Origin of the sequence: Mesorhizobium sp. M0618 (assembly GCF_040320765.1) — a bacterium.
In the GTDB taxonomy this organism is placed as follows: Bacteria; Pseudomonadota; Alphaproteobacteria; order Rhizobiales; family Rhizobiaceae; genus Mesorhizobium.
On the sequence record NZ_JAMYQH010000030.1, the window covers coordinates 1 to 55,434 of the forward strand.

57 protein-coding genes and 1 riboswitch (1 of these 58 only partly in view) are annotated in these 55,434 nt (G+C 63.2%); of the genes, 35 read left to right on the forward strand and 22 right to left on the reverse strand.

The window, feature by feature from the left end; genetic code table 11:
* Window positions 1-119: 119 nt before the first annotated feature.
* Entirely contained in the window at window positions 120-341 is a 222-nt protein-coding gene (gene rpmE / locus NKJ04_RS26330; RefSeq protein ID WP_023811830.1) for a 50S ribosomal protein L31, read from the reverse strand.
* Between the two features lie 206 nt (window positions 342-547).
* Between rpmE and NKJ04_RS26335 the strand changes: the two genes are divergently transcribed.
* On the forward strand, window positions 548-2,347 hold the full coding sequence (locus tag NKJ04_RS26335; RefSeq protein WP_352629180.1) for an ABC transporter transmembrane domain-containing protein: 1,800 nt from the start codon (window positions 548-550) through the stop codon (window positions 2,345-2,347).
* Between the two features lie 31 nt (window positions 2,348-2,378).
* Here NKJ04_RS26335 and NKJ04_RS26340 read toward each other — a convergent pair whose 3' ends face one another.
* Window positions 2,379-3,866 carry a carboxypeptidase M32 gene (locus NKJ04_RS26340; protein WP_352678040.1) on the reverse strand — a complete coding sequence of 496 codons (1,488 nt, stop codon included), beginning with the start codon at window positions 3,864-3,866 and terminating at the stop codon, window positions 2,379-2,381.
* 140 nt (window positions 3,867-4,006) lie between these two features.
* Between NKJ04_RS26340 and NKJ04_RS26345 the strand changes: the two genes are divergently transcribed.
* Window positions 4,007-4,360: a DUF1304 domain-containing protein gene (locus tag NKJ04_RS26345; RefSeq protein WP_352678154.1), complete on the forward strand. Its 354-nt coding sequence runs from the start codon at window positions 4,007-4,009 to the stop codon at window positions 4,358-4,360.
* Between the two features lie 58 nt (window positions 4,361-4,418).
* Here the strand turns inward: NKJ04_RS26345 and NKJ04_RS26350 are convergent, their stop codons facing one another.
* The 9 genes from NKJ04_RS26350 to NKJ04_RS26390 form a co-directional block, all read right to left on the reverse strand.
* Window positions 4,419-4,847 carry a hypothetical protein gene (locus NKJ04_RS26350; RefSeq protein WP_352678043.1) on the reverse strand — a complete coding sequence of 143 codons (429 nt, stop codon included), beginning with the start codon at window positions 4,845-4,847 and terminating at the stop codon, window positions 4,419-4,421.
* A 247-nt stretch (window positions 4,848-5,094) separates the two neighbouring features.
* Window positions 5,095-6,126, reverse strand: a complete 1,032-nt coding sequence (locus tag NKJ04_RS26355; protein ID WP_023811834.1) for a peptidoglycan -binding protein — start codon at window positions 6,124-6,126, stop codon at window positions 5,095-5,097.
* A gap of 1 nt (window position 6,127) precedes the next feature.
* Window positions 6,128-7,153 (reverse strand): MotA/TolQ/ExbB proton channel family protein, encoded by a 1,026-nt coding sequence (locus NKJ04_RS26360; RefSeq protein ID WP_013529124.1) that lies wholly within the window; start codon window positions 7,151-7,153, stop codon window positions 6,128-6,130.
* A 104-nt stretch (window positions 7,154-7,257) separates the two neighbouring features.
* Window positions 7,258-7,944 (reverse strand): PAQR family membrane homeostasis protein TrhA, encoded by a 687-nt coding sequence (gene trhA, locus NKJ04_RS26365; RefSeq protein ID WP_031213453.1) that lies wholly within the window; start codon window positions 7,942-7,944, stop codon window positions 7,258-7,260.
* A gap of 106 nt (window positions 7,945-8,050) precedes the next feature.
* Complete coding sequence (locus NKJ04_RS26370; RefSeq protein WP_352554258.1) at window positions 8,051-8,851, reverse strand: inositol monophosphatase family protein; 801 nt, start codon at window positions 8,849-8,851, stop codon at window positions 8,051-8,053.
* Between the two features lie 86 nt (window positions 8,852-8,937).
* Complete coding sequence (gene efp, locus NKJ04_RS26375; RefSeq protein ID WP_013529127.1) at window positions 8,938-9,504, reverse strand: elongation factor P; 567 nt, start codon at window positions 9,502-9,504, stop codon at window positions 8,938-8,940.
* A gap of 173 nt (window positions 9,505-9,677) precedes the next feature.
* A complete protein-coding gene (locus NKJ04_RS26380) occupies window positions 9,678-10,718 on the reverse strand; it encodes a tetratricopeptide repeat protein (RefSeq protein ID WP_352678048.1) in 1,041 nt (346 codons plus the stop codon).
* 1 nt (window position 10,719) lies between these two features.
* Window positions 10,720-11,367: a thiamine phosphate synthase gene (locus tag NKJ04_RS26385; protein WP_352678051.1), complete on the reverse strand. Its 648-nt coding sequence runs from the start codon at window positions 11,365-11,367 to the stop codon at window positions 10,720-10,722.
* Between the two features lie 134 nt (window positions 11,368-11,501).
* The gene (locus NKJ04_RS26390; RefSeq protein ID WP_352678054.1) at window positions 11,502-12,407 is read right to left on the reverse strand and encodes a DMT family transporter; all 906 of its coding nucleotides are present in this window, start codon (window positions 12,405-12,407) and stop codon (window positions 11,502-11,504) included.
* Between the two features lie 134 nt (window positions 12,408-12,541).
* On the opposite strand from NKJ04_RS26390, the gene NKJ04_RS26395 reads away from it, so the two are divergent.
* The 3 genes from NKJ04_RS26395 to NKJ04_RS26405 all read left to right on the forward strand — a co-directional run bounded on the left by NKJ04_RS26395 (window position 12,542) and on the right by NKJ04_RS26405 (window position 14,702).
* A complete protein-coding gene (locus NKJ04_RS26395; RefSeq protein ID WP_127296193.1) occupies window positions 12,542-13,021 on the forward strand; it encodes an Lrp/AsnC family transcriptional regulator in 480 nt (159 codons plus the stop codon).
* 62 nt (window positions 13,022-13,083) lie between these two features.
* A complete protein-coding gene (locus NKJ04_RS26400) occupies window positions 13,084-13,812 on the forward strand; it encodes a class I SAM-dependent methyltransferase (protein WP_352678057.1) in 729 nt (242 codons plus the stop codon).
* Between the two features lie 119 nt (window positions 13,813-13,931).
* Window positions 13,932-14,702: a sulfite exporter TauE/SafE family protein gene (locus NKJ04_RS26405; protein WP_127296191.1), complete on the forward strand. Its 771-nt coding sequence runs from the start codon at window positions 13,932-13,934 to the stop codon at window positions 14,700-14,702.
* Window positions 14,703-14,736: 34 nt separating this feature from the next.
* Here the strand turns inward: NKJ04_RS26405 and NKJ04_RS26410 are convergent, their stop codons facing one another.
* Entirely contained in the window at window positions 14,737-15,288 is a 552-nt protein-coding gene (locus NKJ04_RS26410; RefSeq protein ID WP_352678061.1) for a DUF2269 family protein, read from the reverse strand.
* Between the two features lie 328 nt (window positions 15,289-15,616).
* Between NKJ04_RS26410 and NKJ04_RS26415 the strand changes: the two genes are divergently transcribed.
* From NKJ04_RS26415 to ruvB, 9 genes are all read left to right on the forward strand, one after another.
* Complete coding sequence (locus NKJ04_RS26415) at window positions 15,617-15,997, forward strand: hypothetical protein (RefSeq protein ID WP_352678157.1); 381 nt, start codon at window positions 15,617-15,619, stop codon at window positions 15,995-15,997.
* 398 nt (window positions 15,998-16,395) lie between these two features.
* Window positions 16,396-16,929 (forward strand): protease adaptor protein RcdA, encoded by a 534-nt coding sequence (gene rcdA, locus NKJ04_RS26420; RefSeq protein WP_352678064.1) that lies wholly within the window; start codon window positions 16,396-16,398, stop codon window positions 16,927-16,929.
* A 76-nt stretch (window positions 16,930-17,005) separates the two neighbouring features.
* Window positions 17,006-17,515 carry a crossover junction endodeoxyribonuclease RuvC gene (ruvC, locus tag NKJ04_RS26425; RefSeq protein ID WP_127296188.1) on the forward strand — a complete coding sequence of 170 codons (510 nt, stop codon included), beginning with the start codon at window positions 17,006-17,008 and terminating at the stop codon, window positions 17,513-17,515.
* Between the two features lie 56 nt (window positions 17,516-17,571).
* Window positions 17,572-17,841 carry an AbrB/MazE/SpoVT family DNA-binding domain-containing protein gene (locus NKJ04_RS26430; protein ID WP_128305341.1) on the forward strand — a complete coding sequence of 90 codons (270 nt, stop codon included), beginning with the start codon at window positions 17,572-17,574 and terminating at the stop codon, window positions 17,839-17,841.
* Complete coding sequence (locus NKJ04_RS26435) at window positions 17,819-18,238, forward strand: type II toxin-antitoxin system VapC family toxin (RefSeq protein ID WP_128305342.1); 420 nt, start codon at window positions 17,819-17,821, stop codon at window positions 18,236-18,238. Before NKJ04_RS26430 ends, NKJ04_RS26435 begins: the two co-directional genes overlap by 23 nt.
* A 27-nt stretch (window positions 18,239-18,265) precedes the next feature.
* Complete coding sequence (ruvA, locus tag NKJ04_RS26440) at window positions 18,266-18,886, forward strand: Holliday junction branch migration protein RuvA (protein WP_352678068.1); 621 nt, start codon at window positions 18,266-18,268, stop codon at window positions 18,884-18,886.
* 68 nt (window positions 18,887-18,954) lie between these two features.
* Window positions 18,955-19,239: an AbrB/MazE/SpoVT family DNA-binding domain-containing protein gene (locus tag NKJ04_RS26445; RefSeq protein ID WP_023811849.1), complete on the forward strand. Its 285-nt coding sequence runs from the start codon at window positions 18,955-18,957 to the stop codon at window positions 19,237-19,239.
* Window positions 19,236-19,640 carry a type II toxin-antitoxin system VapC family toxin gene (locus NKJ04_RS26450; RefSeq protein ID WP_127296186.1) on the forward strand — a complete coding sequence of 135 codons (405 nt, stop codon included), beginning with the start codon at window positions 19,236-19,238 and terminating at the stop codon, window positions 19,638-19,640. The genes NKJ04_RS26445 and NKJ04_RS26450 overlap by 4 nt, the downstream gene beginning before the upstream one ends.
* A complete protein-coding gene (gene ruvB / locus NKJ04_RS26455; protein WP_023811851.1) occupies window positions 19,637-20,674 on the forward strand; it encodes a Holliday junction branch migration DNA helicase RuvB in 1,038 nt (345 codons plus the stop codon). Before NKJ04_RS26450 ends, ruvB begins: the two co-directional genes overlap by 4 nt.
* Before the next feature lie 26 nt (window positions 20,675-20,700).
* Here the strand turns inward: ruvB and NKJ04_RS26460 are convergent, their stop codons facing one another.
* Window positions 20,701-21,951, reverse strand: a complete 1,251-nt coding sequence (locus NKJ04_RS26460; protein WP_352678073.1) for a glycoside hydrolase family 5 protein — start codon at window positions 21,949-21,951, stop codon at window positions 20,701-20,703.
* Window positions 21,952-22,008: 57 nt separating this feature from the next.
* Here NKJ04_RS26460 and ybgC point away from each other — a divergent pair, with 57 nt between their 5' ends.
* From ybgC to ftsH, 9 genes are all read left to right on the forward strand, one after another.
* Window positions 22,009-22,491, forward strand: a complete 483-nt coding sequence (gene ybgC / locus NKJ04_RS26465) for a tol-pal system-associated acyl-CoA thioesterase (protein WP_352678076.1) — start codon at window positions 22,009-22,011, stop codon at window positions 22,489-22,491.
* A 271-nt stretch (window positions 22,492-22,762) separates the two neighbouring features.
* Window positions 22,763-23,473 carry a protein TolQ gene (tolQ, locus tag NKJ04_RS26470; protein ID WP_013529145.1) on the forward strand — a complete coding sequence of 237 codons (711 nt, stop codon included), beginning with the start codon at window positions 22,763-22,765 and terminating at the stop codon, window positions 23,471-23,473.
* Between the two features lie 10 nt (window positions 23,474-23,483).
* Window positions 23,484-23,936: a protein TolR gene (gene tolR / locus NKJ04_RS26475; RefSeq protein WP_352678080.1), complete on the forward strand. Its 453-nt coding sequence runs from the start codon at window positions 23,484-23,486 to the stop codon at window positions 23,934-23,936.
* Window positions 23,937-23,943: 7 nt separating this feature from the next.
* Complete coding sequence (tolA, locus tag NKJ04_RS26480) at window positions 23,944-25,101, forward strand: cell envelope integrity protein TolA (protein ID WP_352678083.1); 1,158 nt, start codon at window positions 23,944-23,946, stop codon at window positions 25,099-25,101.
* A 70-nt stretch (window positions 25,102-25,171) separates the two neighbouring features.
* On the forward strand, window positions 25,172-26,455 hold the full coding sequence (tolB, locus tag NKJ04_RS26485) for a Tol-Pal system beta propeller repeat protein TolB (protein WP_502897973.1): 1,284 nt from the start codon (window positions 25,172-25,174) through the stop codon (window positions 26,453-26,455).
* Between the two features lie 250 nt (window positions 26,456-26,705).
* Window positions 26,706-27,212, forward strand: coding sequence for a peptidoglycan-associated lipoprotein Pal (gene pal, locus NKJ04_RS26490; RefSeq protein WP_013529149.1), 507 nt, complete (start codon window positions 26,706-26,708; stop codon window positions 27,210-27,212).
* A 226-nt stretch (window positions 27,213-27,438) separates the two neighbouring features.
* Complete coding sequence (gene ybgF / locus NKJ04_RS26495) at window positions 27,439-28,548, forward strand: tol-pal system protein YbgF (RefSeq protein ID WP_023811857.1); 1,110 nt, start codon at window positions 27,439-27,441, stop codon at window positions 28,546-28,548.
* 57 nt (window positions 28,549-28,605) lie between these two features.
* Window positions 28,606-30,000 carry a tRNA lysidine(34) synthetase TilS gene (tilS, locus tag NKJ04_RS26500; RefSeq protein WP_352554246.1) on the forward strand — a complete coding sequence of 465 codons (1,395 nt, stop codon included), beginning with the start codon at window positions 28,606-28,608 and terminating at the stop codon, window positions 29,998-30,000.
* 125 nt (window positions 30,001-30,125) lie between these two features.
* Complete coding sequence (ftsH, locus tag NKJ04_RS26505; protein WP_023811859.1) at window positions 30,126-32,054, forward strand: ATP-dependent zinc metalloprotease FtsH; 1,929 nt, start codon at window positions 30,126-30,128, stop codon at window positions 32,052-32,054.
* Between the two features lie 248 nt (window positions 32,055-32,302).
* On the opposite strand, the gene NKJ04_RS26510 is transcribed toward ftsH, so the two are convergent.
* Window positions 32,303-32,755 (reverse strand): hypothetical protein, encoded by a 453-nt coding sequence (locus tag NKJ04_RS26510; protein ID WP_023811860.1) that lies wholly within the window; start codon window positions 32,753-32,755, stop codon window positions 32,303-32,305.
* Between the two features lie 241 nt (window positions 32,756-32,996).
* Window positions 32,997-33,833, reverse strand: a complete 837-nt coding sequence (locus tag NKJ04_RS26515; protein ID WP_352678088.1) for a hypothetical protein — start codon at window positions 33,831-33,833, stop codon at window positions 32,997-32,999.
* 367 nt (window positions 33,834-34,200) lie between these two features.
* Between NKJ04_RS26515 and glmM the strand changes: the two genes are divergently transcribed.
* The 5 genes from glmM (at window position 34,201) to serA (ending at window position 40,689) form a co-directional block, all read left to right on the forward strand.
* Entirely contained in the window at window positions 34,201-35,553 is a 1,353-nt protein-coding gene (gene glmM / locus NKJ04_RS26520; RefSeq protein WP_023811863.1) for a phosphoglucosamine mutase, read from the forward strand.
* A 269-nt stretch (window positions 35,554-35,822) separates the two neighbouring features.
* Window positions 35,823-36,659 (forward strand): outer membrane protein, encoded by an 837-nt coding sequence (locus NKJ04_RS26525; protein WP_352629200.1) that lies wholly within the window; start codon window positions 35,823-35,825, stop codon window positions 36,657-36,659.
* A 210-nt stretch (window positions 36,660-36,869) separates the two neighbouring features.
* Complete coding sequence (locus NKJ04_RS26530; RefSeq protein ID WP_023811865.1) at window positions 36,870-37,643, forward strand: outer membrane protein; 774 nt, start codon at window positions 36,870-36,872, stop codon at window positions 37,641-37,643.
* 201 nt (window positions 37,644-37,844) lie between these two features.
* Entirely contained in the window at window positions 37,845-39,020 is a 1,176-nt protein-coding gene (locus NKJ04_RS26535) for a phosphoserine transaminase (RefSeq protein ID WP_352678091.1), read from the forward strand.
* A 67-nt stretch (window positions 39,021-39,087) separates the two neighbouring features.
* Window positions 39,088-40,689: a phosphoglycerate dehydrogenase gene (gene serA, locus NKJ04_RS26540; RefSeq protein ID WP_023811867.1), complete on the forward strand. Its 1,602-nt coding sequence runs from the start codon at window positions 39,088-39,090 to the stop codon at window positions 40,687-40,689.
* Window positions 40,690-40,738: 49 nt separating this feature from the next.
* On the opposite strand, the gene NKJ04_RS26545 is transcribed toward serA, so the two are convergent.
* Together NKJ04_RS26545 and NKJ04_RS26550 are read right to left on the reverse strand one after the other, a co-directional pair.
* Window positions 40,739-41,203, reverse strand: a complete 465-nt coding sequence (locus NKJ04_RS26545) for a DUF2231 domain-containing protein (RefSeq protein WP_352611423.1) — start codon at window positions 41,201-41,203, stop codon at window positions 40,739-40,741.
* Between the two features lie 152 nt (window positions 41,204-41,355).
* Window positions 41,356-42,261, reverse strand: a complete 906-nt coding sequence (locus tag NKJ04_RS26550; RefSeq protein ID WP_352678094.1) for a DMT family transporter — start codon at window positions 42,259-42,261, stop codon at window positions 41,356-41,358.
* Window positions 42,262-42,469: 208 nt separating this feature from the next.
* Here NKJ04_RS26550 and NKJ04_RS26555 point away from each other — a divergent pair, with 208 nt between their 5' ends.
* Complete coding sequence (locus NKJ04_RS26555) at window positions 42,470-43,768, forward strand: adenylosuccinate synthase (protein WP_127267133.1); 1,299 nt, start codon at window positions 42,470-42,472, stop codon at window positions 43,766-43,768.
* A gap of 75 nt (window positions 43,769-43,843) precedes the next feature.
* Window positions 43,844-45,493, forward strand: a complete 1,650-nt coding sequence (locus NKJ04_RS26560; RefSeq protein WP_352678097.1) for a hypothetical protein — start codon at window positions 43,844-43,846, stop codon at window positions 45,491-45,493.
* 29 nt (window positions 45,494-45,522) lie between these two features.
* Here NKJ04_RS26560 and NKJ04_RS26565 read toward each other — a convergent pair whose 3' ends face one another.
* Genes NKJ04_RS26565 through NKJ04_RS26580 form a run of 4 tightly spaced genes read right to left on the reverse strand, consistent with a single transcriptional unit; the run spans window position 45,523 to window position 48,603 of the window.
* Entirely contained in the window at window positions 45,523-45,822 is a 300-nt protein-coding gene (locus tag NKJ04_RS26565) for a CcdB family protein (RefSeq protein WP_127297430.1), read from the reverse strand.
* Window positions 45,822-46,064, reverse strand: coding sequence for a type II toxin-antitoxin system CcdA family antitoxin (locus NKJ04_RS26570; protein WP_031213967.1), 243 nt, complete (start codon window positions 46,062-46,064; stop codon window positions 45,822-45,824). Before NKJ04_RS26570 ends, NKJ04_RS26565 begins: the two co-directional genes overlap by 1 nt.
* A 57-nt stretch (window positions 46,065-46,121) precedes the next feature.
* A complete protein-coding gene (locus NKJ04_RS26575) occupies window positions 46,122-47,942 on the reverse strand; it encodes an ABC-F family ATP-binding cassette domain-containing protein (RefSeq protein WP_352678100.1) in 1,821 nt (606 codons plus the stop codon).
* A 1-nt stretch (window position 47,943) separates the two neighbouring features.
* Entirely contained in the window at window positions 47,944-48,603 is a 660-nt protein-coding gene (locus NKJ04_RS26580) for a thiamine diphosphokinase (RefSeq protein WP_352678103.1), read from the reverse strand.
* Window positions 48,604-48,690: 87 nt separating this feature from the next.
* A riboswitch (TPP riboswitch) is annotated at window positions 48,691-48,805 on the forward strand.
* Between the two features lie 43 nt (window positions 48,806-48,848).
* Here NKJ04_RS26580 and thiB point away from each other — a divergent pair.
* The 4 genes from thiB to NKJ04_RS26600 all read left to right on the forward strand — a co-directional run bounded on the left by thiB (window position 48,849) and on the right by NKJ04_RS26600 (window position 54,220).
* Window positions 48,849-49,847: a thiamine ABC transporter substrate binding subunit gene (gene thiB / locus NKJ04_RS26585; protein ID WP_352678106.1), complete on the forward strand. Its 999-nt coding sequence runs from the start codon at window positions 48,849-48,851 to the stop codon at window positions 49,845-49,847.
* Between the two features lie 243 nt (window positions 49,848-50,090).
* Window positions 50,091-51,710: a thiamine/thiamine pyrophosphate ABC transporter permease gene (gene thiP, locus NKJ04_RS26590; protein WP_352678109.1), complete on the forward strand. Its 1,620-nt coding sequence runs from the start codon at window positions 50,091-50,093 to the stop codon at window positions 51,708-51,710.
* Complete coding sequence (gene thiQ, locus NKJ04_RS26595) at window positions 51,703-52,494, forward strand: thiamine ABC transporter ATP-binding protein (protein WP_352440953.1); 792 nt, start codon at window positions 51,703-51,705, stop codon at window positions 52,492-52,494. The genes thiP and thiQ overlap by 8 nt, the downstream gene beginning before the upstream one ends.
* 256 nt (window positions 52,495-52,750) lie before the next feature.
* Entirely contained in the window at window positions 52,751-54,220 is a 1,470-nt protein-coding gene (locus NKJ04_RS26600; protein WP_127297425.1) for a M48 family metalloprotease, read from the forward strand.
* 24 nt (window positions 54,221-54,244) lie between these two features.
* Here the strand turns inward: NKJ04_RS26600 and NKJ04_RS26605 are convergent, their stop codons facing one another.
* Window positions 54,245-55,108: an RNA polymerase factor sigma-32 gene (locus NKJ04_RS26605; RefSeq protein ID WP_023814301.1), complete on the reverse strand. Its 864-nt coding sequence runs from the start codon at window positions 55,106-55,108 to the stop codon at window positions 54,245-54,247.
* Window positions 55,109-55,431: 323 nt separating this feature from the next.
* Between NKJ04_RS26605 and NKJ04_RS26610 the strand changes: the two genes are divergently transcribed.
* A protein-coding gene (locus tag NKJ04_RS26610; RefSeq protein WP_128305517.1) for an amino acid ABC transporter substrate-binding protein crosses the window boundary here: on the forward strand, window positions 55,432-55,434 show its beginning. It continues 771 nt past the right edge of the window; 3 of the gene's 774 nt are visible here — the first part of the coding sequence; its start codon is at window positions 55,432-55,434; the stop codon falls past the right edge of the window.

Genomic DNA, 55,434 nt, shown 5'->3' on the forward strand with positions numbered 1-55,434 from the left:
AAGGGCTGAGCCCTGTGCAATACAGAACCCAGCCCTTAAATCTGCCGCCACCTTAAACTGTCCAACTTTAAGGGGTCAGTTCACAAGGACGGGTTTTCGATCTGTGAAAGCTCGTTGAGTTAGATGCCGAAACCTTCGAAACGCTTCTTGAACTTCGACAGGCGGCCGCCGCGGTCGAGCAGGGTCTGCTGGCCGCCGGTCCAGGCCGGGTGGGTGGTCGGGTCGATATCGAGGTTCATCGTATCGCCTTCCTTGCCCCAGGTCGAACGGGTCGTGTATTCGGTGCCATCGGTCATGACGACCTTGATGGTGTGGTAGTCGGGATGAATAGCGCTCTTCATGGCTCGGTTCCTGGCTTGACGGCGCTGCCGACGGGCATAAGCCTGCGTCGATGCGCCTCTTTTTAAAACTCGAAGCCGCAGCTATTGAGGAGCCACGGCTTCTAAAACGGTCGGCGAGCCTATACATCAGCCGGAATTGAATCACAAGGCCGCGGCAAGCGCATATTGAGGCGTAGACCCCAAGGGCGGCTGGAGGAAACATCGGGATGGCGCAAATCACCAGCGCAGACGAGCGCCGGCGTTCGCTCAAGCCGCTCCGGCGCCTGTTCCCGTACATCACGCACTATCGCACACTGGTCGTCGGCGCCATTATCTCGCTGGTCATCGCGGCGGCAACCACGCTGGCGCTGCCGCTGGCGGTGCGACGCATGATCGATCATGGCTTCTCGTCGGCCAGCACCACCTTCATCGCCGAATATTTCGCCGCTCTGGTGGCGATGGCCGCCGTGCTGGCGGCAGCATCGGCCGGCCGCTACTATTTCGTCATCACGCTGGGCGAGCGCGTCGTCGCCGATATCCGGCGCGATGTGTTTGCCCATGTGACGACGCTGTCGCCTGCCTTTTTCGACACCGCCCAGTCGGGCGAGATCGTGTCGCGGCTTGCCGCCGACACGACGCAGGTCAAGTCGGCGGTCGGAGCGACGGCCTCGGTGGCGCTGCGCAACGTAATCCTCGGTCTTGGCGCGGTGGGGATGATGGTCATCACCAGCCCGAAACTGTCAGGCCTCGTCATTGCGGCTATACCCGTCATCGTGCTGCCGCTGGTCGCCTTCGGCCGCTCGGTGCGGCGCAAGTCACGCCAGGCGCAGGATACGCTGGCCGATGCCACGGCCTATGCCAGCGAACAGATCGGCGCGGTGCGCACGCTGCAGGCCTTCACCAATGAGAAGCTGGTCACCGGGCATTTCTCGGCCGCGGTGGAAGCTGCTTTCGAGGCGGCACGCTCCTCGATCTTCGCGCGCTCCTTCCTTACCTTCTTCGCCATTTTCACCATCTTCTCGTCCGTTGTGGCGGTGCTGTGGTTCGGCTCGCGCGACGTGCTCGAAGGCTCGATATCGCCGGGTACGCTCGGCCAGTTCCTGCTCTATTCGGTGTTCGCCGCCGGCGCGCTGGGGGCGCTGTCGGAAGTGTGGGGTGAGCTCGCGCAAGCGGCGGGTGCCGCCGAACGGCTGACCGAGATCCTGGCCGAGAAGCCGGCGATCCAGGCTCCCGCCGATCCGAAACCGCTGCCGGCCGTCGCCAAGGGCGCGATCGTCTTCGACAATGTCTCCTTCTCCTACCCGGCAAGGCCCGACCGCGCCGCCGTGCACGGCTTGAGCTTTCAGGTCATGCCGGGCGAGACGGTGGCGATCGTCGGGCCGTCAGGGGCCGGCAAGAGCACGGTGTTTTCACTGATCCTGCGCTTCTACGATCCCGAAACAGGCAAGATCCTGATCGACGGTGTCGACGTGCGCGAGGCCGATCCCGTTTCGGTCCGCCATCGCATCGCGATCGTGCCGCAGGACGTCACCATTTTCGCGGCAAGCGCGCGTGACAATATCGGTTTCGGCCGGCCGGGAGCCAGCAAGGCCGAAATCGAGACGGCGGCGAAGGATGCACTTGCCGATGAATTCATCCTCAAGCTGGAAAAAGGCTATGACAGCCAGGTCGGTGAGCGCGGCGTGACGCTGTCAGGCGGCCAGCGCCAGCGGGTGGCGATCGCCCGCGCCATCCTGCGCGACGCGCCGATCCTACTGCTCGATGAGGCCACCTCGGCACTCGACGCCGAAAGCGAGACGCTGGTGCAGACCGCGTTGGAACGCCTGATGCAGGGCCGCACCACGATCGTCATCGCCCACCGCCTGGCAACGGTGCTGAAGGCCGACAGGATCCTGGTCATGGATGGCGGCTCGATCGTCGAGGAAGGCACGCATCAGAGCCTTGTCGCCAAGGGCGGCATCTATGCGCGTCTGGCCAAGCTGCAGTTCGAAACCGGCGCCAGCGCCTTCAGAGGCGCGGCGGAGTAGGCAGAAACATCTGCCGCTGTGCCGGCAGCCACTATACGGCTCCGTATCGCTGCTTCAGATGGTTCACGAAATAGGTGGCGTTGAGCTTTTCGCCGGTAGCGCGTTCGAGCAGATCCGGCGTCGACCAGCGTGATCCCTGCGACCAGATTTTTTCGCGGCGCCACTCGTTGATCGCCTTGAAATTGCCTTTGGCGAGATCGTCATCGGCGGCAGGATGATCCCGCGTCAGCGCCGCCCATTGCTGCGCCGCCATCATCGCGCCCAGCGTATAGGAGGGGAAATAGCCGAAGGCGGCCCCTGGCCAATGCACGTCCTGCATCGGCCCGTCGGCGGGATTGTCGATGGTGGAAAGACCGAGGTAATCGCGCATCTTGGCGTCCCAGGCTTCGGGCAGGTCGGCGACCTCCAGCCGGCCCGCGACGAGCTCCTGCTCCAGTTCGTAGCGCAGGATGACATGCAGGGGGTAGGTCACCTCGTCGGCATCGACACGGATCAGGCCGCGCTCGACGCGATGCACATGCGGCAGGATATCGTCGAGCGACCAGGCCTCACCGAGATGCTTTTCAACCACCGGCAGCGCCCAGTTCCAGAAGGCCGGGTTGCGGCCGAGCTGTTTTTCGACGAACAGGCTCTGGCTTTCATGCACGGCCATGCCGCGCGCCTTGCCAAGCGGCCAGTGCGACCATGCCTTGGGCAGGTTCTGTTCGTAGAGCGCATGGCCGGTCTCGTGCAGCACGCCCATCAGCGCCGACAGGAAGTCGGACGTCTTGTAGCGGGTGGTGATGCGCACGTCGCTTGGCACGCCGCCGCAGAAAGGGTGGTGCGACACCGACAACGACCCGTGCGTCAGGTCGAAGCCGACCGACGCCATCATCGCAAGGCCGAGCTCGCGCTGCCGATCGATCGCATAGGTGCCCGAAAGCGGCTTCAGCGGGCGCTTGCGCAGCCGCGCGTCCTGGACCGCCAGCGCCTCCGGTACGAAGCTTTTCAGGAAAGCTTTCAGGTCGGTGAAGACTGGCGTGATGTCGGCGGTGCGGTTGCCGGGGTCGTATTGCTCCATCAGCGCGTCATAGGGGGCTAGGCCGAGCACATCGGCACGCAGCGCCGCCTCCTCGCGCACCAGCGCAACGACGCCCTCCAGCGCCGGCTGGAAGCCTGCCCAGTCGTTCTTGGCGCGCAGGCCGCGCCACAGCTGCTCGCAACGCATGCGCGCGGTCGTCTGGCGTTCGACGAATTCGACCGGCAGGCAGGTCAGGTTGGTATATTGGCGCCGCAGTTCCGAGACCGCGGTGCGCTGCTCTTCACCCAACGCTTCCTGCTCTGCCGCGGCGATCCAGTCTGCTATCTCCGGCGCCGTTGCCCTGGTGTGATACATGCCGGCCAGTGCCGACATCGCCTCGGCACGCTTCTCGCCGCCGCCGACGGCCATGTGGGTGGCCTCGTCGGCACCGAGGATGGCCAGTGCATGCTCGAGTGCTTCGAGCTTGTGACCGAGATTATCGAGTTTCTGAAAGGACATGGCGGCTTCCGTGATTGGGGACGGCGCGAAAAGATACCAACGCAAAGGCGTTTGCAACCCTCAGGCACCGCGCAACGGACGCATCTTGCGTGGGGGCGGTCATGCGTGAAATGCTGCCGGCAACAATTGGGGGAAACAACATGATCGGCAACATCCTGGTCGCGCTGGCGGCCTTGATCCACGTCTACATCGTCTATCTGGAGATGGTGCTGTGGGACACGCCGCGTGGGCACAAGGCATTCAATCTGACGCCCGAATTCGCCAGTGCCTCGAAGGTGCTCGCCGCCAATCAGGGGCTCTACAACGGGTTCCTCGCCGCCGGCCTGATCTGGGGGCTTTACCTCGGTGCCGCCGGTTTTCAGGTCAAGCTGTTCTTCCTGTCGTGCGTGGCCATTGCCGGCCTCTATGGTGCGGCAACGGTTGGCCGCAAGATCCTGTTCATCCAGACCGTGCCGGCGGCGATTGCCCTGATCGCGGTGTGGCTCGGCTGGTAAAAAGGACGCCCGCGGGATGGCTCCCGAAGGCGTCAGCGGTCCCTTCCTCTTGGACCGTTCAACCGTTCGGGCAGTTGCCGCCGTCGGCGCCGTCGCCTATCAAAAAACCACTGCCGGTATCGACCATCAACCGCTGGTCGACATTGTCGAGACGACGCAACAGGTCATGGTATTGCGCGGCCGGTATCCTGCCATGATAGGACGCGGCGACTTTCTCTGCCGCCTGACTGATGTGGGCCGTGCGCATTTCCAGGCGTTCCGCCACGGCCGGGGTGATGTTGTTGGCCTGTCTTGCGTCCACGATGCCCTGCCGGACGCCCTGCACCTGTGCGATAAGCGCCTCGACACGCGGGCCAGTCATGTCGGTCGGATCGGTGGCGTCGAGAGCGCCCTTGTGATGGCCCGCTGCATAGGCACCGGCAAGCGGAACGGCGATGAGGAACGCCGTGAGTGTAGCAGTTCTAAGCGAGGTCTTGAAAGAGCGCATCACGCGTCTCCTCTTGTAGAGGAAGGCGGCGGCTGTCCGCCTGCCTTCCGGCCTTGGGCCGTCCGGTTCCGTCGCGTCGCGATGAGGGGGTTCATCGCCGGCGGTTCTCGGCCCGGGCGGCAAGCTAGGACCGCCCCGCGACAATGTGTAATTAAAAAAAGATAATCTTTTCAGGCCTTGCCGGCCTCGGTATGCGCCCTAGAGTTGAGCCGACGAACAAGTTCGCGTGAGTTCGCGTGATGATGGATCAACGTTCGGTGAGCTTCAGTTCAATACGGCGGTTCTTGTTGCGTGCCTCTTCGGTGTCGGCGGGATCGAGCGGCTGGAACTCACCGAACCCGGCGGCTACGAGCCGGTTGGCAGGCACGCCGTTTTCGATCAGGAATTTCACCACCGAGGTCGAACGGGCCGTCGACAGTTCCCAATTGTCGCGGTAGCGGCCGGCGCCGGAGAGCGGCTTGTTGTCGGTGTGGCCGTCGACGCGCAGCACCCAGTTGATCTCGGGCGGGATTTCCTTCTGCAACTCGATGATGGCGTCGGCGAGCTTCTTCATCTCGACCTTGCCGGCATCGTTGATCACCTCGGAGCCGGTCGGGAACAGCACTTCCGACTGGAAGACGAAGCGGTCGCCGACGATGCGGATGTTCTCGCGGTCGGCGAGGATTTCGCGCAAACGGCCGAAGAAGTCGGAGCGGTAGCGGTTCAATTCCTGCACGCGCTGCGCCAGTGCGACGTTGAGGCGACGGCCGAGGTCGGCGATCTTGGTGTTTGAATCGCGGTCGCGGATTTCGGAGACGTTGAGCGCATCCTCGAGCGCGCCGATCTGCTTGCGCAGTGCCGCGATCTGCTGGTTGAGGATCTCGACCTGGCTCAGTGCCTGCTGGCTGATCTGGCGCTGGCTGTCGAGTTCGCCGCCGAGCGCCGCAGCGCGCTGGTTGGCGGCGTCCCCGGCGCCCGCACCTTGCGCCAGCAATTGCTGGAGCCGGCTCCTTTCCGCTTCCGCCGCCGACAGCGATGCCTGCAGATTGGCCAGCGAGTCATCCTTGTCCTGCGCCGTCGAGCGCTCCAGTGCCAGCAGCTGCGTAAGTTCGTTGATCTGGGAGTTGAGGCGCGAGAGTGCCGTATCCTTGCCGGAGATTTCGCGTCCCAGCAGGAACTGCGCCAGCACGAATACCGTGAGCAGGAACATGATCGCCAAAAGCAGCGTCGACAGCGCGTCGACGAAGCCCGGCCAGTAGTCGATGCGGCGATCGGTGCGCCTGCCCCTGGCGAGTGCCACTTCAGTGCACTCCGGGCTTCTTCAGGGCATCGGCGATCTTTTCCAGCGTGTTGCGCATCGCCTTCTGCTCGTCGGACTGGGCCTCGACCCAGTCGCGCATGATCTGCTGTTCCGAGCGCATGTTCTTGACCAGGCCGGAAATGCCGTCGGCGAGATTGGCCATGGCGGTGGCGACGCGCGGGTTGGAGCCGCCGCCATTCTCCTGCATGCTGCGCAGCCGTTCCGACAGCACCCGGATCTCGTCGGAGGATTCGGTCTTGGCTGGGTCGGCGACGACGATGTCCGACGACAGGTCGGTCACCGAGGAAAGCCAGTTTTCCAGTTCGGTGTAGAAGCGCGTCTGGGCGCGGCCGGCCTGCAGGTCGAGGAAGCCGAGCACCAGCGAGCCGGAGAGGCCGAACAGCGAGGACGAGAAGGCCGTGCCCATGCCGGCCAGCGGCGCGGAAAGCCCCTGCTTCAGGGAATCGAGCACCGCGGCGGCGTCACCGGTGCCGGGATCGAGCGATTCGATGGTCTCGCGGATCGAGCCGATGGTGTTCAACAGACCCCAGAAGGTGCCGAGCAGGCCAAGGAACACCAGTAGGCCGACGAGATAGCGCGAGGTGTCGCGGCTTTCGTCGAGGCGGGTGGCGATGGAATCGAGCATGGTGCGCATCGAACTGGTCGAGAAGGCCATCGCCGAGGAGCGGCCGATCATCGCCTTCATCGGCGCCAGCAGCACCGGTTCGGTCGTCTCCGAGCCGGCACGGAAGGAGTTGACCCAGCGCACTTCGCGAAACAGTCGTCCGACCTGGGCGAAGGCCAAAAGGATGCCGACCACCAGCACGCCGACGATCAGGCCATTGAGGCCGGGATTGCTGCCAAAGGCGGTCGAGATTTGTCGGGTCAGAATGGCGGCGATGAAGGCGACGATGACCAGGAAGATCACCATGGTCAGCAAAAAGACCTGCGGGCTCGATAGTTTATGCGGGTCGTAGATTAGGACATCAGAACGTCTGCCCATGCCGAAGGATCTGAGAAAAGCCATCCGTGCCCCGTTTCCGATGCCGCCGCCGATCACGTAAACCGCGACTCTAAACGGAATTGTGACCAAATTGAATGGCGCTTGGCAATATTGCCGCGTCGATAGTGTCAGAGGCGATTGATGACCAGACAGTCGACCATGGCGGCCAGATGCAGGCCGGCGCCGGTGATGACGAAACCGTGCCACAGCGCGTTGTGGAAGCGCAGCCCCTTCCAGGCGAAGAAGATGACGCCGCAGGAATAGACAATGCCGCCGGCGACGATCAGCGCTATCGATGTCGTCGGCAGCGTCTGGACAAGCGGCTTGACCAGGATGATGCCGCTCCAGCCGATGGCAAGATAGAAGCCGATCGCCAGCCGGTCGAAACGGCCGGGAAAGAACACCTTGATGGCAATGCCCAGCACTGCCGCGGTCCAGACCAGCACGATCATCCAGCGCGCCAGCGGCGAGCCTTCGAGCTGCGCCAGAAAAGGCGTATAGGTCGCGGCGATCAGCAGATAGATCGCGGCGTGGTCGAAACGCCGCAACACCCATTTTGCCGGAGACGACACCGGCCACAGATTGTAGGTCATCGACACCGAGAGCACGGTGAGCAGCGAAACCACGTAGAAGGCGGCGGCGATATATTCGCCCGGTCCGACACGAAACGCTGCCAGCGCCAGCAGTGCCGAACCGGCCGATATCGCCAGCACGATGCCGACCGCGTGGACGATACCGTCTGCGATCATCTCGGCACGCGAATAGTGCCAGCGTCCGATGAACGGGATATCGGGGTAGGGTTCGTTGTCTCTCACTAAGCCGGGTTCCTGCACCGCGCCCTCCAATTTGGGCGCATGCCGGGCAGTATTTCAAGCTTTCGTTGCGGTTTTGCGACTGCGGCGCATCAGCGCGGCGTGCCTGTCAGCGCGCCGAGAGCGGCTTCTTGACGGCCTTAAGCAAAGCGCGTTGGATGACCTCGTTGCCGGCGACGACCGAACCGTTGTCGAGCATGTCCTGGCCGCCGTCCATGTCGGAGACGAAGCCGCCCGCCTCGCGGATCAAAAGCAGCCCGGCGGCGATGTCCCAGGCCGACAGGCCGGTTTCCCAGAAGCCATCCATGCGGCCGGCGGCGACATAGGCAAGATCGAGCGAGGCGGAGCCGAGGCGGCGGACCCCGGAAACCTCGGCCATGACGTTGCGCAGTTCGACCAGGAAATTGCCGTGGTGGCCGCGGCCGAGATGCGGCATGCCGCAGCCGATCACGGTGTCGACCAGCTTGATGCGGCCAGCGACGCGCAAGCGGCGGTCGTTCATGAAGGCGCCGCCGCCGCGTTCGCAGGTGTAGAGTTCGTCCATCGCCGGATTGTAGATGACGCCGGCGACGATCTGGCCCTGGCGCTCCAGCGCGATCGAAACGGCAAAGAGCGGAATGCCGTGCAGGAAATTGGTGGTGCCGTCGAGCGGGTCGACGATCCAGCGATGCTGGCCGTCGTCGCCTTCGACCGCACCGCGCTCCTCCATCAGGAAGGAATAGCCGGGCCGAGCCTTGGACAGTTCGGCAAAGACGATGTCCTCTGCCTTGCGGTCGGCCTGGCTGACATAGTCGCCGGGGCCTTTCATCGAGACCTGCAGGTTCTGCACCTCGCCGAAGTCGCGCGACAGCGAGCGGCCGGCCTTCATTGCGGCCTGGACCATGACGTTGAGAAGGGCTGAGCGTGCCATAGTGCTTTTTCCCGGTGCTGCGCTTTAAACTCCGCCTCGATGCATGTCGGTGACCCAGAACCGGGGCCACTTTTGGGCGACATGCGTCAGTCGGCGCGGCGCACGTAAGTGATTTCGTTGGTGTCGACGATGATGCGCTCGCCGGCGCCGATGAAGGGCGGCACCAGGACGCGGATGCCGTTCTCCAGGATCGCCGGCTTGTAGGACGATGCCGCCGTCTGACCCTTCACCACCGGGTCGGCCTCGGTGATGGTCAGCGTCACATAGTCGGGCAGCGAAATGCCGATCGGCCGCTCTTCGTAGAGCTGGACCGTCACCATCATGCCGTCCTGCAGGAAGGCGGCGCGATCGCCGACGAAGTCCTTGTTCAATTCGAGCTGCTCGTAGCTCTGGGTGTCCATGAACACCAGTGCGTCTTCCTGCGCGTAGAGGAAGGAAAAATCCTTCAGGTCGAGCCGGATCTGTTCGACCGTCTCGGCCGAGCGGAAGCGCTCGTTGAGCTTGGTGCCGTTGATGAGGTTCTTCAGTTCGACCTGATTGTAGGCGCCGCCCTTACCGGGCTTGACGGTGTTGGTCCTGACCGCCACCCAAAGGCCGCCATCATGCTCGATGACATAGCCGGGACGGATTTCGTTGCCATTGATCTTGGCCATGATGAGATGATCCGGAATGATGCCAACGGCCACGCCGTTGGTATGGGATGTTCGCAGGGAAAGCGATTTCGGGCTCCCAAGACCACAAATCGCCAGAAGAGGCAAGGGAGCGGGCAGGTTGGAACCAGGCCAGGGAGCCGGGGTTACACTTGCCTTGACCGCGAGAACCGCCGTCAAGGCAGCCGGTTGGCCTTCTGCAGCGCCTGCTTGGTCTGGTCGTCGTCCAGCCCCTGCAGGAAGTCGTCCATCTGGGGGTCGATGAGGCCGGCACGGCGGGCGACGACGTACCAGGCGCCGGCAAGCACAAGGTCCGGATCGGTGCCGATGCCTTGCATATAGAGCTTGGCCAGGCGGTTCTGGGCGGCGACATTGCCGCCTTCCGCCGCCTGCTTCATCCAGCCGAAGGCGGATTTCAGGTCGCGCGCACCGCCGCGGCCTTCGATCATCCAGGCGGCGAGATCGATCTGCGCGGTGTCGTAGTTCTGCCTGGCTGCCTGCGCCAGCAGGCGCCTTGCCTGGGCGTCGTCGCGTGGCTTGCCGCCGACGCCATTGGCATAGATCTGCGACATCGCATATTGCGCGTCCGCGAGGCCGGTTGCGGCGGCGCGCTCATAGTAGGAGACCGCCTTGGCAATGCCGGCGTCGCCGGGGTCCTGCTGGACCAGCATCTGCGCGAAATTGAATTGCGCCAGCCGGTTGCCGGCTTCGGCGGCGGCCTGCATCAAGGCGTAGGCCTCTTTTCCATCCTTTTTGACATAGCGGCCGTCGAGCAGCATCAGCGCATACTGGAACTGGGATTCCGGCACACCCTGTTCGGCGGCCAGCGCGTACCATTTCGCCGCTTGCGCCGAATTGACCGGTACACCGAGCCCCCGCGACAGGATCTCGGCCACCAAGGTCTGCGCCGCCGGATCGCCGTTTTGCGCCCGCACCAATGCCAGATTGTAAGCTGTCTTGTAGAGACCGCGCTGGAAAGCGCCATAGGCCGCGTCGGCGGGTTTTGCGCCGAAGCGGTCGGGATTGACCGTGTCGGCCGACGGCAGCGGCGCGGGCTCGGCCGTGGTGGCGGGCTGCGGCAATGGCTTGTCGATCGGCTTGTCGATGTGGACGCCGATTTCCGGCTTGGGCTGCGGCAGCGGGATGGTCTCCGCGGCCGCTGCCTGGACCATCAGCACCGCAAGCAGAGCCTGGAGGGGAAGCCTCGCCGAGGACATTTCAATCCTCGAAGCGAGGCGCGGTCTCGTCGAGCAGCGCGTTGGCGGTGGCGACCGCTGTCTTGGGATCGGTGCCGTCGGCAAACACGGCGCTCGACAGCGCCACGAATTCAGCGCCGGTGGCGCCCACGGCTTCGACCGAGGCGATGTCGGATCCGGCCATGACGATGCAAGGGATCTGGATCATGTCCGCCCACCATGCGCCGAGCGACAGGTTGCGCGGGTGCGGTTCGGGCTTGTTGTCGTAGCCGAAGCGGCCGAAGAAGATGTAGTCTGGCCGTGTCTCGCCAAGCTCGAGCGCGTCGTCACGCGTCTTGGCGCCGCCGGTGCCGACCATCATCTTTGCCTGGAAATGCTCGATCGTCTCGGCGAGCTCGGCCTTGGAGACCTCGACATGGATGCCGTCGGCCTGGACGCGGCCGGCTATGCGGGTGTCGCCGGCGATGATGACAGCAACGCCGGCGGCTTGCGCCGCCGGCACGATCTGTTCGGCGAAAGCCTGGAAGGAGGCTTCATCCATGCCGTTCTCGGGCAGGATCAGCGAAGCGACATCGCCGCCATCGAATGCCGCGACAATACGGGCAGCCGGCACGCCGGACGGCGCGATCAGCACGATGCGACAGCGATTGGGGGGCGTTGCTTCATTCATGGTTCTTCGGGTCCCTCGTTTCGCCTATGCCGGGCGAAGATGGTTGGATTGCGGCATAGAGCAAAGTGCCCGCTTTGAACAGGCGGGCAGCCGGGATCGCGACGTTTGACCCGCCGGGCAGCCGGCGGGGCGCTTCATTTGATCGGGTGCGGACTCGCGACGGGCGGTTTGCCCTTCCACAGCGTCCAGCCGAGATTCATGCCGGCGGCGGCGATCAGGATGGCGGTGGCGCCGACGACCTGGCTCAGATGCAGCCGATGGCCGAAGGCGACGACATCGACCAGGATGGCGACGACGGGATAGATGAAGGACAGTGATCCCTGCAGATGCGTCGGCAGCTTCTGGATGGCGCCGTACATCAGTATGTACATCAGGCCGGTGTGGACGATGCCGAGCGTCGCCAGCATGGTCCAGCTCCAGGCATCCGCTGGAAGCTGGGAAAGATTGGCGAAGGGCGCCAGCATGACCACGCCGACGCAGACCTGGATCAGCGCAATCAGGTGCGGTGGCGTGCCCTTGAGCTTCTTGGTGACGATGGCGGCGACGGCCCAGAAGAAGGCCGCGCCCAATGCCATGACGATGCCGGTGAAATAATCCGTGCCGACATCGCCCGAGTCGGGCGTAGCCTGCACGATCAGCACCATGCCGGCGAAGGCGATGGCCAGCCAGGTCAGCTTGGTCAGGGTCAGCCGTTCGGCGAAGAAAAGCGCACCGAAGCCGACCAACATGAAGGGCTGCGTGTTGTAGACAGCGGTGGCGATCGAGATCGACGCGCGCGAGAATGCGCTGAACAGCAGCAGCCAGTTGACGACGATGGCGACGCCGCCGAGCGCGGCGATGCCGATGATGCGCAGCGACAGCTTGTTGCGCAGCAATCCCAGCCCAGCGCAGATGATGAGCAGCGTCAGCGCGCCGAAGGCGCAACGCCAGAACACCACATCCATGATCGGCTGGCCGGACAGGACGACGAACCATCCGATCGTTCCCAGGATGGCCATTGCGGCGGACATTTCGACCGTGCCGCGTACTGTCTCGTTCACAACAAACCTCCGTATCGGTTGAGCCGCAATAATCTCATGCTGCCGCGAAGCTTTCCATCTGATTGGAAAGGGTGTATGGCCTGTTGGCCTAATTATATTAGGAGAAACTCCAAATTATCGGGGAAAGAAAAAAGATGCTGGACGATCTCGACCGAAATCTCCTTGAAATCCTGGTCAAGGATGCGCGAACCTCGCTGAAGGAGCTGGCCGCCCAGGTCGGACTGTCGTCGCCAAGCGTTTCGGAGCGGCTGCGACGGCTCGAGGAGCGCGGCGTCATCCGCGCATTCACCGTCGAGATCGATCCGCTGGCGCTCGGCTATACCTTGCAGGCGATCGTGCGCATCCGGCCTTTGCCGGGCAAGCTGCACATCGTCCAGAAGCTGATCGAGGACATCCCCGAATTCGGCGAATGCGACAAGGTGACGGGCGATGACTGTTTCGTCGCCCGGCTGTTCGTGCGTTCGATCGGCGATCTCGACGGGATTCTCGACCGTATCGCAGACAAGGCCGAGACAAGCACCGCCATCATCAAGGCGCAGCCGATCCGGCGGCGTCCACCGCCGCTCGATGCAGCTTCACCGCGCGACAGGGCAAAGGTCTTGCAGGCATCCTGATCGAGTTGGTGGCAAGCCGGTGGCCGGTTGGTTAGTGTGCCGGCCCAAACGAGGCCGGAACCATGGCGCAGAACATATACGACCGTGAGGATTTCTTCGCAGGCTACAGCCAGCTCGGCCGTTCGGTCGAAGGGCTGGAGGGTGCCGCCGAGTGGCCGGCACTGCGCGCCATGCTGCCCGATGTCGGCGGCTTGAGGGTCGTTGATCTCGGCTGCGGCTTCGGCTGGTTCTGCCGCTGGGCCCGCGAGCATGGGGCGGCGCAGGTGCTTGGCCTGGATCTGTCGGAGAAGATGCTTGCCCGGGCAAGGGCCGCCGGCCCGGATGCGGGCATAGACTATGAGACGGCCGATCTCGATCGGCTCAGCCTACCGGAAGCCAGCTTCGATCTCGTCTACAGCTCGCTCGCCTTGCACTATGTCGAGGATGTGTCGCATCTGTTCGGGACCGTGCATCAGGCCCTGGCGCCTGGCGGGCATTTCGTTTTTTCGACGGAACATCCGATCTTCATGGCGCCGACCAAACCTGGCTGGGTGATCGATGCCGAAGGCCGCAAGACGTGGCCTGTCGACCAGTACCTGGTGGAGGGATCACGCCGGACGGACTGGCTGGTCAAGGGTGTCGTGAAACATCACCGCACGATCGGCACCACGCTCAACGCTCTGATCCGGTCCGGCTTCACTATCGGCCATGTCGAGGAATTCCGCCCGACAGCCGAGCAGATTGAGGCCAAACCCGAACTGGCTGAGGAACTCGAGCGGCCGATGTTCCTGCTGGTCTCGGCGCGTCGGTAGGCACAGGCCTGCGTCGGCTCGCATGTGCGGCCGCCACGCTCATATTTGCTGTCGCTCCGCCCGGCATTCTGGGCTATTCAAGCGTCGACACGCTATCCCTCCGGACCAGTCCCCCTCCCATGTCAGGCCTGCTTCTCGACCCGTGGTTCTATGCGGCCGCCATTCCGGCGGTCATTCTGGTCGGCCTGTCCAAGGGCGGCTTTGGCGGCGCCGTCGGCTTCGTCGGCGTGCCGCTGATGGCGCTGACCATGCCGCCGGTGCAGGCGGCGGCCATCCTGCTGCCGATCCTGTGCCTGATGGATATCGTCTCGGTATGGACATGGTGGGGCGTTTATAACAGAAAGATGCTGGTCGACATGATGCCGGGCGCCGTCATCGGCATCGGCCTTGGCTGGCTGACGGCGGCACTGGTCACCGAAGAGGCGGTGCGGCTGATCGTCGGCGCCGTCGCCATCATCTTCGTCCTGCGCTGGCTTTATCTGCAGTTCCGCCACGGCGCCGACCACGCAGCCGCGCCCAACCGTGTGGCCGCCGCCGTCTGGGGCACGGTCGCGGGTTTCACCAGCTTCGTCGCCCATGTCGGCGGCCCGCCCTTCCAGGTCTATGCCTTGCCGATCCGTCTCGATCCGAAGGTTCTGTCGGGCACCGCCGCGATCTTCTTTGCCGCCACCAATGCGCTGAAACTTGTGCCTTATTTCGCGCTCGGCCAGTTCGACACCGCCAATCTGACGGCATCGGCGGTGCTGATGCCGCTGGCGCCGCTGTCGACCATTGCCGGGGCCTGGCTGGTGCGCCGGATGCGGCCGGAAACCTTCTATCCCTTCACCTACGCAACCGTCGCGGTCGTGGCGCTGAAGCTGCTGTGGGATGGCATCGCAGGTCTTATGTAGAAAGGCGGCTGCGCCGCCGCCCGTCATCAGGGGGTCAGGCAGCGCTCGGGACCAGGCGACGGTTACCGCCAAACGCCAGCGTGGCACCCGCCACGACGACCAGCATCATGCCGGCGAGGATGCCGATGTCATGCACGGTCGGTTTGAACACCATGTCGGCAATGATCACCAGCATCACCGCATAGTCGAAGCGTGCCGCGCTCATCATGCGCTGACCGATGGCAAGAACAGCCGGTGTGACGCCCTCCTTGGCGATCATCGCGCCCATGCGCTCGCCGGTCGGCTTGAAGATGAGCATGCCGATCGAAAAGGTCGTGGCATAGCCGGCCAGGCCGATCAGAATCCACAGATCGGAGAAGCCGACCCAGAACCAGCACATGATGAGGCCGAAGATCAGCGTCAGCATCGACATCGGAGCGAAAAACCTGCCGCCCAGCTGGCCGCTGGCGCGCATCGCCTGCAGTTTTTCCTCGATGTTGCCCGCCCGTTCGGCAAGCATGCCCAGCAGGAACAGTACGAAGCCGCCTCCGACCCACAGAATGGCGGTAGTGACGTGGAGGAATTTGACGATCGAATACCAGTCCATGGGTTGCTCCTGCGGTGTTCTGGCCGGATTTGCGGCGGCGCGGATTTGCGCCGGCCGTCAGAGGAGCGGGCGTTTAGCGCGGCGCCTGTTTCGGAACGATGTCGCGAAAAGCCCGGCCCTGTTTCAGTGCAATGAAGAAGCGGCTGAGATAGTGAACGCGCTATCTGATTTCCTGCTAATGTACGAATCGTCGGGAGGGGGGTTGGCGCGACATCGTCCGGAAACATCGCCGATGCTAGTGCGCCAACGCCGGGAGCCCGGTGGCGACAACAGTCGCCTGACCATCAACCCATTCCCGCAAACGGGAAAAGGCAATCGAGGGGACATTATGCAAGGGGTAGCACGGAATTTCTTCACGCTGGCCATCATCTATGCGCTGTGCGGCATGGCGCTTGGCCTGTACATGGCGATCAGCCAGGATCACGGCCAGATGCCGACCCATGCCCACACGATGGTGGCTGGATGGCTGATGTCGGCGGTCTTCGCCTTCTTCTACCATTTGTTTCCGGCAATCGGGCAAAAGACGCTCGCCACCGTTCATTTCTGGCTGACCGCAATCAGCGGCATCGGCTTGCTGATCGGCCTCTATTTCCTGCTTGCCGGCAATGCCGCGATCGAACCGCTGGTGGCGGCCTCTTCGATGGGCTTCTACGCGGCCCTGCTGCTGTTTGCTTTCATCGCCTTGCCGGCGGTCTGGAAGACCGCCTGAGCTAGCCTGACGTAGGAGATGCTGTGCTGTTACGGCACAGTATGGCGGCGTTCGGTCAAAAAACATCCGCGCCGTTAAGGCTTCATTAAGCTTTACAGGTGTTTACTATGTTCATCCAGTGATCTGGATTCTTACCGAGTGGTTGGAGCCACTTTGTTTGACGCCTCCCTGTTAAACTCCTGAGAGCCGCCTTATCCGCGGCTCTTTTTTTGTCTTCATTTCCCTTTTTGTCCGCATCTCGGCGGGGGCCGCCCAATGGCGGCTCGCCGTTAACCTTCTGTTAAACATGTGCTTGCCTTCGCCAGTGACGAAGCGCATTTTCAAGCTTCAGTCAGATAGGGTTCCGGGTGTATCGGCAGGGAGCCGAATCGGCCGGTTGCAAGTGCAGGGGCGTATCAATGAACGAGCCTTCGAAGGGCAGTGCGAAAACCGTCAAGCTGGCGGAGCGCCGGGTTTTCTCGCAATCCTTCAAGCCGCTTTACCAGGAAGGCATGGGCCTGGTCGAACAGGCCGCCGAATATCTCGACGGCAAGGGCCGGGCCGAGGCAAAGAAACTGTCGCGGCTGGGCGCCACGCTCTATGCGGCCGAATCGATGCGGCTGACCACCAGGCTGATGCAGGTTGCGTCCTGGCTGCTTTTGCAGCGCGCCGCCAATTCCGGCGAGATGACCCGCGACCAGGTCGCGTCGGAAAAGTCCAAGGTGCGCCTCGACACCGCTTCCGCCCATGACGAAGCCACCGGCTGGGCCGAGCTACCCGAGGATTTCCTCGACCTCGTCACCCGCTCGCTGCGCCTGCAAGCACTGGTGCGCCGCATGGACGACGAGATCTATGGCTCGGGCGCCTTGGTCGACATGCAACCGATGGCTCGCCGCCTCAATCCGGTTTCCGACCAGATCAGCCTGCTCAACACGGCTTTCGCTCGGGGTTAGACCTTGGTCTGTCTTTCTGTTTCCGGTTTGTTCACATTTCGCTGGCATCGCTGTGGGCCGGAGGTAAAGTCGGCAAATGGCGGAAGCGATTCGCATCATCGGTATCGATCCGGGGCTTCGGCGCACCGGCTGGGGCATCGTCGAAAGCCTCGGTAATTCGCTGCGCTTTATTGCTTCAGGCACTGTGAAGTCCGACGACAAGGCGGCGCTGGCAACGCGGCTGTGCCAGCTGCATGACGGGCTGGCGGATATCCTGCACAGCGCGATGCCGCACGAGGCGGCCGTCGAACAGACCTTCGTCAACAAGGACGCCGTGGCGACGCTGAAGCTCGGCCAGGCACGTGGCATCGCCATGCTGGTGCCGGCGCGTGCCGGTCTCGTCGTTGCCGAATATGCGCCCAACGCCGTCAAGAAGGCGGTGATCGGCGTCGGTCATGGCGACAAGAAGCAGATCCACATGATGGTGAAGGTGCTGTTGCCAAAAGCCGTCTTCGACACCGAACATGCCGCCGACGCACTGGCCATTGCCATCTGCCACGCGCATCATCGGCAAAGCGTGGCCTACAGGATGGCGCTGGCCGGCTAGCTATGTTCTTGACTTGTTCACGTTGCAGGGATAAGTAATACCGCAGAGGTATTACCATGCGCGTGACCACCAAGGGGCAAGTTACAATCCCCAAGCCGATAAGGGACCGTCTGGGCATCGCCCCGGGCTCCGAAGTGGAGTTCGTGGCCACCGACGAGGGCGTTCGGCTGGTTGCCGTCAAGGAGAACCTCTCCCAGGAAGAGAAATTGCGCAGGTTCAGCGATGTCCTCGACCGGATGGAGGGGACGTTGGATCTGGGAGGCATGACCACCGATCAGTACATGGAGTGGTTGAGGGGGCCGCGTGAAGATCTCGACGTTGATTGACACAAATGTCCTGATCGACGTCTGGGGACCGGCCGGACCGCTGACAACATGGTCGGCGTCGGCGATTGCTTCCTGCCGCCGTGATGGAGCCTTGGTGGTCAACACCATCATTTGGTCCGAACTCGCGCCACTGATAGTGACGGAAACGGCGCTTCGAAAAGCAGTCGACATGCTTGAGATGGATCGCGAACTTGTACCTTGGGACGCGGCATTCCTTGCGGGCGTCACGCATTCCCGCTATCGCCGGGCCGGGGGCATCAGGGAAAGAACCTTGCCCGATTTCTTTATCGGCGCTCACGCGACCGTCGCTGGACATCGTCTTTTGACCCGCGACGCCGCGCGTTACCGCAGTTACTTCCCGGAGCTCGACATCATCTCTCCTGAGACGCACCCATGAGAGCCCATCTTCCATGAAAGGTCTGGCATGATCGGCAAGCTCAAGGGTACGCTCGACGAGGTCGACGAGGACCATTGCCTCGTCGATATCCATGGCGTCGGCTACGTCGCCTATTGCTCGGCGCGCACGCTGGCCGCGCTGCCTTCGCCCGGCGAGGCGATGGTGCTGTTCATCGAGACCTATGTGCGCGAGGACATGCTGCGCCTCTATGGCTTCCAGTCGCAGCTCGAGCGGGAGTGGTTCCGGTTGCTGATGAACAATGTGCCGGGCGTTGGCGCCAAGGTGGCGCTGGCCATCCTGTCGACGCTGGCGCCCGCCGACCTCGCCAACGCCATTGCGCTGCGCGACATCGCCATGGTTTCGCGCGCGCCCGGCGTCGGCAAGAAGGTGGCCGAGCGCATCGTCACCGAATTGAAGAACAAGGCGCCGGCCTATGCCGGCACCGCCTCGGGCACCATCGGCCTGAAACAGGAGCTCGGCGACGGCGTGGCATCCGCGCCGATAACCGACGCGGTCTCGGCGCTGGTCAATCTTGGCTATTCGCGCGACACCGCCGCCAATGCTGTGGCGGCGGCGCTGAAGACGGCGGGCGAGGATGCCGATGCGCCGAAGCTGATCCGCTTCGGGCTGAAGGAACTGGCGCAGTGATATGGTTGTTGGAAAAGAAAATTCCAACTATCATATGATTGGTAGGAAATTTCTTAGAAAGTAAGAAAATGGGTGCTTACGCCAGTCTGACCTCGAAGGGTCAGCTTACAATTCCAAAAGATGTCCGGGATGCGCTGTCACTCAAAACGGGTGACATGATCGCCTGGACGGTCATGGATGGCTACCTGATTGGAACGCCGCGCAATCTCGACTTTGCGGACCTCGCCGGATTTCTGGGCGATCCGCCCGGCGGTCCGGCGTCACTGGAGGAAATCGACCTCGCGGTGCGGGATGCAGTTGGTAGGCATGTTGTCGGAGACGGATCGCAAGGCGGACGAGAGGGCGACGAGTGACGTCGATCGGCATTGATACGAACGTTCTGCTTCGAATGGTGCTGAACGACGATGCAGAGCAACGGGCGAAAGCCCTCGCATTCGGCGAAGGCCTCAGCGACGATGCTCCCGGCTTCGTCAGCTTGATCGTGCTGGTGGAATTCAGCTGGTCGTTGATTTCGCGCTACAGACTACCGAAAGAGCAGATGCAGGCGGCAATCCAGAGACTGTTGAAGGTCAAGACACTGTTGTTCGAAGATTTCGATGCCATCGTGATTGCGCTCGAAAGATCAAATTTGCCGCAGGTAGATTTTGCCGATGCGCTGATCGCCGAGCACAATCGAAATCTGGGTTGCTCGCATACAGTCACGTTCGATCAGCGGGCCGCCAAGTCCATTGCCAGTATGGAACTGCTCGCATGAGCCTGTCGCCCCGCCTGATTGCGCCGGAAAAACGCGGCGAGGATGCCGAGCAGACCTTGCGGCCGCAGACGCTCGACGATTTTGTCGGCCAGGCGGCGGTGCGGGCCAATCTCAAAGTGTTCATCGAAGCCGCCAAAGGCCGCAACGAGGCACTCGACCACGTACTGTTCGTCGGGCCACCCGGTCTGGGCAAGACGACGCTGGCGCAGATCATGGCGCGTGAGCTCGGCGTCAATTTCCGCTCGACCTCCGGCCCGGTCATCGCCAAGGCCGGCGATCTTGCCGCGCTGCTGACCAATCTCGAGGAAGGCGACGTGCTGTTCATCGACGAGATCCATCGGCTGAGCCCGGCGGTGGAGGAGATCCTCTATCCGGCGATGGAGGATTTCCAGCTCGACCTGATCATCGGCGAAGGACCGGCGGCGCGTTCGGTCAAGATCGACCTTGCCCGCTTCACGCTCGTCGCCGCCACCACGCGGCTCGGCCTGCTCACCAATCCGCTGCGCGACCGTTTCGGCATTCCGGTACGGCTCAATTTCTACACGGTCGAGGAGCTGGAGCAGATCGTGCGGCGCGGCGCGCGCATCCTGCAAATGCCGCTTGGCGACGACGGTGCGCTGGAGATCGCGCGGCGTGCGCGCGGCACGCCACGCATCGCCGGCCGGCTCTTGCGCCGTGTGCGCGATTTCGCCTCGGTGGCCGGCGACGGCCATGTCGACCGCAAGATCGCCGACGAGGCGCTCACTCGGCTGGAGGTCGATGCGCTCGGCCTCGACGCGCTCGACCGCCGTTACCTGTCGATGATCGCGCGCAATTTCGGCGGCGGGCCGGTCGGCATCGAGACGATCGCCGCCGGCCTGTCAGAGCCGCGCGACGCCATCGAAGACATCATCGAGCCTTATCTGATCCAGCAGGGCTTCATCCAGCGCACGCCGCGCGGCCGCATGCTGACGGCCAATGCCTGGCGCCATCTCGGCCTCGACGCGCCGAAGGATCTGGCGCAGCAGCAGATCAACCTGTTCCAGGAAGAGTAATTTTCCGGCGCGCCGTCCGTGAGCGATCAACGCAGCCCACGGATCACGTCCATTACATCCGGCTCGGCCTTGTCGCCGTTGAAGGCGTCGACGATGCCGAAGGCGCCGCCATAGCTCCACACCGACCATGAGAAGCCATGCGCTTCGGCGCGCGCGATCATGTCCTTGACATAGGCGGCCCGGAACTCGGCCGGCATCACATAGGCATTGCCGTATTCCTGGCGGATCATGCCGAACTCGCCCAGCGTGATGTCTTCCGGCTTGACGCGGTTGGCCTTCGCCCATGCCTCGACCTTTTTGAACGGCGCATCCATCAAGCCGAGCAGTTTGTCGGGGCTGTCCATGCTGGCGACCTGTTCGTCGAGATAGGCAAGCAGACCGCTCTGCCGTGTCCATGGCGCCTCGGCCTTGATCCTGGCGCGGATGGTGTCGAGCGTCACGTCGAGCTGTGCCTTGGGCACCGCGCTCAGCGGATAGGGCAGGCCAGTCACATAGGGGATGAAGTCGCCGGCCCAGGTTGCGCCCTGATGGGTGAGCAGGAACGGATCGTAGGAATGGAAGGTCCAGATGACGTTGTCGTCCGGTATTGTTTTCGGGTCGATCTTTTCCAGCGAGTTCGCAGCGGAATAGCAGGCACCAGTCAGGATCAAGGTTAGCTTGGTGGCCGAGGATCGCGCTGCCGCGAACAGTTTGCGCTGGCGGTCCGGCCACAGGCTGGTGCCGTCGCTGTCGCAGTCGACGATCGGTTCGTTCATCGGCTCGAGAGCCACTTGTCTGGGATCTTCGCCGGCCAGCGTGCGGGCCATCTTGCGCACCATCTCGAGATAGGCGTCGAAGGTCCGCGGGTCTTCCATCACTTGCGCCATGCCGATCTTGCGGCTGCCGCCGGCCGGGATCAGGTGCATGTCGACGACGACTTTCAGTCCGGCGCGGTTGATCATGCGCACGGAGTCCAGCACGCTGGCATAGAGGTCGTCACGCAAGGCCACGGTCTGGCCGGACAGGAAAGGCGACGGGTCGACCGGCATGCGCAGGAAATCGAAGCCCGCGTCCTTCAGTGCCTTGAGATCGTTCTCCCCAAGGAATTTGCGCCACTCCGGATAGGGCAGGATGGCCTTGGCGTCGCCCCATTGGTCTTCGCCGGGCCATGTGACCCATTGGTCGAGATTGAGGCCGCGCTTCATCGAAAAGCTCGCCGCCTGGCTGGGCCACGCCAAGGCCGCGAGCACAAGCAGCGCCGCCATCAAGGTCTTGATCATCGCCGTCAACAGTGCCATCCGATGCTGTGCCACGCGGGAAACAGGTGCCTCGTCGGGGCTGAAAAAGGAAGCGCAATGGGCGATCATGGTGAATCGGCGACGCTGCTGGCTGGGCTTTCCGGTGCGCTGACGGCGTTCGGCCACCGGCTGATGGCGCGGGTCTATTATGCCGACACGGATTTCTCCGGCGTCGTCTACCATGCGCGCTATCTCGAATTCTTCGAACGCGGCCGCTCCGACTATCTCAGGCTGACCGGCGTGCACCACACCGAGCTTGCCGATGGCAAGCATGGCGAGAAAATAGTCTGGGTGGTGCGGCGCATGGAAATCGACTTTCGCGGCCCCGCCCGCATCGACGACATCCTGACGGTCGACACCCGCACCGAGGAGATTTCCGGCGCGCGCATCTTCATGGCGCAGCAGCTCAAGCGTGGCGACGAACTGCTGGTCGAGGCCAAGGTCGAGGCGGCGATCATCGGTGAGAATGGCCGCCCAAGGCGCTTTCCCAAGGAATGGGTGGCCGCATTCATGCCCAAGGCCTTGCCGGCAGCTGATTAGCCCCACTGCGATCAATAGCGATGGCTTGCGCATTGCCGCGGGGCGTGGCAATGCGCCGCGCCTTATATACTAACCCATCCTTAACCATAACGGTTCATGAAGAGATTGGCGAAGATTGGCGTTATCGAACGCCTTCCTTTCACCAATATTTGCCCCGAAAAGGCCGATAACGGCACAGTTTGGGGTTGTTCCGGTAGCTTCGTGCGAACCGACCACAAGGATGCCAGGGGCCAGCCGCCAGCTTCGCCCGGAAAATCTTAAGGACGTAACGATGGAAAATATCGCACTCGCCGATCCGGGCGCGCAATTGTCGGTTTGGTCGCTGTTCGTTTCGGCCAGTTGGGTGGTCAAGCTGGTCATGATCGGCCTGCTCTGCGCCTCGGTCTGGACCTGGGCGATCATCGTCGACAAGCTGGTTTCCTATGCCCGCATGCGGCTGGCGCTCAACCGGTTCGAACAGGTGTTCTGGTCGGGGCAGTCGCTGGAGGAGCTCTACCGCACGCTCGCCGACCGCAAGACCACCGGCATGGGCGCCATTTTCGTCGCCGCCATGCGCGAGTGGAAGAAGAGTTTCGAGAAGGGCGCCAAGTCGCCGCTCGGCCTGCAGACCCGCATCGACAAGGCAATGGACCTGGCGCTGACCCGCGAGATGGAAAAGCTGGAAGGGCGCCTCGGTTTCCTTGCCACCACCGGCTCGGCGGCACCCTTTATCGGCCTGTTCGGCACCGTCATCGGCATCATGACCTCGTTCCAGGCGATCGCCGGCTCCAAGAACACCAGTCTCGCGGTGGTTGCGCCCGGCATTGCCGAAGCGTTGCTGGCGACGGCCATCGGCCTGCTCGCCGCCATTCCCGCCGTCATCGCCTACAACAAGCTGTCGTCCGACGCGAGCAAGATAGCCGTGCGCATGGAAGGGTTCTCCGACGAGTTCTCTGCCATACTCTCGCGCCAAATCGATGAAAAAGTGGCCCCCAAGGCCTGAGGAGTAGCAGATGGGTATGTCCATGGGCATGGGAGGACGCGGCGGGCGCGGCCACAGGCGGCGCGGCCGTCACCATGCACTGATGTCCGAGATCAACGTCACGCCGATGGTCGACGTGATGCTGGTGCTGCTGATCATCTTCATGGTCGCGGCACCAATGCTGACGGTCGGCGTTCCGATCGACCTGCCGGATACGCAGGCGAAGGCGATGAATGCCGACACGCAGCCGATCACTGTCTCGATCAACGCCTCCGGTCAGATCTATCTGCAGGAAACCGAGATCCCGATCGAGGAGCTGGTAGCCAAGCTGCAGGCAATCTCGAAGACCGGCTATGAGGAGCGCATCTTCATCCGCGGCGACAAGTCGACCGACTATGGCACGGCGATGAAGGTGATGGCCCGCATTTCGGCCGCCGGCTACAAGAACATCGGCCTGGTTTCACTGCAGGAACAGGATCAGTAGACGCGCGATGAAGACCGGCCTCACCACATCGGTGGTCTTGCATGCGGCGGCGCTGACCTTCGGCCTGTTCACGCTGACGGCGCCGGCGGCACTTCCGTCGTCCGACGCCGAGTCGGTCGCGGTCGACATCGTGCCGATGGAAGCGGTTGCGCAGACGTTGCAGGGCGACAAGAAGGCCGTGATGCATGAAAAGCCGGCACCCGTGCCGACGCAGCGTCCGGACATCGTTCCGGACGCGCAGAAGGTTGGCGAGAACAGCGTCGACACCGATAAGTCGATAACGCCGGAAGCCAAGCCGAAGCCCGTCGACATGACCTCGGCTCCGCCGCCCGCGCCGACCCCGATCGAAAAGCCGAAGCCCGAGGACGTGCCGAAGCCGCAGGAAAAGCCCAAGCCCACCCCGGCAACGGAAGTGGCGCCGGCGCCAACGCCCAAGGAAGAGGTCAAGCCCGAGCCGGTCAAGCAGCCCGACCCCAAGCCGACACCGGCCAAGCCGGCGCCAACTCCGCCGCCGCAGGACAAGACCGCTGCCATCGATCCAACGCCCGAGGTCAAACCCGACGCCGTCGCTGAAGCCATAGCGCAGGAGCCGCCCGCCGAGGCGACGCAGCTGCCCGACTCGGCGCCCGCGCCGGAAGCGCGGCCGAAGCCGCAGCCTGCGCAGGCCGAAAGCGCCAAGGCGCCGGAGCGGAAGAACGCCGACAAGCCGGTTAAGGAAGCCTCGTCGAAGCCGAAGTCCGATGACAAGCAGTTCAACGCCGACGAGATCTCCGCGCTCCTCGACAAGCAGAAACCATCCGGCGGCGGCGCCAAGCGCTCGACCCAGCAGGCGTCGCTTGGCGGCGACAAGGATCAGGGCCAGAAGCTTTCCAGGTCCGAAATGGGCGCCCTGGAAAGCCAGCTTGGTGGCTGCTGGACTCTTCCCGCGGGCCTTGAAGGTTCCGAGAACTTCGTCGTCGTGGTGCGGTTCAACCTGGATGCCTCCGGCAAGCTGGACGGACGCCCGGCGGTCGAAACGTCGAGCGGAAACCGCCAGTTCGACGAAAGTGCCGTTCGTGCGGTGCAAAAATGCGATGTCACCGGCCTGCAGGTTCCCGCCGGCAAGCAGGATATCTGGGCCGACGTCCGCGTCACCTTCGATCCAAGGGAGATGCTGGGCCTCTAAGGCGGCCCGCGTATCCGAAAATCAGTACGAGAAGCGAGAAGACATGAAATCAATCCTCAAGCCGCTCCTGATGGTCTCAGCAATGGCGATGGGCATGACCACTGCCAGCACGTTGCCGGCGCTGGCGCTGGTCGAGCTCAACGTCAACAAGGGCAATGTCGAGCCGCTGCCGATCGCCATCACAGATTTCCAGGGCGGCGACGCGCTTGGGGCGCAGATTTCGCAGATCGTCACCGCCGATTTGAAGCGTTCGGGTCTGTTCGCTCCGATCGACAAGAGCGCCTTTATCGAGAAGATCACCAACCCCGATGCAGCACCGCGCTTCGACGACTGGAAGGTGATCAACGCACAGGCGCTGGTCACGGGCAGCGTCAGCAAGGAAGCAGACGGCCGCATCCGCGCCCAGTACCGGTTGTGGGATACCTTTGCCGGCCAGCAGATGGCTGGCGAGCAGTTCTTCGCCAACGACGCCAATCAGCGGCGTGTCGCACACATCATCGCCGACGCCATCTATGAGCGGCTGACCGGCGAAAAAGGCTATTTCGACACCCGCGTCGTCTTCATCGACGAATCCGGCGCCAAGAATGCGCGCAAGAAGCGCCTCGCGATCATGGACCAGGACGGCGCCAATGTGCGCTATCTCTCGGACGGCAGGTCGATCGTGCTGACGCCGCGTTTCTCGCCGAACCGGCAGGAAATCACCTACATGTCGTATGAGAGCGGCCAGCCACGGGTCTACCTGCTGCAGATCGAGACCGGCCAGCGCGAACTGGTCGGCAATTTCCCCGGCATGACCTTTGCGCCGCGCTTTTCGCCCGACGGCCAGAAGGTGATCATGAGCTTGCTGCGCGACGACGGCAATTCCAACATCTTCGCCATGGACCTGCGCAGCCGCTCGACGACGAGGCTGACCAACTCGACCGCCATTGACACCTCGCCGTCCTATTCGCCCGATGGCAGCAAGGTGGTGTTCACCTCCGACCGTGGCGGCCGCGCACAGATCTACGCGATGGGCGCCGACGGCTCCGGCCAGACCCGCATCTCCTTTGGCGACGGCGTCTATTCGACACCGGTCTGGTCGCCGCGCGGCGACCTCATCGCCTTCACCAAGCAGACCGGCGGCGAATTCCAGATCGGCGTCATGAAGACCGACGGCTCGGGCGAGCGCATCCTGTCCTCCGGCTTCCAGCAGGAGGGACCGACCTGGGCGCCGAACGGCCGCGTGCTGATGTTCTTCCGCGATTCCGCCGGTGGCCCCAAACTGGTTTCGGTCGATCTGACCGGACGCAACGAGCAATCGATCCCAACGGCGAATTTCGCTTCGGACCCGGCCTGGTCGCCGCTGCTCGAATAGGTTCGGCTGAATTGCCACACATGCTGAAAAGGGGCCGTTTCGGCCCCTTTTCCATGCCTTGGCCGCCTTTTGGCCGTATTTACGCCTAGGGTCCGCGTGAACTGTGGCTTCAGGCCGAAACGGCTGCGGACGGGCAGCTTAAACCAAAATTTAACCGTGTTTCTTGAATGCCGGTTAACCCAAACGTGGTTACTGGGTGATCAACGAAATCACTCAAAGTAGATCACTCGAAATACGAAGGAGAGGCGGCATGGGCCGTATCGCAGCACTTACCAGAAACCCGGTCATGATCGCGCTGGTGGCGATGCTCGCCATCGCAGGTTGCGCCTCGAAGAAGACGCCGAACAACGCGGCCGATCTTGGCCTCAACGGCGCCGGCGCGGCGACGCCCGGCTCGGCGCAGGACTTCACCGTCAACATCGGCGACCGTATCTTCTTCGACACCGACTCGACCTCGATCCGTGCCGACGCGCAGACGACGCTCTCGCGCCAGGCGCAGTGGCTGAACCAGTACAAGCAGTATGCCATCGTCGTCGAAGGTCATGCCGACGAACGCGGAACGCGCGAATACAATCTGGCGCTCGGCGCCCGCCGCGCCGCCGCCACCCGCGACTTCCTCGTTGCCAAGGGCGTTTCGGCCAGCCGTCTCAAGACCATTTCCTACGGCAAGGAACGTCCGGTCGCGGTGTGCGACGACATCTCCTGCTGGTCGCAGAATCGCCGCGCGGTCACCACGCTCAGCGGTGCTGGCTCCTGAGGCATCACGCAGCCGACCGGCGCGTCAAAGAACGCGCGGCCGTCTAGCGGTAAAAATGCAACATACCTGTGCGAAAGGCGGCCCTGGGGCCGCCTTTTTCATATCCGCATGCTCGAAACAAAATTTGGCCGAAGTCTCGGCTCCTGCTATGAGCCGAGGGCGCTTGGCTGGTCCCATTCTGGATTGGAAGGCGCGAACAAGCTAACGAAATCACTGCGAGAGGCACATGCATTTGAGATCGGTTCTGAGCGGCACGCTTGCGCTACTGCTCCTATCAGGCGTCACCGCCTTGGCTAGCGGCACCGGGGCGAGCGGCACAGGGCAATCAACCGACAGCGGCTTTACCTTCCATCTTCCCAGTATCGAATTGCCGGGCTTTTTTGGTCAAAAGAAGAAACCGGACCAGGTTCAGCTGGTGCAGTCCGATCCTGCCGCTGTCACCAGCCTGGAAGAGCAGCTGCGGCAGATGAACGGCAAGATCGAGGAACTCAATTTCCAGGTCCTGCAGATGCAGGAGCAGATTCGCAAGCAGCAGGAAGATAATGAATTCCGCTTCCAGCAGCTGGAAGGTGGCGGCACGCAAGGCGGGCAGCCGCCGGCGCAGAAGAAATCGGACGCCACCACCGGCACCGACAACGACGTGGCGGCGGCCCCGGCAATCCGGGCGCCGGCTGGAGCCGGCGCCGCGCCCGCCAACGATCAATCGGCAGGCGGCAAGACGGTCGAGGACGTCATCGTCGAATCTCCCGACGGCGACCCCGGCAAGGTTATTCCCGGTACGGGAGCGCCGGAAAAGAATTTCGGCACCATCACCGTCGACAAGAATGGCAATGTCATCGATGCCGGCGGCAACACACAATCGACCGCGCCGGCGCAGGACACCGCGCCAGTCGCCGGGGCGGCGCCCAAGGCCGGCAAGTCCGACACGGTAGTCGCGGCGTTGCCCGCCACCAACAACCCGGAGGAGCTTTACCGCAACTCATACCAGTTCATCCTCTCGGGCGACTACGGCACCGCCGAGCAGGGTTTTCGCGACCACATCGCCCGCTTCCCCAGGGATGCGAAGGCGGCGGACGCGCATTACTGGTTGGGCGAGTCATTGCTCGGCCAGCAGAAATACCGCGACGCGGCCGAGACGTTCCTTGCCGCCAGCAAGGACTACCCCAAGGCCAAGAAAGCTCCCGACATGTTGCTGAAGCTCGGCGTGTCGCTGGTCGGCCTCAAGCAGCACGACGTTGCCTGCGCCACTTTCAGCGAGGTCGGCAAGCGCTACCCCGATATTTCCAGCGCGCTCAAGGAACGCGTCAAGCAGGAGAAGGCTCTGGCTGCCTGCTGATCCTTGTCCTACATGTCGTTGTCCTGAAACCGGGATCACTTTTGGGCGACATGCATTATGCTCGACACCGAGCCGGACCTTTCGTCTAACCCTTTTTCGCATATCGATTTTACCAGCGGCGCTGTTGCGGCCGTGTCCGGCGGCAGCGACTCGACCGCCCTGCTCCTTCTTCTCAGACACCATCTCGACCGTACGGCGCCGGCAACCAAGCTGCTGGCGGTGACGATCGACCACGGTTTGCGGTCCGGTTCGGCTGCGGAAGCGCAAGCAGTGGCGAAGCTGTGCGCCAGACTCGGAATTTCACACCGCATCCTGACATGGTCGGGCCCCAAGCCATCGACCGGCCTGCCCGCCGCCGCTCGCGAGGCGCGCTACCGGCTGCTGTCCGAAGCGGCACAAGCCGAAGGCGTCGGCATGATCCTCACCGGCCATACCGCCGATGACCAGGCGGAGACGGTGCTGATGCGGCAAGCGCGCGCAGAAGGATTGGCGCGGGACGAGGGCCAAGGCCATGCCGAAATGGCAGGCCGGGGACTTGCCGGCATGGCGCCGGCCACCTTGTATGACTGGCGCGAGTGGATCGTTCGGCCACTTCTCGGGTTGCGGCGCGCGGCGCTGCGAGATGTCCTGCGGCGTGAGAATGTCGGCTGGGCCGACGACCCGACCAATGCCGACGAGGCTTTCGAGCGGCCGCGCATGCGGGCAGCCCTTGCCGACGGCAACGGTGCACAGCGCATCGGCGATGCACTGGCGTTGGCCGCGCATGAGGGCCGCGCGCGCAGTCAACTCGGCCTCGCCGCCGCAAGTTTGATCGGCGATTTCGCGACCCGGCTGTCCTGCGGGCTCATTCGTCTTGATCCGCTTTTGCTGAACACAGGTGACGAGCGAGCGGCCGTCTATGCGTTGCGTATCCTGCTGGCCATGACCGGCGGAATTGCCTTCCTGCCGGATCAGGCCCGCAGCGAGGCTCTGTTCGGTCGGCTGAGGGCTGGATTTCTTTGCGCCACATTGTCGCGGACGGTTGTGGATTCCCGGCGCTCCGGCATCTTCCTGCGCCGCGAGGCGCGCGGCCTGCCCTCCGCCGCTGCCATCACGGACGGCACCGTCTGGGATGGCCGCCGGCGCATCACATTGAACGACAGCAGCAGCGCATTGTTGATTGCCCCGTTCGGCGCAGCAGCGGCGAAGCGGCTGGCGAAGGGCGATGGAAAAACCCCGCCGAGCCTGATGCGCGCCGCGCTCGCCGCCGAGCCGGCGTTGTGGCAGGCCGGTGAATGCCTTGATTTGTCGGGGGATAGCCGGGCGCCAATGGCGGTTGAAGTGCGGCCGGTCGTTGCGCCCTTTGCCCGCTTCCTGCCGTCCTTCGACCTGGCGCCGGCGCGGGCCGTGGCCGGGCTGATTGGCGCGGCCCCGGTGCCGCCCTTGCCTTTCAGCGGCCACAGTGCCGGCTGATGGTTGCGCGAAAGCTTAACCCAGACGTGCTGTTCTGCTTGGCAAGGGGGGACGCTCTCCCTATGTTAGGCGCAAGTTTCCTCTCATGACGCGTGTCCGCCCCGCGGACGCCAACGGGACAATTGATGAATCCGAACTATCGCAACCTCGCGCTCTGGGCGATCATAGCGGTCCTGCTCATAGCCCTGTTCAATCTGTTTCAGACGCCGCAGACGCGAGGGGCCTCCAGCGATGTGCCTTATTCGCAGTTCCTGCAGGATGTCGCGGCGGGCCGGGTCAAGACGGTGACCATCGCGGGCGCCCGTATCAGCGGCACCTACACCGACAATGCCAGCGGCTTCCAGACCTATTCGCCCGGCGATCCTTCGCTGGTCTCGCGGCTGCAGGACAAGAACGTCACCATCAATGCGCGGCCTGAAACAGACGGTTCCAATTCGCTGTTCGGCTATCTGATCTCGTGGCTGCCGATGATCCTCATCCTCGGCGTCTGGATATTCTTCATGCGCCAGATGCAGTCCGGCTCCGGTCGCGCCATGGGCTTCGGCAAGTCGAAGGCCAAGCTGCTCACCGAAGCGCATGGCCGCGTCACCTTCCAGGACGTTGCCGGCGTCGACGAAGCCAAGGAAGATCTGGAAGAGATCGTCGAGTTCCTGCGCGATCCGCAGAAATTCCAGCGGCTCGGCGGCAAGATTCCGCGCGGCGTGCTGCTTGTCGGCCCTCCGGGAACCGGCAAGACGCTGCTCGCCCGCTCGGTTGCCGGCGAAGCCAATGTGCCGTTCTTCACCATTTCCGGTTCTGACTTCGTCGAGATGTTCGTCGGCGTCGGTGCAAGCCGCGTCCGCGACATGTTCGACCAGGCCAAGAAGAACGCGCCCTGCATCATCTTCATCGACGAAATCGACGCTGTCGGCCGTCATCGCGGCGCCGGCCTCGGCGGCGGCAATGACGAACGCGAGCAGACGCTGAACCAGCTCCTGGTCGAGATGGACGGCTTCGAGTCCAACGAAAGCATCATCCTGATCGCTGCCACCAACCGGCCCGACGTGCTCGATCCGGCACTGCTCAGGCCAGGCCGCTTCGACCGCCAGGTCGTGGTGCCGAACCCCGACATCGTCGGCCGCGAGAAGATCCTCAAGGTGCATGTGCGCAACGTGCCGCTGGCGCCCAATGTCGACCTCAAGGTGATCGCGCGCGGTACGCCGGGCTTTTCCGGCGCTGACCTGATGAACCTCGTCAACGAATCCGCGCTGATGGCGGCACGGCGCAACAAGCGCCTCGTCACCATGGCCGAATTCGAGGACGCCAAGGACAAGATCATGATGGGCGCCGAGCGCCGCTCGTCGGCCATGACGCAGGCCGAGAAGGAGCTGACCGCCTACCACGAGGCAGGCCACGCCATTCTCGCGCTGAACGTGCCGTCGGCCGATCCGCTGCACAAGGCCACGATCATCCCACGCGGTCGCGCGCTCGGCATGGTCATGCAGTTGCCCGAAGGCGACCGTTATTCGATGAGCTACAAATACATGATCTCGCGGCTCGCCATCATGATGGGCGGCCGTGTCGCCGAGGAGTTCAAGTTCGGCAAGGAAAACATCACCTCGGGTGCCTCTTCGGATATCGAGCAGGCGACCAAACTGGCGCGCGCCATGGTCACACGCTGGGGCTTTTCCGACAAGCTCGGCCATGTCGCTTATGGCGACAACCAGGAAGAAGTGTTCCTCGGCCACTCGGTGGCGCGCACGCAGAACGTGTCGGAAGAAACGGCGCAGATCATCGACGCCGAAGTGCGCCGCCTGATCGACGAGGCCTACTCATCGGCGAAGTCCATCCTGACCAAGAAGAAGAAGGAATGGATCGCGCTGGCGCAGGGCCTGCTGGAATACGAGACGCTGTCCGGCGAGGAGATCAAGCAGTTGATCGCCGGCCACAAGCCAGCGCGCGACCTTGGCGACGACACGCCGCCGAGCCGTGGCTCTGCCGTGCCGAAGTCCGGCGGCCGGCGCAAGAAGGGGCCGGAGCCCGAAGGCGGCATGGAACCGCAGCCATCGAGCTGAGCTTGACCACTGATTTCATCGAACGCCGCGGCTTGCTCCGCGGCGTTTTTTGTTTTTGGCGTTGGGGAGGAGTTGTCCGCGACCTCGCATCTGCGACGATGACGATTGGCGAAAGCCTAGGTGATAGCCAATCTCCCCCCTTGCGGGGGAGATTGGCAACGTCGCCGCGGGCGTGCCCTCGAAGGCAACAAAGAAGGCCCGCGAACCCTGCGGTTCGCAGGCCTTCTCTTCTTCAGATGTCTTGTCGCTCAGCTCTTCAGCTTGGCATTGCACAGGCTGTAATAACCGCCGCCCTTCTGGATCCAGCGAAGGCCGTTCAACGTGCCCGCGTCCTTGTTGCCATGGTAGCCCTGGAGACAGGTCTTCATGCGCGCCTTCGCGGGCTTTTCGGTCTTGAACTCGGCGGCCAGCGTGGTTGGGAATGTCACGCCCGCGGGCGCTACAGTGGGGGCGACCGCCGCGCTGGTTTCCTTTTTCGTCTGCGGCTCGGTTTTGACCGTATCCTCGCTGACACTGTCTGCTGCTGATGTCGCGCACTTCTCCTTGCGAAAAGCCGTCCAGTCCATGCCGTTCAGAGTGCCGCCTTCCTTGGCTGTTCGATAGGTCTCGCCGCATTCCTTCATCGTCAGTGCGCTTGCGGGGGCGACGCTCCAAGCGACAAATGCGGTCGCAGCCAATACCGCCAATTTCAAACTGTGCATAAGACCCTCCTGGTTGATAATAAGTTTGACGTCTTTTTGTATATGGTTTGTTCTTTATATGTTCAACAGAATCTTTTCGGACTACCGATGAGCTTGGCGGTGGGCAGTGTAGGCGAATTGATGATGCCGGCAGCCCGGCGACATGTAGATGCGAGCAAGGCAGTGTGCGTCTTCGCGCAACAAAAAAGGCCCGCGCATCGCAAGATGCGCGGGCCTTTGTTTGGAGACTATGGCTAAGCGATCAGCTCTTGAGCTTGGCGTTGCACAGGCTGTAGAAGCCGCCGCCCTTCTGGATCCACTTCAGGCCGCCAAGCGCATTGGCGTCCTTGAGGGCATAGTACTGGTCGAGGCAAGTGTGCATGCGGCCTTTTCCGGGGGTCTCGCTGGCATATTTCGCCGAGATCGCGGACGGGAAAGCGACGCCCTTGGGCGCAGCCGTCGTCGGCTTCGCCGGCTCCTTGGTGTAGCTCGCCTCGTCGGCGGCCGGCACGCTGTCGTCATCCGAGGCGCCGGTACCGCATTCGGCCTTGCGGAAGTCGTTCCACTTCATGCCTTTCAGCGTGTTGGCCGTCTTGGCAGCCTGGTACTTGGTGCTGCATTCGGCCATGCTCAGACCCTTGCCGTCGGCGGGAGCCGCGGCAGCCTTGGTGGTTGCCGGCTTGGCGGCGGCAGCGGCGGATGCACCGGCGACGCATTCGGACTTGCGGAAGTCGTTCCACTTCATGCCGTTCAGCGTGCCGGCAGCCTTCGCCGCCTGGTATTTCGTGCTGCATTCCTTCGCCGTCAGGCCCTTGGCTGTGCTGTCGTCCGTCGCGGCGGCAGCCTTGGCAGCCTTGGCCGGCTTCGTTTCCGCGGCCTTCTTGGTATCGGCCGGCTTGGCGTCGGTCGTCGCCGCGGCGTCGGTGCCGCACTGAGCCTTGCGGAACTGGTTCCAGGTCGCGCCGGAAAGTGTCCCCGCATCCTTGGCGGCGTTATACTTCGTGCTGCACTCGGCCATCGTCAGTGCGTTGGCTGGCGCGGCCAGGAACAAGGTCGCGACGGCGAGGCCGGTCAAAGTGGCAAGTCGGTGGATGAGCATAGCGTTTCTCCGTTGCAGCAGCCCATGATACGTCCCTGCAAATCAATAACGCTCAACGGTCGGTTGCGCCAGATGCTAAGTGGCGTGTATATCACCGAAAACCGGCTTCTCCCGACAAGGTGATGAAATCGTTGTCCGTTGCCTGGTTCAGAGTAAGATTTTCCTGGTGCATCCGCGCCGAAAGGCTCGAATGACTTGTATATTGCAGCATGGCAGTCTGGGCATGTCAGGTTGCGGCCACGTGTGTGCAGTGCACAACAATGGTTTTCTAAGGATTGGTAACGTATAATCACACAATGTGATCATAGCGCCCTGGCCAATTGTGGCATGACGTGCCGGGGAAGAAACGTCGAGGAAGCTGACTAGCATGGCAGGGAATTATTTCGGCACGGACGGCATTCGCGGACGCGCCAACAAGTTTCCGATGACCGCTGAAATCGCGATGCGGGTCGGCATGGCCGCCGGCCTTTCCTTCCAGCGCGGCAGCCACCGACATCGTGTCGTGCTCGGCAAGGACACCAGGCTTTCCGGCTATATGATCGAGAATGCGATGGTTGCCGGTCTTTGTGCCGCCGGTATGGACGTGTTCCTGCTCGGCCCGATCCCGACGCCGGCTGTCGCCATGCTGGTGCGTTCGCTGCGCGCCGATATCGGCGTCATGATCTCGGCCTCGCACAACCCCTATTACGACAACGGCATCAAGCTGTTCGGACCCGACGGCTATAAGCTCTCCGACGAAATCGAGGAGCGCATCGAGAGCATGCTCGACAAGGATATCGAACTGGCGCTCGCCGATTCCGACGGGCTTGGCCGCGCCAAGCGCGTCGATGGCGTGCATGACCGCTACATCGAATTCGCCAAGCGCACCTTGCCGCGCTCGATGTCGCTCGCGGGCTTGAGGATCGTCGTCGATTGCGCCAATGGCGCGGCCTACAAGGTGGCGCCCGAGGCGCTGTGGGAACTGGGCGCCGAAGTCGTCGCCATCAATGTCGAGCCCAACGGCTTCAACATCAACAAGGAATGCGGCTCGACCCATCCGGCCGGCCTGCAAAAGAAGGTGCACGAAGTGCGCGCCGACATCGGCATCGCGCTCGACGGCGACGCCGATCGCGTCGTCATCGTCGATGAAAACGGCGCGATCGTCGATGGCGACCAGATCATGGCGCTGATCGCCGAATCCTGGCACCAGAGCGGGCGGCTTGCGGGCGGCGGCGTCGTTTCGACGGTAATGTCCAATCTCGGCCTCGAGCGCTTCCTCGGCGGCATGAAGCTGCAATTGCACCGCACCAAGGTTGGCGACCGTTATGTCGTCGAGCATATGCGCGCGCATGGCTTGAATGTCGGCGGCGAACAGTCAGGTCATATCGTGCTGTCCGACTTTTCGACGACCGGCGACGGCCTGGTCTCGGCGCTGCAGGTGCTGGCCTGCATCAAGCGGCAGGGGCGGCCGGTCAGCGAACTGTCGAAAAAGTTCGAACCGGTGCCGCAGCTTCTGAAGAACGTCCATATTTCCGGCGGCAAGCCGCTCGAGGAGGCGCCGGTCAAGGCCGCCATCGAAGACGCCCGTAACCGCCTCGGCAAGACCGGACGGCTGGTTATCCGGCCATCAGGGACAGAACCGCTGATCCGCGTGATGGCCGAAGGCGACGACCCGCAGCTGGTCGAGTCCGTCGTCAACGGCATCGTTGAAGTCATCTCGGAAACGCGCAGCGCCGCCTGACCCCAGCGCGTCCAGCAGGACGTGGATCGGACAACCAGGCGCGCCGCGCTCCCTTAACCGGTCCAAGGCCCGCCCCTCGGCGGGCTTTTTCTTGTCAGCCGCCACTTTTTCGGTGTCCGTAAATCTCGCGCCAATCCCTAGAGTTTCGAGATTCGTGGTTAAGCAACAGGGTTAAACGCCTTTTAACCTTTGCAATTCATTATCCACGACTGAAAGCCAATCGCATTTCGGACGGATTCGCCGTTCCGAGCTTCTCAGGGGTGACAAGCATGTTCAATACAGCAAGAAAGGTCCTGCTCGCCTTCCTGTTCGCAGGCCTGGCAGGACCGCTGTTCGCAGCCGACCTGCCGGAACCGATGGTCGAAGAGGCTCCGCCTCAGGCTGTCTACGAGCAGCCGGTCGAGGTCGGCGGCTGGTACATCCGCGGCGACATCGACTATCACAAGTCGACCGTGCGCGGCATCGACTATATGACCTACACCGTCGATCCCTGTAACTGTACGGTTACGCCCGGCACCAGAAGCTTCGATTTCGGCAAACTCAAGGGCGGTTTCTCGCTCGGCGCCGGCGTCGGCTACAAGATCAACGATCACTTCCGGACCGATTTGACCGCCGACTACTGGTTCAAGTCGAACTTCAACGGGGGCACCTCGGACATCAACGGTACTTCGACCGAAGTATCGAAGATGAGCGCCCTGTTGCTGCTGGCGAATGCCTATGTCGATCTCGGCACCTACCATGGCATCACGCCTTACGTTGGCGCCGGCATCGGCGGCGCCCGCGTCAAGTGGGATGATGTCTACGACCCGAACACCACCGAGTTCAATCCCGGCAGATCAAGCTGGCGTTTCGCCTACGGTCTGATGGCCGGCGCTTCGTACTGCCTGACCGACAAGATCATTCTTGATGCCGGCTACCGCTTCTCCCATATTCAGGGCGGCCGCATGTTCGACTGGAACATCACCAGCTCCGGTCCCGGCTTCGACCGTGGCATCAACACGCACGAAGTGCGCGGTGGCCTGCGCTACCAGTTCGGTGGCAGCAATGGTTGCGCCGCGCCGGTCGTGGCCTACCAGCCCGAACCCGAGCCGATCTACACCAAGTAACGCCATCTACATCACTTGAATTCTTCGAAAACCGTCCGGCCTCAAGCCGGGCGGTTTTTCGTTTGGGCCGCCTGGAATCGACAGGGGAAATGAATTCGCTAACGCTCTGTTAGCCTTAACCGGCACTTAACCACTATGGTTAACAATGCTCCTTGAAACGATGGCTGCCGCTGCGATTGCGGGCTGCGCCAAATTCGGGAGTCGGGGACCATGAAACTTACATCGCGTATGGCGCTGGCGCTCGGTGCACTAGCCCTCCTGCCGCTGACGCCGGTGCACGCGGCCGATTATGACCCGCCGATCTATGTCGACCAGGCGCCCGACTACGTCCCGGTCGAGGTCGGTTCCGGCTGGTACCTGCGCGGCGACGTCTCCTATCTGGCGCAGAAGAGCTTCAAAAATGAGGATTTCGCCTTCACACCTTCGCCACCTGCAAGCTTCAGCGACAAAGAAGATCCGATCTTTGCCAGCATCGGCTTCGGCTACCATTTCAATGACTATCTGCGCGCCGACCTCAATCTCGGCTATCTGCCTGGCAACGAGATCGGCGTCGGCTATGACGATTCAGCGACTGCGGCAGAGCCGACCGTGGCGTCGGCATCCCTGAAGAACTACGCCTTGTCGGGCATACTCAACGGCTATGTCGATCTTGGCACCTATGTCGGCATCACACCCTATCTCGGCGCCGGTATCGGGGTCGTCCGCAGCAAGCGCAGCCTGTCGGCAAGCTATTTCACCGACAATGGCGACGACACGGACGATTTCGCCGTAAGTGACAGCAAGACCCAGTACTCGCTGGCCTACACGCTGAATGCGGGCCTCGCCTATCAGGTATCGAAGAACGTTTCCGTCGACCTGGGCTATCAGTATTTCTCCGCCCCGGACGCTGAATATGTGACGGCTGAGAGCCTGACCTCCTATCCGGTCAAAAAAGGTATCAGCAACCATCAGGTCAAGCTCGGGCTGCGCTACGATCTCTGGTAGGCGCGGCGAGCACGAGGTTCAGGACGGCGGATCGTCGGGGTCCGCCGTTTGCGTTTGAAGTCACGACATCCCGATCAGGGATCGCCGGTATCCCGGCAGCGACAAAAACTTTCCTCTTGACGCCCGAAGCCTGAACGCATATCGCCGTCCGTGGGCCACCCCTCCCCAACGAGGGGCCACTATCTGGAAGGATAGACCACGATGACGACGCATACGAAGCCCGGACTCCGTCCGGCAAACCCCAATTTTTCCTCAGGTCCCTGTGCAAAACGTCCCGGCTGGTCGGTCGAGGCGCTGAACAATGCCGCGCTCGGCCGTTCCCACCGCGCCAAGATCGGCAAGACCAAGCTCGAACAGGCGATCGAGCTGACGAGGGAAATTCTCCAGGTCCCGGCGGGTTATCGCATCGGCATCGTGCCGGCGTCGGACACCGGTGCGGTCGAGATGGCGCTGTGGTCGCTGCTCGGCGAGCGCGGCGTCGACATGGTCGCCTGGGAGAGCTTTGGCTCCGGCTGGGTCACCGACGTGGTCAAGCAGTTGAAGCTCGCCGATGTGCGCAAGATCGAAGCCGGCTACGGCGAACTGCCTGATCTTACCAGGATCGATTTCGACCGCGATGTGGTCTTCACCTGGAACGGCACCACGTCGGGCGTGCGCGTGCCGAACGGCGATTTCATTCCCGCGGACCGCAAGGGCCTGACCGTCTGCGATGCGACTTCCGCCGCATTCGCGCAGAGGCTCGACTTCGAAAAGCTCGATGTCGTCACGTTCTCCTGGCAGAAGGTGCTGGGCGGCGAGGGCGCTCACGGCATGCTGATCCTGTCGCCTCGTGCCGTCGAGCGGCTGGAGACCTACAAGCCTTCATGGCCGCTGCCGAAAATCTTCCGCCTGACCTCGGGCGGCAAGCTGATCGAAGGCATCTTCAAGGGCGAGACCATCAACACCCCCTCGATGCTGTGCGTCGAGGATTACCTCGATGCGCTCAACTGGGCGAAGTCGACCGGCGGCCTCGACGCGCTGATCGCCAGGGCGGATGCCAATGCGGCCGTCCTCGATCGCTTTGTCGGCAAATCCTCCTGGCTCGGTCATCTCGCCGTCCAGCCGGCGACACGGTCGAACACGTCCGTCTGCCTGTCCTTCACCGACCCGGACGTGTCCGCGCTCGACGCCGACGGGCAGGCGGCTTTCGCCAAGGGGCTGGTGTCGGTGCTCGACAAGGAAGGCGTCGCCTACGATATCGGTGCCTATCGCGACGCACCGCCCGGCCTGCGCATCTGGTGCGGCGCGACGGTCGAGACGTCGGATCTGGAAGCGCTGCTGCCCTGGCTCGACTGGGCCTTCGCCGCACAGAAGGCGTCGCTCAAAGCGGCGGCCTGAGATCATTCGCGGCGGCCTCCGGGCCGCCCATTCCCATCAGGATCAAATCCATTTCAAGGAGGTCGCCATGGCGCCCCGCGTTCTCGTCTCAGACAAACTCTCCCCCACCGCCGTGCAGATATTCAAGGATCGTGGCGTCGAGGTCGACTATCTGCCCGATCTCGGCAAGGACAAGGAAAAGCTCGCCGAAGTGATCGGCCAGTATGATGGCCTCGCCATCCGCTCGGCGACCAAGGTCACCGAAAAGCTGATCAACGCCGCTACCAATCTCAAAGTCATCGGCCGCGCCGGCATCGGCGTCGACAATGTCGATATCCCGGCGGCAAGCCGCAAGGGCATCATCGTGATGAACACGCCCTTCGGCAACTCGATCACCACAGCCGAACATGCGGTGGCGATGATCTTTGCGCTGGCGCGCCAGATCCCTGAAGCCAACGCCTCGACCCATGCCGGCAAATGGGAAAAGAACCGCTTCATGGGCGTTGAGATCACCGGCAAGACGCTGGGCGTCATCGGCTGCGGCAACATCGGTTCGATCGTCGCGACACGCGGCGTTGGCCTCAAGATGCACGTCATCGCCTTCGATCCGTTCCTGTCGGACAGCCGTGCCGAGGAGCTTGGCGTCGACAAGGTCGAACTCGACGAACTGTTCGCCCGCGCCGATTTCATCACCCTGCACACGCCGCTGACCGACAAGACGCGCAACATCATCGATGCCGCGGCGATCGCCAAGATGAAGAAGGGCGTGCGCATCATCAATTGCGCACGCGGCGGTCTGATCGTCGAGGCCGACCTGATCGCGGCGCTGAAGAGCGGCAAGGTCGCCGGCGCCGGCGTCGACGTCTTCGAGGTCGAACCCGCCGAGAACAACGAACTGTTCGGCATGGAGAATGTGGTGGCGACGCCGCATCTCGGCGCCTCGACGACGGAGGCCCAGGAGAATGTCGCGCTGCAGGTTGCCGAACAGATGGCCGACTATCTGATCAAGGGCGCCGTCTCCAACGCCATCAACATGCCGTCGATCACCGCCGAGGAGGCGCCGCGGCTGAAGCCGTTCGTCAAGCTTGCCGAGGTGCTCGGCGCCTTCGTCGGCCAGGTCACCGAGGATCCGATCAAGGAGGTCGAGATCCTGTTCGACGGCTCCACCGCGACGATGAACACGCGCGCGCTGATCAGCGCCGCACTCGCCGGACTGATCCGGCCTCAGGTCTCCGACGTCAACATGGTGTCGGCGCCGATCATGGTGAAGGAGCGCGGTATCATCGTCGCCGAGGTCAAGCGCGACAAGTCGGGCGTCTTCGACGGCTATATCAAGCTGACGGTGAAGACCGAGCACATGACGCGCTCGATCGCCGGCACATGCTTCTCGGATGGCAAGCCACGCTTCATCCAGATCAAGGGCATCAATCTCGATGCCGAGGTCGGCCAGCACATGCTCTACACCACCAATGCCGACGCGCCGGGCATTATCGGGCTGCTCGGCACTGTCTGCGGCGAGAATGGCGTCAACATCGCCAACTTCCAGCTCGGCCGCAACCGGCCGGGCGGCGATGCCATAGCGCTGCTCTATCTCGACGCGCCGTTCCCGGAAGCCGTGCTGGAAAAGGTCAAGGCGCATAAGTCGATCGACTCGGCCAAGCGGCTGCAGTTCGACGTCAACGCGATGTGATCGAGGACAGGGGTCGCCCTCGTTGATGCCGGCCGCCGCGGCGGCCGGTTCAGGTCAACTCGTCCGAGCCATCGGAGACAGCCACCCGATGTCGGTAGACCAGTTCCCAACCCTTCCAGCCCGTAAACAGCAGGATGAGAACCACGATCAGCGATAGGACGAAGCCGGTTGGCATCACGGCCGCCGCTCCGCCGGTATACCGCAAGTACCAGTTGTAAAGCTCGATCAACACGACGAGTACATTGCCGCCGGCATGGAGCCATGCCGTCGTGAGATTGCGGATCTGAACATCGCCGAGAACATCCGTCAGGCCAGCAAGCGCAGCCAGGGCAGCCATGATCAGGCCGGCGCCGAGAAGCCAGAGCGATCCGGTGACCCATCCGGGATCGGCTGTTCGCCAGAAGATAAGATCGCAAACGAAGGTGCCGACGAAAAAAGCAATCGGAAACGGAATCAGCATGGGATGGATAGGGTGACCAGCGATGCTTGCCGTGCTGCGAGGGTTGTGGCTCATCATGTCGCCTCCCTGCCGTTCAAACTCCGCTGGAGGTGAAATGTTCCAAGTGGGGACGCGGCAGGGTTTATGCCGCCGTTCCGCGGCCATTGGCGAAGTCCAGGCCGTTCGCGTGAATTGCCGCGACGGCGGAGGGCGTCAGCCGCCACATGTCATCCGCGGTGGTCCGCCAACGCCATCTTGCGCCCGCTGTATTCGGCAAGCCCGATGCCGCCCAGCACGAGCACCAAAGCCAGTACCTGATAGAGGTGGAACGTCTCGCCGACGATCAGCACCGACAGCAGCGTGCCGAAGATCGGCACCAGATTGATGAACAGGCCGGCGCGGTTGGCGCCGATCAGTTCGTTGCCTCTGATGTAGAAGATCTGCGAAACGACGGAGGCGCCGATCGCCGTATAGACGATGACGGTCCAGCCGCGCGCGTCGGGCATGATGACCTTGCCGGCGACGACCTCCCACAGGAAGAACGGCAGCGAAGTGACGAGTGCCGCAACCGACAGGGCCAGCATCAGGCTTTGCCAATGCATCACCGGTTTCAACCGCAGTCCGACCGAATAGCCGCTGTAGAGAAACACGGCGACCAGCATGATGGCATCGCCGAAATTGAGTTCCAGCGTCAACAGCCGGCGCGGATCGCCATGGCAGGCGGTGAGGATCACGCCGGCGATGGTCAGCACGACGCCGACAATCTGCGCCCAGTTCACGCGCAGGCGGAAGAAGACGAAATTGGCAGTCATGATCAGGATCGGCATCGCCGCCTGTTCGATCGAGACATTGATCGCTGTCGTGTAGTTGAGCGCCGTGTAGAAGATGGTGTTGAACAGGGTGAAGCCGCTGGCGCCGAGGGCGACCAGCACGAACCAGTGCTTGCGGACGACCGGCCAGTCCTTCTGGATGGTCTTCCAGCCGATGGGCAGCATGATCGCCACGGCCAGAACCCAGCGCAGGAAGACCAGCGTCATCGGCGAGACGTGATCGACCGCCAGCTTGCCGGCCACCGAATTTCCGCCCCAGAGCAAGGTGGTGAGCAGCAGGAATATGTAGGCGCTTCGATGCATCGCGGGATTCCAGTCGCCGGAGCTGCGGTGTTTGCCGGCCTATTGCCCTCGCTCGCCCAAGTAAATGATGTCAAAGCCGAAAATTGTTGTGCCTCAGGGCATTTTCGACGGCAAAGAAAGGTCGCGCTCGCGAGGTCTTGACGTTATAGAGGCCTGTCGTTTCGAACCATATTCAAGCCGCTTGGCGGCGTCTCAAGGGAAAAGAAACATGGCCAATGTGGTGGTCGTCGGCTCGCAGTGGGGTGACGAAGGCAAGGGCAAGATCGTCGACTGGCTGTCGGAGCGGGCCGATGTCGTGGTGCGTTTCCAGGGCGGCCACAATGCCGGCCATACGCTGGTCGTCGACGGCAAGGTCTACAAGCTGTCGTTGCTTCCGTCGGGCGTCGTGCGCCAGGGCAAGCTGTCTATCATCGGCAATGGCGTCGTGTTCGACCCGCATGCTTTCGTCGCCGAGGTGGCCAAGCTCAAGGCGCAAGGTGTCGAAGTCGCACCGGATCGCCTGAAAATAGCCGAAAACACAGCGCTTATCCTGTCCCTGCATCGGGAGCTGGACGGATTCCGTGAGGACGCCGCATCCAATTCCGGGACGAAGATTGGCACGACCCGTCGTGGCATCGGCCCCGCCTACGAGGACAAGGTGGGCCGGCGCGCGGTCAGGGTGATGGACTTGGCGGATTTGGAAACACTGCCCGTGAAGGTTGACAGGCTGCTGACGCACCACAATGCGCTGCGTCGGGGGCTTGGCCATGCGGAAGTCACGCATGACGCGATCATGCAGGAACTGACCTCGGTCGCCGACGACATCCTGCCCTATATGGACCGGGTCTGGAAAATCCTCGACGACAAGCGCCGGGCTGGCGAGCGTATCCTGTTCGAGGGCGCGCAGGGCACGCTGCTTGACATAGACCACGGCACCTATCCATTCGTGACCTCGTCGAACACGGTTGCCGGACAGGCTGCCGCCGGCTCCGGCGTCGGCCCAGGCGCTATCGGCTATGTGCTCGGCATCACCAAAGCCTATACGACACGCGTCGGCGAGGGTCCGTTCCCGACCGAGCAGAAGAACGAGGTCGGCGAATTCCTCGGCACGCGCGGCCATGAATTCGGCGTCGTCACCGGCCGCAAGCGCCGCTGCGGCTGGTTCGACGCGGTGCTGGTACGCCAGGCCGTCGCTGTCAACGGCATCAAGGGCATCGCGCTGACCAAGCTCGACGTGCTCGACGGGCTGGACGAGATCAAGGTCTGCACAGGTTATCGTCTCGACGGCGAGATGATCGATTATCTGCCGGCCAGCCAGGGCGCGCAGGCACGTGTCGAGCCGGTCTACGAGACGCTCGAGGGCTGGAAAGGCACCACTGCCGGCGCGCGCAGCTGGAACGATCTGCCGGCCCAGGCCGTCAAATACGTCCGCTACATCGAAGAGCTGATCGGCGCCCCGGTCGCACTCCTTTCCACCAGCCCCGAACGGGACGACACGATACTTGTGACCGATCCGTTTCAAGACTAGTTTCTGAAGCCTTTCCGGGCATCGCGGCCGATTTGCGGGGGCCGGCGCGGAAACAAAATACAGGTCGACTGAAGCATGGCAGATTACGTTGCTATTCTGAAAAAGGCGCTCGGCAAGCATGGTGACGAGACGCCGGAAAAGCGTACGCGCATCTATGCCAGCGTTCGCACCATGCTGGCGAAGAAGCTTGAGGAATATTCGCCGCCGCCGGCCGCCGAAGCCATAGCCACGCAGATGCGTTCGCTGGAAGACGCGATCGCGAGTGTCGAGCGGGACTATGCCAAGAGCCTGCCGGAGACCGATCCGCTGGCGGAGCTGGAACACATCTTTTCGTCGATCGATCGCAACAAGAATCAGCCGAGCCATACACGGCAGCCGGCCAAGGCCGAATCGGCCTGGCCGGCCCCGCCCGCTGCAAAGCCTGAATCTTATCAGCCCGCGCCACCACCTGCCGCCAAGGTCGAGCCGAGCTGGCAAAGGGCGACGCCGGCGCCTTCCCAGCTGGCTCGCGCCGACACGCCTCTTCCAGGTATGGATGCCGACGAGGAGGAGGACGAGGCAGATGTCTTTTCCAGCGACGAAGAGCCGGTGTCGGACACCTTCCAGCGCCTGCGTCCCGCCGAGCGCAAGCGCAGCTATGGTGGGCTGATCGCGGCCGTCGTCGCTCTTCTGGTCGTAGCCGGCGGTGGCTACGGAATCTGGCTGAACAAGGATGCCTTCGGCAAAATGCTTGGGCTTGGCGGCAATCAGGTCGCCAAGACCGAGCCGGTGAAACCAGCGCCTGCCAAGCCGGCAACCGATGCCGCGGCAACGCCTCCGGCGCCCGCGGCTGGCGGCACGGAAGCCGAAAGCACGAAATTCACGCAGCGGCTGACGCCGCAGGGCAGTGAAGTCGACCCGGGTCCGGCCGGTGGCCAAAGCGGCATCGGCGAAGGCGAATCGGTCGCCGCGCTGACCACGCCGCCCTCGGCGACGAACCCACCGGCGATTTCCGCTCCGGCCGCAGGCACACCTGCCGCGGCAGCGCCCCCCGCTACAGGTGCCGCCCCCGCAATACCGCCTGCCAACGGAGCTGCCCCGGCAGCGCCAGCCGATGCTGCCGGCACGCCGACCGCACCGGCCGGCGCCGCGCCGCCCGCCACGGCAGCTGCGCCTGCGGAAGCCGCTCTGCCTGTCGGCCAGAAGGCGATCTTCTATGAGGAGCGCACCAGCACCGCCCAGGGTTCCGCCGAGCCCGGCAACATCGTCTGGTCGCTGGTGCAGGAATCGCCCGGTGGCGACCTGCCGCCGGAGCCGGCGATCCGCGCCGAGGCCACCATTCCCGGCAAGGACATCCAGTTGCGCATGACCATCCGCCGCAACACCGACCAGACACTGCCGGCCAGCCATATCATCGAGATGATCTTCCTGACGCCCGACGGTTTCGAGGGCGGCGGTGTCGACAACATCCTGCGCGTCGCCATGAAGGGTTCGGAGCAGGATGCCGGCAGCCCGTTGATCGGCATTCCGGCCAAGATCGCCGACGGCTTCTTCCTCGTCGCGCTCAACGATACCAAGGCCGACGAAGACGCCAACATGACCCTGCTTCGCGGCCAGGACTGGATCGACGTACCGGTCGTCTACAAGACGGGACGGCGGGCACTGCTGACCATGGAAAAGGGCATTCCCGGCGAGAAGGTGTTCGACGAGGCAATCAAGGCCTGGCAGGCGAAGACGGCTGGCTGAGAAGGAAGCCGGCCCGAAGCCTCGTTGACTCAGAAGCCCTGGAACAACATATCGAGCGCGGCGACGATGTCGTCGTGGTGCCGGGAGAGATTTCCCTCGGCATCCGGCAATTCAGAGGCCATCAAGGCTGACATGAACTGCGTGACCATTACATGATCTTTGCCATCGATAGCGAAGGTCGGATTTAGTCGGCGGCCCGGAACCGGGGCTATGTTGGGCGGCATCAACGGAATGACGACCCTCGTGCTCAGTCCTTCAAGAAGGTCGGACTGAACATCGAGAAAATAGCCGCCGCCTTCAGCATTCCGATAAAGATCGTAACGTGCCATCAAAACAGCCGGTATTTGGCTAATGGCAGTCCGTTGCGCCTGACATATTCATTGGAGCTTTCAATGGCTTCTTTGTTTTCCTCTTGCCATCGACGCGTCTTTTCCGCCGCAATCGCTTTCGCGATCCCCGCCTCGGCGGCGCGGGAAATGTTGATGCCCAACGCTTTGGCGTCATTGATCAATTGAGAATCAATGGACGTGTTGACGGATTGCCGTTGAGGTTTTGGTGTCGATTGAAGCATGGAATCGCTCTCTTTTATGCGCATAATATAGGCGCATAAAAGTTCACACACAATCCCTTACCCTTCCATCTCCTCGCGCAGCATCTCCAGTTCCAGCCACTCTTCCTCCAGCGCCGCCAGCGTAGCGCGCTCCTTGTCGAGGGCGGCGATGGTTTTCTGGAAGGAGGCCGGGTCGCGCTCGTAATAGGCCGGATCGGCGATGTTGTTCTCCAGCCTTGAAATCGAAGCCGTCACAGCCTCGATTTTCTTGGGCAGCGATTCCAGCGCGAATTTCTGTTTGAACGATAGTTTCTTCGCCGGCCCCTTTGGCGCGGCCGCTTCACTTCTGGTCGTCACTGGCGCTTCGCCGTTTTCGGCCTTCGCGCGCGCCTTGCGGTCGTCCAGCCTGGTGCCGCCGCGCTGCGCCAGCATGTCGGAGTAGCCGCCGGCATATTCGATCCAGCGGCCTTCACCATCCGGCGCGATCAGGCTGGTCACGGTGCGGTCGAGGAAATCGCGATCGTGGCTGACCAGGATGACGGTGCCGGCAAAGCCGGCGACCAGTTCCTGCAGCAGTTCCAGCGTCTCCATATCGAGATCGTTGGTCGGCTCGTCGAGCACCAGAAGGTTTGCCGGCCGCGCCAGCACCCGCGCCAGCAAGAGCCGTGCCCGTTCTCCGCCGGACAACTCGCGCACCGGCGTGCGTGCCTGCTCCGGCTTGAACAGGAAATCCTTCATGTAGGAGACGACGTGGCGCTGCTCGCCATTGATGACGAGGTTCTCGCCGCGCCCGTCGGTGAGATATTGCGCCAGCGTCTCCTGCGGGTCGACCGCCTCGCGCTTCTGGTCGAGCGTGGCGATCTCCAGATTGGTGCCGAGCCGCACCGAACCGGCGTCCGGCTTCATCTCGCCGGTTAGCATCTTCAAGAGCGTCGTCTTGCCGGCGCCGTTCGGCCCGACCAGGCCGACGCGATCGCCGCGCTGGATGCGGGTCGAAAACCCCTTGACCACGGTGAGATCGCCAAAGCTCTTCTCGATGTTCTTCGCCTCGATCACCAGCTTGCCGGACTCGGCGGCGTCGCTCGCCACCATGGTCGCCGACCCTTCGGCACCGCGATGGCCGCGAAAACGCTGGCGCATGGTCTGCAACTCGCCGAGCCGGCGCATGTTTCGCTTGCGCCGCGCCGTCACGCCGTAGCGCAGCCAATGCTCTTCGCGAACGATCTGGCGGCCGAGTTTATGCTGCTCGCGCTCTTCTTCCTCCAGGACCAGGTCGCGCCATTCCTCGAAATGGCCAAAGCCCTTGTCCAGCCTGCGGGTCTGGCCGCGATCGAGCCAGATGGTGGCGCGCGACACACGTTCGAGAAAGCGGCGGTCGTGCGAGATGACGATCAGTGCCGAGGAGGTGCGGATGAGTTCTTCTTCCAGCCATTCGATGACCGAGAGGTCGAGATGGTTGGTCGGCTCATCGAGCAGCAGGATGTCTGGCTCCGGCGCCATGACGCGGGCAAGGGCAGCACGCCTCGCCTCGCCGCCCGACAGATCGTTCGGACGTTCCTCACCCGACAGTCCGAGATGCTCCATCAGATAGCTGGCGCGGTAGGGATCGTCGGCAGGGCCAAGCCCGGCCTCGATATAGGCGCGGACAGTCGCAAAGCCCTCCATGTCGGGCATCTGCGGCAAATAGCGGATAGTTGCCGAAGGCTGGCGGAACACCTCGCCGTCCTGCGGCTCGATCAGGCCAGCGGCGATCTTCAGCAGGGTCGACTTGCCCGACCCGTTGCGGCCGACCAGTGCAATCTTGTCGCCGGCCGAAGCCGTCAAGGCGGCGCCGTCGAGCAGCGGCGTGCCGCCGAAGGTCAGTTTTATCCCGTCGAGGTTGAGAAGAGGCGGGGCCATGTCAGCTTTCAGGTAAGGGATAGGGATGAGCGAGCAGCATCGCGCGGCCATGGCCGAGCGCGATTTCGAGGCGGCCCCCGGTCTTGTCGGACTTGACCTCGTTGGAGATGGTCAGCGACGAACCGAACGCCACCTTGACGTGGTTCAGCGGCCATTTGGCGCCGGTGACGGTCAGGCCGGCGAGCTCGGAAAAGCCGAGCACCGAAAACAGCGTGCCATCGGCATAGTCGAAGCCGGCCGTTCCGCGCAGCAGGGGAATGCCCTCCTGGGCGCCGCTGGTCAGGAGCACATCAGTCCCGGCCTCGGCCAGCCGGAGGGCAAGCGCCAGATGCAGGAAAGCGTGGTCGGCGCGCTTGCCGCCGAAAGCACCGGCGAGCACCAGGCGGGTCGCGCCGCGCTCGAGTGCGGCGGCAATGGCCAGTTCGCCATCGGTCTGGTCCTTTTCCGCCGGGAAGGTCCGGCGCGGCACGGCAGCGAGATCGTCAGGCAGCTTGGCTGGCACGGAATCGAAATCGCCCACCCACAGTTCGGGCACGAGACCCAGCAGCCGCGCATGCCCGATGCCGGCGTCGGCGGCGATGACGCGGGAGCCTTCGGCCTGGCGGTCGAGCCGTGGCGTGCGGATGAGATCGCCGCCAAGCAGGATGGTGAATGTGCTCATATCGTGTGGCCCTTACCAGCCCGGCACGGGAAACGGAAGGCGGCAAACTCCCACTTGCATGGGGGATCGGCCCGGCCTATGTGTCGAAACGCTCTAACGGGGTGCCGGACGCGATCTTCGCGGACCGGCTGAGAGGCAGTCTCGCCAACCCGCTGAACCTGATCCGGTTTGTACCGGCGGAGGGATTAGACGTTTCGGACAGTCCGACGCCTCAATTCCTTTCAATTCGAACGAAGGAGGCGCCGATGCGCACGCATTTATACGCTCTAGTCTCAGCAATGGCCGTGGTCCTGTCCGGACCGGCCTTGGCCAAGGACAAACTCACCGTCTACACCTATGAGAGCTTTACCGCCGACTGGGGTCCGGGTCCCGTGGTGAAGAAGGAGTTCGAGGCCGAATGCGGCTGCGATGTCGAGTTCGTCTCCGTCGCCGACGGCGTCGCGCTGCTCAACCGCGTCAGATTGGAAGGCGCATCGACCAAGGCCGATATCGTGCTTGGCCTCGACACCAATCTCACCGCCGATGCCAAGGCGTCAGGCTTGTTCGCGCCGCATGGCGGCGTAACTGATGTCAACGTGCCGGGTGGCTGGAGCGACGATACTTTTGTCCCCTTTGACTACGGATATTTCGCCGTCGTCTACGACACCGAGAAGCTGAAGATCCCGCCGAAAAGCCTGAAAGAGCTGGTCGAGGGCAGTGCCGATGACAAGATCGTCATCCAGGATCCGCGCACCTCCACGCCGGGCCTCGGTCTGCTTCTGTGGGTCAAGTCAGTCTATGGCGACAAGGCGCCCGAGGCCTGGGCCAAGCTCAAGGCGAAAGTGCTGACCGTGACGCCGGGCTGGAGCGAGGCCTATGGGCTGTTCACCAAGGGCGAGGCGCCGATGGTGCTGTCCTACACGACGTCGCCGGCCTACCACATGGTCGCCGAGAAGACAGAGCGCTATCAGGCAGCGTCGTTCGAGGAGGGCGAGTATTTGCAGATAGAAGTAGCGGGTATCACCACGGCGGGGGCCAAGAACCCGCTGGCGGCCAAGTTCATCGCCTTCATGACCGGGCCGAAATTCCAGGATGCCATCCCCGAGACCAACTGGATGTTCCCGGCCGGCAAGACCGACAAGCCGCTCAATCCGGCCTTCGACAAACTGGTCAAGCCGACCAAGACCTTGCTGTTCAGCCCGCAAGAGGTCGCTGCCAACCGCAAGGCTTGGGTCGATGAATGGCTGGCGGTGATGAGCAAGTAGGCTTGCGAGTTCTTTTGATGTTCGCGCCACTCCACCCCCCTCTGGCCTGCCGGCAATCTCCCCCTCAAGGGGGGAGATTGGCAGCGTCGTTGCTGGTTATAGTCCGGCAACGTTGGAGACTAGCGGAAGCATGGGTGACGGCCGATCTCCTCCCTGGAGGGGGAGATGTCCGGCAGGACAGAGGGGGGCGCCAAGGAACGCAATCCTTTGTAATTGCCGCGATGGAAAGAATGGTGGTCCAGCGTGCAACGCGCGTCTGACCCCCGCATCACCGCTGGCACCCTCGCGCTCGCTGCAATCGCGCTGCTGATCGGCGGCGCGTTTGCTGGCCTGCTTTTCGAGGGCGCCCATGATTTCTCGGGCGCCTGGGCAACCTTCGATCCCTATCTGCTTCGCGTCATTCGCTTCACGCTCTGGCAAGCGGCGCTCTCGACGCTGCTTTCGGTCATCCCGGCGCTGTTCGTGGCGCGCGCTCTGTCGCGGCACCCACGTTTCTTCGCTCGCGCCTTCATCCTGCAGATCTTCGCCGTGCCGTTGGCGCTGCCGGCTATTGTCGCAGCACTCGGCATCCTGGCGCTTTATGGCCGTGCCGGCTATTTCGCCGGCGTGCTTGCCGTGATCGGCGGGGGAAGCTGGCCGGGCATCTATGGCCTGTCCGGCATCCTCGTCGCCCATGTCTTCTTCAACCTGCCGCTGGCGACGCGGCTGTTCCTCGAGGCGCTGCAGACCATACCGGCCGACCAATGGCGGTTGGCGAGCCAGCTCGGCATGGCGGCGCGGCCGGCGTTCCGGCTGATCGAATGGCCAACGCTGCGCGCCGCACTGCCCGGCGTCGCCGGGCTGGTGTTCATGCTCTGCATCACATCCTTCACCATCGTGCTGACGCTCGGCGGCGGGCCGGCCGCGACGACGCTTGAGGTCGGCATCTACCAGGCGCTGCGCTTCGATTTCGATCCCGCGCGGGCCGTTACACTGACGCTGTTGCAGATCGCCTTGACCTTTATCGTTGTGCTGGCCCTGACGCGCCTGGGCGCCAATGTGGTCGGCGACACCAATTTGCCGGTCGCGCAACGCCGCTATCTCTCGGTCAATCGGAGCGAGACCTGGTTGAACGCGCTAGTCATCATCCTGGCGCTGCTGTTCGTCGTTGGGCCGATGGCGGCAACCGTGGTGGCCGGGTTGGGTGCGGACCTCGGCCGTTTGGCCAGCGAGGCCACCGTCCGGCAGGCAACGCTGACCAGCGCGGCGCTCGCCTTCCTGTCGGCGCTGCTTTCGGTGATGCTGTCGCTGGCGCTGACCATGGCGCGGCGGGCACTGGCGCTGAACCGCCGTGCCGGCGCAAAGACACTGCTCGAACGCGCCACCGATACAGGCGCCGGTTTTGTCCTTGTCGTGCCGCCGATCGTCGTCGGCGCCGGCTGGTTCCTGTTGCTGCGCCATGCCGGCGATGTCTTTGCCATCGCCCCGGTCATGGTCGTCACCGTCAATGCGGTGATGGCGATGCCGTTCGCCCTGCGCGCCGTGCGTCCCGCCTATGATGCGGCCAGCGAGCGTCACGAACGGCTCTGCGCACAGCTCGGCATTGCGGGCTGGAACCGGCTGATGCTGGTCGACTGGCCGTCGCTGCGGCGACCGCTCGCCACGGCCTTCGCTTTCGCCATGGCGCTGTCGCTCGGCGATCTCGGTGTCATTGCCCTGTTCGGCAGTGATTCCGTGCAGACATTGCCCTACCTTCTTCTGGCACGGATGGGCAGCTACCGCACCGAGGATGCCGCCGGCCTGGCACTGCTGCTCGGCCTCGTCTGTCTCGCGTTGATCGTGGCGGCGCACTGGCTGGGAAGGGAGAAGGTCCGCGATGCGTGAGAGGGCGGCCAACAGGCTCGAAAAGGGCGCGCCGGTGCGGCTGGACAATGTGTCGTTCAGTTATGGCAGCTATGGCGATGCGCCACTTGTCTTCGACGTCGAGTTCGCCACGGCGAAGATCACCGCCATCATGGGTCCGAGCGGTTCGGGCAAGTCGACACTGCTCAATCTGGTCGCCGGCTTCGAGACCCCACAATCGGGCCGCGTGCTGATCGGCGGGGCCGATGTCAGCACCGAGCCGGCCTCGGCGCGGCCGGTGTCGATGGTGTTCCAGGAGAACAATCTCTTCGCGCATCTTTCCGTCGAGCAGAATGTCGGGCTCGGCCGCTCGCCCTCCCTGGGACTGACCGAGGCGGACCGCGCCGCGGTCGCCGAGGCGCTTGCGCGCACCGGTCTCGCGGGCAAGGAGAAACGCCTACCGCGCGAGCTCTCCGGGGGCGAACGCCAGCGCGTCGCACTGGCCCGCGTGCTGGTGCGCGACCGACCGGTGTTGCTGCTCGACGAGCCCTTTGCTTCGCTCGGACCCGCTTTGCGCGACGAGATGCTGGATCTGGTTGCTGCCGTTCATGCCGAACGCGCCATGACGGTGCTATTTGTCACCCACCAGCCCGAGGATGCACGCCGCATCGGCGAGCACATGGTGTTTGTCGACAATGGGTTGGTGGCCGCAACCGGCAAGGCTGATGATTTCTTTACCGGGGCTGGTCCGGAGGCGTTCCGGCGCTATATCGGCGCGGGTACTGGATATTCCACATCACGCGATGTTGCCCGGAAGCGGACATAATTTACGGTCAAACCGGCTCCAGGCGATGTGGCGTTTGCTTGCCATGACCGGGGGAGTGTGGCTAGGTCCGCCCTACCGGTCCGGCACAGGCCGTGATTTGCCTGCAGTATCCGCCGCCGCCCTAAGGGACGGGCACGGATGCTGCAGCAGTTTGAGATAGCGCATGACACGTTCCGAAGATCGCCCCCGATTTTCGTGGTCATGCGTCGGGACCCGAAAGGAAGCCGTTCTGGCGATCGGCGCTAACACATTGGGAATGAAACCGCTGGCGCGTTTTCTCGCGCTGGCCGGTTTTGCCGTGGCGTTGGCAAGCTGCCAGATGTTCACGCCGCCGGAAGTTCAGGAATCCGGCTTCCAGCCTTCCGACAAGCCTATCACGGTGGACAATGTCGGCGCCAACAACAAGCTCGCCGAATTGGCCAAGGCGCAGCACCCGCGCATCCTGGCGACTTATGGCGGTGAATATTCCGACCCCAAGCTCGAACGCATGGTCGCCAAGGTGGTCGGTAGTTTGACGGTGGTGTCCGCCAACCCGACACAGACCTATCGCATCACCATTTTAAATTCGCCCAACGTCAACGCCTTCGCGCTGCCGGGCGGCTATCTCTACATCACCCGCGGCCTCCTGGCGCTGGCCAATGATTCGGCCGAGCTTGCCGCCGTCATCGCGCATGAGATGGGCCACGTCACCGCCAATCACGGCCTGCAGCGCCAGCAACTGGAGGCCGAGGAAGGCCTGGCCACCAAGGTGGTTTCGGACGTGCTCGGCGACAGCCCAACCGCCAAGGCGGCGTTGATCCGCGGCAAGCTGAGGCTGGCGCAATTTTCGCGCAACCAGGAGCTGGAAGCCGACGCCATCGGCATCAAATCGATCGGCGAGGCCGGCTACGATCCTTTCGCCGCAGGCCGCTTCCTTCAATCGATGTCGGCCTATACCGATTTCCGCTCGATCAGCGGCGCCACCGATGCCAGCCTGGACTTCCTGGCCACGCACCCCAACACGCCGCAGCGCATCGATCTGGCGCAGCGCCATGCCCGCCAGTTCGGCGCGCCGGGCGTCGGCACGCGAGACCGCGATTCCTTCCTCGCCGGCATAGACGGCCTGCTCTATGGCGACACACCCGAGGAAGGCTATGTGCGCGGCGAAACCTTCCTGCACCCGGGCCTTGGCGTGTCGTTCACGGTGCCGGACGGCTTCATCATCGACAATTCGGCGGCAGCGGTGACGGCCACCGGCCCCGGCGACATAGCGATCCGTTTCGATGGCGTTTCCATCGACAAGAACCGGGCGCTGACGGACTATATCCGCAGCGGCTGGGTGGCTGGTCTCGTCGACAGCAGCGTCAAGCAGGAAACCATCAACGGCAATGAGGCGGCGACCGCGCATGCCGGCGCCGAAGGCTGGCAGTTCGACATTGCGGTGATCCGCGCCGGCGGCCAGGTCTACCGGCTGCTGACCGCGGCCCCTTCCGCCAGCACGTCGCTGGACACGATCGCCCGCTCGGTCAGCGGCTCGTTCCGGATTTTGAGCGCTGCCGAAAAGACGGCGCTGAAGCCGCTGCACATCCGCGTCGTCACCGTCCAGCCTGGGCAGACGATGGGTTCGCTTTCGGCGCAGATGGTCGGCGTCGACCGCAAGCTCGACCTGTTCCGCGTGCTCAATGCGCTGTCGCCCGGTGCCGCGGTTTCGGCCGGCGACAAGGTCAAGATCGTCACCGACAAGTAGGCGCCGCTGGACGCCTGCCGCCGTTCAGGCGGCAGTCGCCATGAACTCCGGATTCTGCTTCACCAATGCGACCTTGAGCTTTTCCATGGCGCGGGCCTCGATCTGGCGGACGCGTTCCTTGGAGATGCCGAGCGTTTCGCCGAGCGCTTCGAGTGTTGCGCCCTCGTCGTTCAGCCGCCGTTCCTCGATGATCCTCAGTTCCCGTGCGTTGAGCGCGCGAAGCGCCTCCCTCAGCCAGAGCGAGCGGCGCGCGACATCGATCTTGTCGCCGACGATCTCGTCGGGCAGCGGATCGTCCGAAATCAGGAAATCCATGCGCTCGGTCGAACCCGCATCGTCGGCAATAGGCATGTTGAGCGAGGAGTCGGGCGCCGAGAGCCGCGAATCCATCATCGCCACATCGGCTTCGGAGACGCCAAGCGCCTCCGACACCTCGCGATAGAGCGTGGCGTTGGAGAGCGGCTCCGTGCCATTCGCCAACCGCGCGCGCAGGCGTCGCAAATTGAAGAACAGCGCCTTCTGGGCCGAGCTGGTGCCACCACGCACGATAGACCAGTTGCGCAGGATATAGTCCTGCATCGAGGCGCGAATCCACCATGTCGCATAGGTCGAGAACCGCACCTCGCGCTCCGGCTCGAAGCGGGCGGCGGCCTCGAGCAGTCCGACATGACCCTCCTGAACCAGGTCGCCGAGCGGCAGGCCGTAATGGCGGAATTTGGAGGCCATGGAAATGACCAGCCGCATATGGGCGACGGTGATGCTGTGCAGCGCGTTCTGGTCGTTGTCCTCTTTCCAGAGCAATGCAAGCCGATGCTCTTCGTCACGCTCGAGGTAGGGAGCCTTCATTGCCGCGCGGACCATGATCCGTCCTGCCGTGTCTTCCATCATGAGGCGCTCCCTGGGTGGTGCGGATGACTTTGCAAACTTGGCTGGCGCCCGGGTTGAAATGGCGGCGTCGTGCCCTACAACAGCCAGAACTGCCATGCGCGGGAAAGGTTCCGCGGCGGTGGCGGCGGGATTGTGTTGCCTGAAGGATTCCCAGGACGGTTCGTGATGGCTGCGATGACGAGCAGAAAGTGCCATTTGGAGAATTAGGTTTCATAAACCGGTTATTTTTGAAATTCTGTTCCTTATTTTTTCGGCTTGCATCTGTCAGTTTCCAGCGCTCACAAATATGCCGGCCAGCCGGCCAAGGACGGGATCACAGAAAAATG

Bases quoted from the DNA above. Each gene is read 5' to 3' on its own strand.
- rpmE (WP_023811830.1), bottom strand. From the start codon at position 341: ATGAAGAGCGCTATTCATCCCGACTACCACACCATCAAGGTCGTCATG.
- NKJ04_RS26335 (WP_352629180.1), top strand. From the start codon at position 548: ATGGCGCAAATCACCAGCGCAGACGAGCGCCGGCGTTCGCTCAAGCCG.
- NKJ04_RS26340 (WP_352678040.1), bottom strand. From the start codon at position 3,866: ATGTCCTTTCAGAAACTCGATAATCTCGGTCACAAGCTCGAAGCACTC.
- NKJ04_RS26345 (WP_352678154.1), top strand. From the start codon at position 4,007: ATGATCGGCAACATCCTGGTCGCGCTGGCGGCCTTGATCCACGTCTAC.
- NKJ04_RS26350 (WP_352678043.1), bottom strand. From the start codon at position 4,847: ATGCGCTCTTTCAAGACCTCGCTTAGAACTGCTACACTCACGGCGTTC.
- NKJ04_RS26360 (WP_013529124.1), bottom strand. From the start codon at position 7,153: ATGGCTTTTCTCAGATCCTTCGGCATGGGCAGACGTTCTGATGTCCTA.
- NKJ04_RS26370 (WP_352554258.1), bottom strand. From the start codon at position 8,851: ATGGCACGCTCAGCCCTTCTCAACGTCATGGTCCAGGCCGCAATGAAG.
- efp (WP_013529127.1), bottom strand. From the start codon at position 9,504: ATGGCCAAGATCAATGGCAACGAAATCCGTCCCGGCTATGTCATCGAG.
- NKJ04_RS26380 (WP_352678048.1), bottom strand. From the start codon at position 10,718: ATGTCCTCGGCGAGGCTTCCCCTCCAGGCTCTGCTTGCGGTGCTGATG.
- NKJ04_RS26385 (WP_352678051.1), bottom strand. From the start codon at position 11,367: ATGAATGAAGCAACGCCCCCCAATCGCTGTCGCATCGTGCTGATCGCG.
- NKJ04_RS26395 (WP_127296193.1), top strand. From the start codon at position 12,542: ATGCTGGACGATCTCGACCGAAATCTCCTTGAAATCCTGGTCAAGGAT.
- NKJ04_RS26400 (WP_352678057.1), top strand. From the start codon at position 13,084: ATGGCGCAGAACATATACGACCGTGAGGATTTCTTCGCAGGCTACAGC.
- NKJ04_RS26405 (WP_127296191.1), top strand. From the start codon at position 13,932: ATGTCAGGCCTGCTTCTCGACCCGTGGTTCTATGCGGCCGCCATTCCG.
- NKJ04_RS26410 (WP_352678061.1), bottom strand. From the start codon at position 15,288: ATGGACTGGTATTCGATCGTCAAATTCCTCCACGTCACTACCGCCATT.
- NKJ04_RS26415 (WP_352678157.1), top strand. From the start codon at position 15,617: ATGCAAGGGGTAGCACGGAATTTCTTCACGCTGGCCATCATCTATGCG.
- rcdA (WP_352678064.1), top strand. From the start codon at position 16,396: ATGAACGAGCCTTCGAAGGGCAGTGCGAAAACCGTCAAGCTGGCGGAG.
- ruvC (WP_127296188.1), top strand. From the start codon at position 17,006: ATGGCGGAAGCGATTCGCATCATCGGTATCGATCCGGGGCTTCGGCGC.
- NKJ04_RS26430 (WP_128305341.1), top strand. From the start codon at position 17,572: ATGCGCGTGACCACCAAGGGGCAAGTTACAATCCCCAAGCCGATAAGG.
- ruvA (WP_352678068.1), top strand. From the start codon at position 18,266: ATGATCGGCAAGCTCAAGGGTACGCTCGACGAGGTCGACGAGGACCAT.
- NKJ04_RS26445 (WP_023811849.1), top strand. From the start codon at position 18,955: ATGGGTGCTTACGCCAGTCTGACCTCGAAGGGTCAGCTTACAATTCCA.
- ruvB (WP_023811851.1), top strand. From the start codon at position 19,637: ATGAGCCTGTCGCCCCGCCTGATTGCGCCGGAAAAACGCGGCGAGGAT.
- NKJ04_RS26460 (WP_352678073.1), bottom strand. From the start codon at position 21,951: ATGGCACTGTTGACGGCGATGATCAAGACCTTGATGGCGGCGCTGCTT.
- ybgC (WP_352678076.1), top strand. From the start codon at position 22,009: ATGGGCGATCATGGTGAATCGGCGACGCTGCTGGCTGGGCTTTCCGGT.
- tolQ (WP_013529145.1), top strand. From the start codon at position 22,763: ATGGAAAATATCGCACTCGCCGATCCGGGCGCGCAATTGTCGGTTTGG.
- tolR (WP_352678080.1), top strand. From the start codon at position 23,484: ATGGGTATGTCCATGGGCATGGGAGGACGCGGCGGGCGCGGCCACAGG.
- tolA (WP_352678083.1), top strand. From the start codon at position 23,944: ATGAAGACCGGCCTCACCACATCGGTGGTCTTGCATGCGGCGGCGCTG.
- tolB (WP_502897973.1), top strand. From the start codon at position 25,172: ATGGTCTCAGCAATGGCGATGGGCATGACCACTGCCAGCACGTTGCCG.
- pal (WP_013529149.1), top strand. From the start codon at position 26,706: ATGGGCCGTATCGCAGCACTTACCAGAAACCCGGTCATGATCGCGCTG.
- ybgF (WP_023811857.1), top strand. From the start codon at position 27,439: ATGCATTTGAGATCGGTTCTGAGCGGCACGCTTGCGCTACTGCTCCTA.
- tilS (WP_352554246.1), top strand. From the start codon at position 28,606: ATGCTCGACACCGAGCCGGACCTTTCGTCTAACCCTTTTTCGCATATC.
- ftsH (WP_023811859.1), top strand. From the start codon at position 30,126: ATGAATCCGAACTATCGCAACCTCGCGCTCTGGGCGATCATAGCGGTC.
- NKJ04_RS26510 (WP_023811860.1), bottom strand. From the start codon at position 32,755: ATGCACAGTTTGAAATTGGCGGTATTGGCTGCGACCGCATTTGTCGCT.
- NKJ04_RS26515 (WP_352678088.1), bottom strand. From the start codon at position 33,833: ATGCTCATCCACCGACTTGCCACTTTGACCGGCCTCGCCGTCGCGACC.
- glmM (WP_023811863.1), top strand. From the start codon at position 34,201: ATGGCAGGGAATTATTTCGGCACGGACGGCATTCGCGGACGCGCCAAC.
- NKJ04_RS26525 (WP_352629200.1), top strand. From the start codon at position 35,823: ATGTTCAATACAGCAAGAAAGGTCCTGCTCGCCTTCCTGTTCGCAGGC.
- NKJ04_RS26530 (WP_023811865.1), top strand. From the start codon at position 36,870: ATGAAACTTACATCGCGTATGGCGCTGGCGCTCGGTGCACTAGCCCTC.
- NKJ04_RS26535 (WP_352678091.1), top strand. From the start codon at position 37,845: ATGACGACGCATACGAAGCCCGGACTCCGTCCGGCAAACCCCAATTTT.
- serA (WP_023811867.1), top strand. From the start codon at position 39,088: ATGGCGCCCCGCGTTCTCGTCTCAGACAAACTCTCCCCCACCGCCGTG.
- NKJ04_RS26545 (WP_352611423.1), bottom strand. From the start codon at position 41,203: ATGAGCCACAACCCTCGCAGCACGGCAAGCATCGCTGGTCACCCTATC.
- NKJ04_RS26550 (WP_352678094.1), bottom strand. From the start codon at position 42,261: ATGCATCGAAGCGCCTACATATTCCTGCTGCTCACCACCTTGCTCTGG.
- NKJ04_RS26555 (WP_127267133.1), top strand. From the start codon at position 42,470: ATGGCCAATGTGGTGGTCGTCGGCTCGCAGTGGGGTGACGAAGGCAAG.
- NKJ04_RS26560 (WP_352678097.1), top strand. From the start codon at position 43,844: ATGGCAGATTACGTTGCTATTCTGAAAAAGGCGCTCGGCAAGCATGGT.
- NKJ04_RS26565 (WP_127297430.1), bottom strand. From the start codon at position 45,822: ATGGCACGTTACGATCTTTATCGGAATGCTGAAGGCGGCGGCTATTTT.
- NKJ04_RS26570 (WP_031213967.1), bottom strand. From the start codon at position 46,064: ATGCTTCAATCGACACCAAAACCTCAACGGCAATCCGTCAACACGTCC.
- NKJ04_RS26575 (WP_352678100.1), bottom strand. From the start codon at position 47,942: ATGGCCCCGCCTCTTCTCAACCTCGACGGGATAAAACTGACCTTCGGC.
- NKJ04_RS26580 (WP_352678103.1), bottom strand. From the start codon at position 48,603: ATGAGCACATTCACCATCCTGCTTGGCGGCGATCTCATCCGCACGCCA.
- thiB (WP_352678106.1), top strand. From the start codon at position 48,849: ATGCGCACGCATTTATACGCTCTAGTCTCAGCAATGGCCGTGGTCCTG.
- thiQ (WP_352440953.1), top strand. From the start codon at position 51,703: ATGCGTGAGAGGGCGGCCAACAGGCTCGAAAAGGGCGCGCCGGTGCGG.
- NKJ04_RS26600 (WP_127297425.1), top strand. From the start codon at position 52,751: ATGAAACCGCTGGCGCGTTTTCTCGCGCTGGCCGGTTTTGCCGTGGCG.
- NKJ04_RS26605 (WP_023814301.1), bottom strand. From the start codon at position 55,108: ATGATGGAAGACACGGCAGGACGGATCATGGTCCGCGCGGCAATGAAG.